The following is a 57,671-nucleotide window of genomic DNA, read 5'->3' on the forward strand; positions in this document are numbered from 1 at the left end:
GACGCCCTGTCAGAGGAGGTCCTCTCCGCGTTCATCGACGAGCAGCGCGAGGACCACCAGATCGAGCAGTGAGCGGCAAGTTCGTGCAACCCGAGGGCCGTGCGCGCCACGGCGGGCTAGCGTCGGGGCATGTCTGAAGCCTCGATCGCCGTCGATCTGCCCGCCTCCGTGACGCTCGCCGGGGGCGAGGGCGGCCTGCCCCTGCTCCGGGTGGACACCCCCGTGGCCACCGGTGAGGTCTACCTCCACGGCGCGCACGTCTCCGCCTGGACCCCGGCCGGGCACGACCCGGTCATCTGGATGTCCCGGGCGAGCATGTTCGCCCCCGGCCAGCCCATCCGCGGCGGTGTGCCGATCTGCTTCCCCTGGTTCGGTGGCGGCCGCGAGCCCGGGATGGCCCCGGCGCACGGCTTCGCCCGGCTCGCCGACTGGACCCTGGTGGGCGCCGAGGAGGTCGACGGCGTCGTCACCCTCGCGCTGCGGCTGACCGACGCCGACGTCGCGGGGCTGCCCGGGGTGCAGGCCTGGCCCCACGCGTTCGAGGCCACCTGCACCGTCACGTTCGGGCCCGAGCTCGGCCTCGAGCTCAGCGTGCGCAACACCGGCGCGGAGGAGTGCTCCTTCGAGGAGGCGCTGCACACCTACCTGCACGTCAGGGACGTCACCGCGGTCACCGTGGAGGGGCTCGACGGCGCCCGGTACCTGGACAAGGCGCCCGGGGCCGGCACCGACCTCGTCGCGCAGTCCGGCCCCGTCACCTTCAGCGGGGAGACCGACCGCGTGTACCGCTCGACAGGCACGGCGACCGTCGTCGAGCCCGGCGTGCGCACCATCACCGTCGCCAAGGAGGGTTCGGCGAACACCGTCGTCTGGAACCCCTGGACGGCCAAGGCGGTGGCGATGCCGGACTACGACGACGCGGAGTGGCCCACCATGGTCTGCGTCGAGACCGCGAACGCCCTCGACGACGCCGTGTCCCTCGTTCCCGGCGAGAGCCACACGATGCGGGCGCGCATCTCGGCCGCCATCCAGGCGTAGCCCGACCGCAGCACGCCCGACCAGGGAGCCCGGCGGCGACCGGCTGCGGGGCTCCTGCGCGCCGCCCGGCCCGGCGGGCTGCCCGCCCGAGCACGACGAGGCAAGCACGCCCAAGACACGACGGACTCATTTACTTGAGTAGTTCCAGATTGGGTGACAGGATACGGACCATGACCACGGCCTATCCGGAGATGCTGCGCAAGGCAAACCTGCGCGTGACGGCGCCCCGGGTCGCCGTGCTGGCCGAGGTCGACGCGCGCCCCCACGCCGACGCCGAGACCATCCGCGCCGCGGTGCACGAGCGGCTGGGGTCGGTGTCCACGCAGGCCGTCTACGACGTCCTGCATGCCCTCACCGAGGCGGAGATCCTCCGGAGGATCGAGCCCGAGGGGTCGCCGGGCCGCTATGAGCTGCGCCGGGGCGACAACCATCACCACCTCGTCTGCCGCGCGTGCGGCCGCGTCGAGGACGTCGCCTGCGCCACCGGTGCGGCGCCGTGCCTGCACGCGAGCGAGGACCACGGCTTCGTCATCGACAGCGCCGAGGTCATCTACTGGGGCACCTGTCCCTCCTGCCTGTCCGAGTCCGAACCCACGAAGGAGAACGCATGACCGAGACCAACGGGGCGCTGCCCACCGGGAACCGGGGCACCGGGTCCACCACCGACTTCGGCGCGCCGGCCGTGTCCGACCGCAACTCGCTGAGCGTGGGCTCCAACGGCCCGCTGCTGCTCCACGACGTCCGCCTCGTCGAGACCCTCGCGCACTTCAACCGCGAGCGCGTGCCGGAGCGCAACCCGCACGCCAAGGGCGCCGGCGCCTTCGGCGTGTTCGAGACCACCGAGGACGTCTCGCGCTACACCAAGGCCGCCCTGTTCCAGAAGGGCGCCAAGACGGACATGCTCGCCCGGTTCTCCACCGTCGCCGGCGAGCAGGGCTCGCCCGACACGTGGCGGGACGTGCGCGGCTTCTCGCTGAAGTTCTACACGACCGAGGGCAACTACGACCTCGTCGGCAACAACACGCCCGTGTTCTTCGTGCGCGACCCCATGAAGTTCCCGCACTTCATCCGCTCGCAGAAGCGCCGCGGCGGCAACGGCCTGCGCGACAACAACATGCAGTGGGACTTCTGGACCCACAACCCCGAGTCGGCCCACCAGGTCACCTACCTCATGGGCGACCGCGGCCTGCCCAAGACGTGGCGGCACATGAACGGCTACGGCTCGCACACCTACATGTGGGTCAACGCCGCAGGCGAGAAGTTCTGGGTGAAGTACCACTTCCACACCAACCAGGGCCTGCAGAACATGAGCAACGACGAGGCGGAGCGCCTCGCCGGGGCCGACGCCGACTTCCACCGCCGTGACCTCTCGGAGGCCATCGACCGCGGCGAGTTCCCGAGCTGGGAGATGTCGGTCCAGGTCATGCCGTACGAGGAGGCCAAGACCCACCGCGTCAACCCCTTCGACCTGACCAAGACGTGGTCCCACAAGGACTACCCGCTGATCAAGGTCGGCACCATGACGCTGAACCGGAACCCGGAGAACTTCTTCGCGGAGATCGAGCAGGCCGCGTTCGCGCCGTCCAACCTCGTCCCCGGCATCGGCGTCTCCCCGGACAAGATGCTGCTCGGCCGCGTCTTCGCCTACGCCGACGCCCAGCGCGCCCGCATCGGCACCAACTACGCTCAGCTGCCGGTCAACAAGCCGATCAACGAGGTGAACTCCTACACCTTCGACGGCAACATGACTTATCAGCACCGCGGCGACGCCCCGGTGTACGCGCCGAACTCCTACGACCGCACCTGGTCCGACGAGACCGGCCCGGTGGACGACGGCTGGGAGGCCGACGGCGAGATGGTGCGCAGCGCCTACTCGCTGCACGCCGAGGACGACGACTTCACCCAGCCGGGGATTCTCGTGCGCGAGGTGTTCGACGACGCCCAGCGTGAGCGCCTGGTCCAGACGGTCGCCGGCCACCTCGCCGGCGGCGTGAAGGAGCCGGTCCTGTCCCGCGCGTTCCAGTACTGGAAGAACGTCGATCAGAACATCGGCGAGCGGATCGAGCGGGCGTACCACGCCGCGAAGACCGACGACAGCCCCGGGGCGACCTCCGACGCCCCCGAGCGCCCCGCCGGTGAGTCGGTGCTGGCCGACGCCCGCACCCACGCCGGCTGACGACGACGGACGATGGCCCGGTGACCGCACGGTCGCCGGGCCATCGTCCTGTCCGGGCTCGGACCTGCCTGGCTTCGCGCCGGGTTGCCGGGGCCTGCTGGGCGCGTTCACGGGTCTTGGCGGCCAGGGCCGCCCGAGGTCGGCAGCCAGCACGGGCAGGTAGACGGTCGAACGCACGTTCGAACTCGCGCTAGGATCGTCGCGTGGGCGTCGAGCAGGTTCCGTTACGAGACCAGCCGGACAGCCTGGGCCCGCCGCAGTACGGCCGGCCGGTCCACCAGGCGGACGAGCCGCTGCCCGTTACCGCGTGGATCCACACCCGCTCGGGCCACCAGCGCGTGGAGGGGGTAGCCGTGGCGTGGACGGCGAAGGCGGTGCGGCTGCGGTACATGGACGACCACGGCCGCGAGGGGTACGCCTGGGTCTGGGCGAACGCCGTCACCCGTCGCTGACGGCGGGCGCAACGCGCGACGGCGGCGGCTTCCGGGGCCGGTTTCCGCCGGAAACTGGCGCCAGCACGCGGATTTCCGTGCTGACACGGCCGACAGGTTCGTTCAGGTTCCGTTCAGCCAGTCTTCTGCACAGTTGCGACGCCCGATGTACCCAACGAGAAGGAACTCCGATGCATCGCAAGCTCGTCAGCGGCGCCGCAGCCGCTGCTCTCACCCTGGCCGCGCGGCGTGGGTGCGCGGCCGCTCCGCACGGGCCACCGGGGGCGGTCGGGAGGGATCCCGGCCGCCCTCCGCCGCACCCCCGGGTCTACCTTGGGAGAGTGCGCCCGTGCGGACGGCGGGGAGGCATGGTGCGCGTCCTGGTGGTGGAAGACGAACGGCCGCTCGCGACCGCGGTACGGCGAGCGCTCGAGGCCGAGGGCTTCAGCGTCGCCGTCGCAGGTGACGGCGTCGACGGTGACTGGCGGGCCTGCGAGCAGAGCTTCGACGCCATGGTCCTGGACGTGATGCTGCCAGGCATGTCCGGCTACGACGTCTGCCGGCGGCTGAGGGAGCGGGGCGATGCCACGCCGATCCTCTTCCTCACCGCGAAGGACGGCGAGTACGACGAGGCCGACGCGCTGGACATCGGCGGGGACGACTTCATCTCCAAGCCGTTCTTGCCGGTCGCGCTCGCGGCCCGACTGCGCGCCCTGACCCGCCGGGTCACCCGGGGTGGGGAGCCGGCGATCCAGGTGGGACCGCTCCGGGTCGACGCCGGCCACCAGCGGGCCTGGCTCGATGGCGAGGAGCTCCACCTCACGGCCCGGGAGCTGGCGCTGCTGACCTACCTGGCTCACCGCGGGGAGCACGTGGTCAGCAAGGCGGAGATCCTCGAGCACGTCTGGGACCCGGCGTTCGAGGGTGACGCCAACGTCGTGGAGGTCTACGTCGGCAGGCTGCGCCGCAAGCTCGGGCCCGAGGTCGACATCCTGACGGTCCGGGGCGTCGGCTACCGGCTGAGCGGGCGAGCGAGATGAGGCCGGCGCGGCTCGGCATCCGCGCCCGCACCACGCTCACGGCGACGATGGTGGTCGCGGTGATCCTGGTGCTCGCGGGGACGGCGCTCACCTTCCTGCTCCGTGGTGAGCTGAGGGCCGGGTGTGGACGCCTCAGCCCGGGAACGGGCCGAGCACGTGGCCTCTCTGCTCGACACGGAGGCGCTGAGGACCGTCGTCGAGGCCGAGCACGACTCGAGGAGCCTCGTGCAGGTGCTCGACAGCACCGGCCGGGTCGTCGTGGCGAGCGGCAGCATCTGGGGCGAACCGGCCGTTGCCGAGCCGACGCCGGAGGCGCGCCTGACGACCCGGACCGACCTTCCGGTGGACGAGGGGCAGGCCTACCGCGTCCTTGTCCAGCCGGTGGAGGACCCGGCCGGGGCGGTGGTCGTCGCGCTCTCCCTCGCCCCCGTGGACCGTGTCGTGGCAGACACGGCCCGGCTGGTGCTCGCCATCTTCCCCGGGGTGCTGGCCCTCACCGTGCTCGTCTGCTGGGCCAGCGTCGGGCGGGCGCTCGCGCCGGTGGAGCGGATCCGGCGCAAGGCGGCGACCATCGGCGCCGGTGACCTCTCCCAGCGGGTGCCGCTCCCGCGCGCGCACGACGAGCTGCGCCGGCTCGCCGAGACCATGAACTCGATGCTGAGCCGCATCCAGGACGCCCACGAGCGGCAGCGTCACTTCGTCTCCGACGCCTCCCACGAGCTCCGGAGCCCGCTCGCCAACGAGCAGGCCATGGTCGAGGTCGCCCTCGCCCGCAAGGACCTGCGGCTCTGGCAGGAGATCGGGGCCGACCTGCAGGTCGAGCAGGCACGGATGCGCGACCTCGTCGACGACCTGCTCCTCCTGGCCCGGCTCGACGGCCACGTCCCGCTCCGTCAGCGTGAGGTGGGCCTGGACGAGGTCGTCCACGAGCACGCCAGCCGGCTTCGGCGGTGCGGGCGGTTGCGGGTCGTCGTGGCGCCGCTGCCGGCGCTGCGGGTGCATGGCGACCCGGCGCAGCTCACCAGGGTCGTCCGCAACCTGACGGACAACGCGCGGCGCCACGCCGCCACGACGGTGACCCTCGAGCTGGCTGCGGACGGCGGCCAGGCCGTGCTGCGCGTCGGCGACGACGGCGCCGGGGTTCTGGAGGACCAGCGGGAGCGCATCTTCGACAGGTTAACCCGGCTCGACGAGTCCCGGGGCCGGGACCACGGCGGCACCGGCCTGGGGCTGCCGATCAGCCGGGCCATCGCGGAGGCGCACGGCGGGTCGCTCGTGCTGGCGCCGACGGGGACCGGGGCGGGGGCGGTGTTCGAGCTGCGCCTGCCCTTGCTGCCGGAGGAGCCGCCCGGGCGCGGGCCCGACGCCGTTCCCGAGCGGCAACGACAAAGCCCCTGACCCGCGCGTCCGCTGGTCAGGGGCTGTGCCGTCGCTGTCTCGACGAGTGTCCGGAGGGGGACTTGAACCCCCACGCCCGATAAAGGGCACTAGCACCTCAAGCTAGCGCGTCTGCCTATTCCGCCACCCGGACAGGTGGTGCTGCGGCCGGTTCGCGAGGGTGTCTCTCCTCGTCCGCCCGGCTGGGCAACGCCGTAAAAGATAGCACGCGGCGGTCGCCCGGTCCGAACCCGCGGGGCCTGCCGGGGGAGTGATCCCGGACACGGCCGTCCGTAGCGTCGGGGAGCATCGGCGGCGCTGCCGCGAGGACGTATCGTCGGCGCCATGGAGCCCTTCACCCTGAGCACCCCGGACGGCACGCTGCTGCTGAGCACGCCCACCGCGGACGACGTCGACCGGATCGCGGCGATCTGCGCCGAGACCGAGGTGCAGCGGTGGACGACGGTGCCCAGCCCCTACACGCGGGCCGACGCGGAGGGGTTCGTCGGCACCTTCGTCCCGAAGGGCTGGGCCGCCGGCTCGCCCACGTGGGCGGTGCGCACGGTCACCGACGGCCGGACCACCCTGGTCGGGATGATCGGGCTCGCCGGCGTCACCGACGGCAAGGGGGAGATCGGCTACTGGATGGCCGCCGAGGCGCGGGGCCGGGGCATCATGACGCGCGCCGTCGGGCTGGTGCTGGACGCCGCGTTCGGCTCGGTCGGCCTGCACACGGTGCTGTGGCAGGCGGCCGTGGGCAACTGGCCCTCCTGGCGCGTGGCGTGGCACCACGGCTTCCGCAAGGAGGGGACCGTGCGGGCGCTCACCCACGCCCGGGGGCAGTGGTCGGACGGATGGATCGGCACCCTGCAGCGCGAGGACCCGCGCGAGCCGGTGGCGCCCTGGGACGGGCCCGGTACGGAGGCGGGCGCCGTCGCGCCGCCGTCGCCGCGTGACCCGGAAGCGCTGGTGCGCCAGTTCCACGACACCTACCGGCTGCCCGTGGTCTCCGACGCGCCGAGCGTGGACCGCGACCGCGTGCACATGCGCATGGCCCTCGTCGCGGAGGAGCTCGCCGAGCTGGTCGAGGCGGTCTACGGGGAGGCGGCCGGGGCGGAGATGTCCGCGGCGTTCACCCGGGCGGTGGCCGCGGACGACGGCACCCGGGACACCGTCGAGGCGGCCGACGCCCTCGGCGACCTGACGTACGTCATCTACGGGATGGCGCTCGAGTGCGGCATCCCGCTCGACGAGGTGCTCGGGGAGATCCAGGCCTCCAACCTCTCCAAGCTGGGGCCGGACGGGCGGCCGATCTACCGGGAGGACGGCAAGGTGCTCAAGGGCCCGGGCTTCTTCCCGCCGGACGTCGCCGGGGTGCTGGCGCGGCACGGCTATCGGCCGGGCCGCCGCTGAGGCGCCCGCAGGGGCACGGCCCTCCAGGCGCGGCCGAGGAGGTGCCGGGGGCGTGTGGGCGCGAGCGGGCACAATGAGCGCCATGCCTGCTGACCTCCCGCGCACCGCGCCGGTGTCCCTGCTCGACGCCGGCAACCCGTTCGCCGCACCGTCGGCCCTGCCGTACGAGCTGCCGGACTTCGCCGCGGTGCGGGTGGAGCACTTCCGGCCCGCCATCGCCGCCGGGATGGCGGCCCAGCGGGAGGAGTGGGAGGCGGTGGCCACGGACCCCGCCGTGCCGGACGTGGCCAACACGCTCGAGGCGATCGAGCGCTCCGGCACCCTGCTGCGCCGCGTGATGACCGTCTTCCACACCCTCGCCAGCTCCGTCGGCGGGGACGAGATCCACGCGATCGAGTCGGAGGTCGCGCCCCGCCTGGCGGCCCACGGCGACGCCTTCTGGCTCGACCGGCGCATCTACGCCCGCCTGGAGTCCCTCGCCGCCGCGGCCCCGCTGCTGGGCCTGGACCCCGAGACGCAGTGGCTGCTGGACACCTACCGCAAGAACTTCCAGCGGGCGGGCATCCGGCTCGACGACGCCCAGCAGGAACGCCTCCGGGGGCTGAACCGGCGGATCGTCTTCCTGCAGACCGAGTTCTCCCAGCGCGTGGTCAAGGGTCTGGAGGCCGGCGCCGTCCGCGTGACCGACCCCGCGGAGCTGGCGGGGCTGGACGAGGGCACGGTCGCGGCCCTGGCCCGCAACGCGGCCGACAGGGCCGGGTCGACGCTGTCCATGCCGGGCGGCGGCCACCTGGTGACACTCATGCTGCCCACCCAGCAGCCCCTGCTGGCGCGGGCCGCGGACCGCGGCCTGAGGGCACGGCTGCTGGCCGCGTCGGTCAGCCGCGGCACCGGTGTGCACCCGGACCCCGACACCCGTGCCACGCTGCTCGAGCTGGCCCGGCTGCGCGCCGAGCGGGCCGGGCTCCTCGGCTACGACCACCACGCCGCCTACGTGGTCGAGGACGGCACCGCGGCCACCACCGAGGCGGTCAACGAGATGCTGGCCCGCCTCGCCGGCCCGGCGGCGCGCAACGCCACCCGCGAGGCCGCCGAGCTGCAGGAGGTGCTCGATGCCGACCCCGCCGTGGCCGACGGGACGCGCCTGGCGGCGTCCGACTGGGCCTACTACGCGGAGCGGCTGCGCAGGGAGCGCTTCGCCGTCGACGACGACGTCCTGCGCCCCTACCTCGAGCTCGGCACCGTGCTCGAGGAGGGCGTGTTCTTCGCCGCGAACCGGCTCTACGGCATCACGTTCCACGAGCTGCCCCTCGCCGGGTACGCCGACGGCGTGCGCGTGTGGGAGGTCAGGGAGGGGGACGGCGCCGGGCTGGGCGTGTTCGTCGGCGACTACTACGCGCGCGCCGGCAAGCGCGGCGGGGCGTGGATGCACACGCTCGTCGACCAGTCGCACCTGCTCGGGCAGCGGCCCGTCGTCGTCAACAACCTCAACATCACCCCGCCACCGGCCGGCCAGCCGACCCTCCTGACCTGGGACGAGGTGCGCACGTGCTTCCACGAGTTCGGCCACGCCCTGCACGCCTTCTTCTCCGACGTGCGCTACCCCTCGCTCTCCGGCACGTCCGTCCCGCGCGACTTCGTCGAGTACCCCTCCCAGGTCAACGAGATGTGGATGGCCAACCCGGCCGTCGTGGCACGGTTCGCCCGGCACCACGTCACCGGCGAGCCGCTGCCCCCGGAGCTGCTCGAGAAGGTCCTCTCCGTGGGCGCCTACGGGCAGGGCTTCGCGACGACGGAGTACCTCGGCGCCGCGCTGCTCGACCAGGCGTGGCACCAGGTCACCTCCGCGCAGGTGCCGACCGACGTCGCGGACGTGGCCGCCTTCGAGGCCGAGGCGCTGGAGCGTGCGGGGGTCGCCCTGGAGCTCGTGCCGCCGCGCTACCGCTCGACGTACTTCAACCACACCTTCGGCGGCGGCTACGACGCGGGCTACTACGCCTACATCTGGTCCGAGGTGCTCGACGCCGACACCGTGGAGTGGTTCAAGGAGCAGGCGCGGGACGGCGACGGCGGCCTCAACCGCGTCGCCGGCCAGCGCTTCCGCGAGGCGCTGCTCTCCCGGGGCTACTCGCAGGACCCCCTGGAGTCCTTCCGCGACCTGCGCGGGCGCGACGCGCACCTCGACCCGCTGCTGGTGCGGCGCGGCCTCACGGACTGACGACGGCGGCCCGCCCAGAGCGGGCACCGGCGAGCGCCGCCGTCCTCAGGCGGCGTGCGCCGCTCCACCAGCTCGGCGCCCCCGGCACCCTCGCGTGCCGAAGTTGCGCCCGGAGCGTGCCGACCCGCGTCATCGGCGTCACCAGTCTGCGAGCCGACGAGCTCGGCAACCGCGTGCTCCCGGGAATGGGCGTCCTGCTCGCCGTCCTCGTCTTCGCCGGCGGCCTGGTGTGCACGCCGAGGCGAGCGGATACGACTTCCCGGCCGCCGACGTCGCGGCGTTCCGGGACGTCATCGGCCCGCGCCTGGCGCGGGCGGGCTGAGCCGGTACCAGGTTTCCGGGCCAGCCGGCATCAGGCCTCGATGAGCGCGAGCGTCGCCCCGGCGTCCACGCGGTCCCCGGCCGCGACCCGGGGTTCCAGGACGCCGTCGCGGTGCGCGACCACCTTCGTCTCCGTCTTCATCGCCTCCAGGAGGACGACCGCGCTGCCCTGCGCCACCCGCGACCCCGGCTCCGCCAGCCACCTGATGACCGTGCCGCCCATCGGCGCGGTCACCGCCGCGCCGTCCTCCTCGGCGCCGGGAGCCCCGCGGTCGCCGCCGCCCGCGCCGGCCGGACCGGCGGCGAGACCGGCGAGCAGGTCGGCCGGGAGGCCGAGCACCACCCGGCGGCCGTCGACGTCGACGACCACCCGCCGGCGCTCGGGGGCGGCCGTGCCCTGCGCGAAGTCCGGGTCGGCCTCGACGCGGGCGGCGAACTCGCTCTCGATCCACGTCGTGTACACCCCGAGCCGGTCGGGCCCCGCGAAGTCCGGGTCGGCCAGCACCGCCCGGTGGAAGGGCAGGACCGTCGCCACGCCGCCGACCTCCATCTCCGCCGCCGCCCGGCGTGCCCGGCGCAGCGCCTGCTGCCGGTCGGCGCCGTGCACGATCACCTTGGCGAGGAGGGAGTCGAAGTCGCCGGAGACCACCGACCCGGCGCGCACGCCCGTGTCGACCCTGACGCCCGGCCCGCTGGGCGCCGCGAAGGTGGTGATCGTCCCGGTGGAGGGCAGGAAGCCCCGGCCGACGTCCTCGGCGTTGATCCGCAGCTCGATCGCGTGGCCGACCGGCGCGGGATCACCTCGCAGCGGGAGCCGCTCGCCGTCGGCGACGGCGAGCTGGGCCTGCACGAGGTCCACCCCGCTGGTGACCTCGGTGACCGGGTGCTCCACCTGCAGGCGGGTGTTGACCTCCAGGAAGGACAGCGACCCGTCCTGGCCCAGCAGGAACTCCACCGTGCCGGCGCCGACGTACCCGGCCTCGGCGCAGATCGCCCGGGCGCTCTCGTGGACCCGGCGGCGCTGGTCCTCGGTGAGGAAAGGCGCCGGCGCCTCCTCGACGAGCTTCTGGTGGCGCCGCTGCAGCGAGCAGTCCCGGGTGCCGACGACGACGACGTCGCCGTGGGCGTCGGCCAGCACCTGGGCCTCGACGTGGCGGGGCCGGTCCAGGAACCGCTCGACGTAGCACTCGTCCCGCCCGAACGCGGCGAGGGACTCCCGCTGCGCCGAGGCGAAGGCGTCCCCGACGTCGTCGAGGTGGCGCACCACGCGCAGCCCCCGGCCCCCGCCGCCGAAGGCGGCCTTGATGGCCACCGGCACCCCGTGCTCACGCGCGAACGCCCGGGCCGCCGCGGCGTCCGGCACCGGCCCGTCGCTGCCCGCGACGAGCGGGGCGCCGACCCGGCGGGCGATCTCGCGGGCCTCCACCTTGTCCCCGAGCACCCGGATGGTGCGCGGCGGCGGGCCGATCCAGCTCAGCCCGGCGGTGAGCACGGCCTCGGCGAACGCGGCGTTCTCGGCGAGGAACCCGTAGCCGGGGTGCACGGCGTCCGCGCCGCTGCGCCGGGCGACGTCCAGGAGCTTGCCGACGTCGAGGTAGGTCTGGGCGGCGGAGGAGCCCGGGAGGTTGTACGCCTCGTCGGCGAGCAGCACGTGCAGCGCCCCGGCGTCGGGGTCGGCGTACACCGCGACCGAGGTCAGCCCGGCGTCGGCGCAGGCGTGGACGACGCGGACGGCGATCTCGCCGCGGTTGGCGATGAGGACCTTGCGCACGGTGGGCTCCTAGGCTCGGGCGAACCGGAGGGCGTCCCCGGGCCGCACCTGGGCCAGCCGGTCCAGGTCGGCGTGGCGGACGACGGCGATGACGGGGTACCCGCCGGAGGTGGGGTGGTCCGCGAGGAGCACCACGGGGAGCCCGGACGCCGGCACCTGGACGGCCCCGGCGACGGTGCCCTCGCTCGGCAGCTCCTGGGTGCGCGCCCGCGACAGCGGCTCGCCGTCGAGGCGCAGCCCCACCCGGTTCGACCGGTCGGTGACGGTCCACGCGGCGGCGTACAGCCGCGCGACCGCGTCGGGCGTGAACCAGTCCTCGCGCGGGCCGGGCACCACGGCGAGGGTCACCGGCCCGTCCGGCCAGTCCCGCGCCGGGTCGGGGCCGGCGACGACGGCGCCGGGGCGCGGGGGGAGCACCGGCACGCCGGCCCCCGCCTCCAGGAGCGCCGGGCCGATGCCCGACATCGTGTCCGTGGACCGGCTGCCCAGCACGACGGCGGCGTCGAGGCCGCCGCGGACGGCGACGTACGAGCGCAGGCCCGCGGCCGGCGGACCGAGGCTCAGCGTGTGGGAGTCGCGCAGCGCGAACGGCGCGTCGGTGCGCGGGCGGAGCACCACGGCGCCGTCCGGCGCGGTGACGGTCAGCGGCGCCGGCGCGCCGGTGACGGCGAGCACCTGGTCGCCGCGGGCGGTCAGGCGCAGGCCGCCCATGACGGTCTCCACCACGGCCGCGCCGCGGTCGTTGCCGACCAGCCGGTTCGCCCGCACCGCGGCGCCGCGGTCGAGGGCCCCGGACGGGCAGACGCCCAGGTCCAGGTAGCCCGGGCGGCCCAGGTCCTCGACGACGCTCTGCAGCCCGGGCTCCGCGACGACGAGGGCGCCACCCGGCGGCTCGGCACCCGGCGCGTCGGCGACGTCGCGGGGTGCGGTCGCCGGGGCGCTCGGGATGGCCGCGACGTCGTCGGCGGTGCTGGTGCTCGCGACGATCTCCCGGACGGCGCGGTACCGGACGCGGTTGCCCGGCCGCACCAGGGCCGGCTCCGGCCGGTCGAGGTCCCACATCCGGGCGCCGGTGCGCCCTATGAGCTGCCAGCCGCCGGGGGAGTCGCGCGGGTAGACGGCGGAGAAGTGCCCGGCGAGCGCCACGGAGCCGGCCGGCACCGAGGTGCGCGGCGCGGCGCGCCGGGGCACGTCGAGCGCGTGGTTCTCGCCGACCAGGTACGCGAACCCCGGGGCGAAGCCGCCGAAGGCCGCGGTCCAGGTCTGCCCGGTGTGCGCGGCCACCACGCCCTCGACGCTCAGGCCGGTCAGGTCGGCCACCTCGGCGAGGTCGGCGCCGTCGTACACCGTGTCGATCGTGACGAGGCGGTCGTCCTTGGCCGCGCCACCGCGGGCAGGCAGCACGGCGAGCTCGGCGGCGAGGCGCTCCACGTCGGCCGGGTCGCCGGCCAGCACGAGCACCGTCTCGGCCGCGGCGAGGACGTCGAGCTGACCCTCCAGCGGGTCGGCCACGAGGGTGTCGTGGAGGTCGATGACCTCCTGCAGGCTGCCGCAGCCGACCAGCACGGCTCGGTCCCCGACCGCGCGGACCTCACGCACCGGCACCCAGGAAGCTCGTCACGTTCACCCCCGCATCCTCCAGCGCCTCGCGCACCGCGGTGGCGATGGCGACGGCGCCGGGGGTGTCGCCGTGCACGCAGATGCTCTCGGCGTCCACGGCGATCGTCTGGCCGTCGATGGTCTCCACCGTCGAGTCCGTGGCCATCCGGACCACCCGGGCCGCCACGGCGTCCGGGTCCTCGATGACCGACCCCTCGAGGCGGCGGGAGACCAGGGAGCCGTCCGCGTTGTAGGCGCGGTCCGCGAAGGCCTCGACGACGGGGCGGAGCCCGGCCTCCCGCGCCTCCCGCTGGATCACGCTGTTCGGCAGCACCAGGATCGGGAGCGAGTCGTCCAGGGTCCGGATGGCCTCGACGACGGCCCGGGCCTGCTCCCGGTGGTGCGCGATGGTGTTGTACAGGGCGCCGTGCGGCTTGACGTAGCGCACCGTGGTCCCCGCCGCGGCGGCCATCGCCTGCAACGCCCCGATCTGGTAGAGCACGTCGTTGGTGAGCTCGGCGGGGGAGACGTCCATGAACCGGCGGCCGAAGCCGGCGAGGTCGCGGTAGGCGACGTGGGCGCCCACGGTCACCCCCTCGCGCGCCGCGGCCTCGCACGTGGCTCGCGCGGTCACCGGGTCGCCGGCGTGGAACCCGCAGGCCACGTTGGCGCTCGAGACGACCCGCATGATGGCCACGTCGTCCCCCATCGTCCACGAGCCGAAGGACTCACCGACGTCGCTGTTGAGGTCCATGGCCCGATTGTTCCCCCCTCCCGTGGCGGTCGTCACCCCGGCGCCTGGGTAGCCTGCTCCCCATGACCGCCCAGCCCCGCCCGGCACCGGCGACGGTCCGGCCCGAGGACGAGGTGGTGGGGATCTGCCGGGACCTCATCCGCATCGACACGTCCAACTTCGGCGATGACTCAGGGCCGGGGGAGCGCGCCGCCGCCGAGCTGGTCATGGGCCTGCTCACGGAGGTCGGCTGGGAGCCGGAGCTCGTCGAGCCCCGCCCGGGCCGCTCCAGCGTGCTGCTGCGCATCCCGGGCACCGACCCCACCCGGGGCGCCCTCGTGCTGCACGGCCACACCGACGTCGTGCCCGCCGAGGCCGCCGACTGGTCGGTCGGCCCCTTCGCCGGCGAGGTGCGGGGCGGCATGCTGTGGGGCCGCGGCGCGGTGGACATGAAGGACATGGACGCGATGATCCTGGCCCTCGTGCGGGACATGGGCCGCACCGGCTGGCGCCCGCCGCGCGACGTCGTCGTCGCGCTCATGGCGGACGAGGAGGCCGGCGGCAAGCTCGGCGCCCACTGGCTGGTCGAGCACCGGCCGGACGTCTTCGCCGGCGCCACCGAGGCGGTCAGCGAGGTGGGCGGGTACTCCGTGGAGGTCGACGGGCGCCGGGTCTACCTGCTCCAGACCGCCGAGAAGGGCCTGGCGTGGCTGCGCCTGCTCGCCGAGGGCACCGCCGGGCACGGCTCGCAGGTCAACGAGGACAACGCGGTCACCCGGCTGGCGGGCGCCGTGCACCGCATCGGCGAGCACGCCTGGCCCACCCACCTGACCGGCACCGTGCGCCGGCTCCTGACCGGGGTGGCGGAGCTGACCGGCACCACCTTCGACCCGGGGGACCCCGAGGGCGTCGCCCGCCTCGTCGACGCGCTGGGCCCGACGAAGAAGTTCGTCGGCGCGACCCTGCGCACGGGCGCGAACCCGACCCAGCTGCGGGCGGGGTACAAGGCCAACGTCATCCCGGGCGGGGCCAGCGCCGCCGTCGACGTGCGGCCCATCCCGGGCGACGAGGAGGAGGTCTACGCGACCATCGAGCGTCTGGCGGGGCCGGGCGTGGAGATCGAGGCGATCCACCAGGACTTCGGGTTCGAGGTGCCGTTCGAGGGCGGCCTGGTCGACGCGATGGTCGCCGCCATCGACCGGGAGGACCCGGGGGCCGTCGTCCTGCCGTACATGCTCTCGGCGGGGACGGACAACAAGGCGCTGCGGCGCCTGGGCATCACCGGCTACGGCTTCGCCCCGCTGCGGCTGCCGGCGGACCTGGACTTCGCGGGGATGTTCCACGGCGTCGACGAGCGCGTGCCCACCGACGGCCTGCGCTTCGGCACACGGGTGCTCGAGCACCTGCTGCGCACCTGCTGACGGCGCGCGCGGACGTCCGTCGGCGTGCTCAGAAGAGTGTGCTGGGCACCTTCATGGCCTTGCGGCGCAGCCACACCTTCCGGGTGCCGCCGACGTAGATGCGGGTCCTGGCCAGCTCCCACCGGCCGTACTCGGCCTCGTCGGTCAGCAGGCGGCGCACGTCGCCGCCGCTGACGGTCCTCGGCAGCGTGACGGTCCGGTACTCGTAGTAGGTCGCACCGCCGTCACGCTGGGACGCGTAACGCTGGTTCATCCTCGGCATCCCCACATGCTCCCTCCCCCTCGCCGTCGACGGAAATCCTGGGGCGTCAGCCCAGGTCAGCATGGGCTGTGCCGTACCTGCCGTGGCGCTAGGCTCGGCCCATGGCTAACGACCCCCGTGCTGCTCTCGACCGACTCATCGCCGCGTTCGAGGCACACTACGACGCCGTGGCGGCGGCGCAGGACAGCGACGCACCAGCAGTCGTGGCAGCCGCGAACACCCTCATGGACGCCTTCGACACCTACGACGACGCCCTGTTCACCGGCTTCGGGGTCGACACGCCCTTCGACATCTACTCCGACGAGGACGAGGACGACGAGGAGGACTTCGAGGACGACGAGGACCTCGAGGACGACCTCGACGAGGAGCTCGACGACGAGGAGCGGTGACCACCCGCTCCCCGGCGGCCCGCGGGCCGCCGGGGAGCGTTCTGCTCAGAACCTCTCGGGGTAGCCCAGGTCGATGCCGGTGACCTCGTCCAGCACCGACCGGATCGGCTGCGGCAGCTCCAGGTCGGTGGCCGCCAGCACGCCGCGCAGCTGCCCGGCGGTGCGGGCGCCGGCGATCGCGGCGGACACGCCCGGGGCGTCGCGCACCCAGGCCAGCGCCACCTCCAGCGCGCCGCGGCCCAGGCCGGCCGCCGCGGTGGTCACCGCCTCGACCACGCCGTGCGCGCGGTCGTTGAGGTAGGGCTCCACGAAGCCGCGCAGGTGGGGCGACGCCGCCCGCGAGCTCGCCGGCACCGTGCTGCGGTACTTGCCGGTCAGCACGCCCCGGCCCAGCGGGGACCACGCCAGCACGCCGGCGCCGAGCGCCCGCGCGGCCGGCACCACCTCCCGCTCCACCCCCCGCTGGAGGAGGGAGTACTCCACCTCCACGGCGGCCAGGCCGGGGCCGGCCGACCCCCACGCCCCGCCGGGCGCGAGGAGCGTGGCCGCCCGCGCCGTCGTCCACGCGGGGAAGTTGGACAGGCCGACGTAGCGGGTGCGGCCGGAGCGCACCGCGTGCTCGAGCGCGCCGAGGGTCTCCTCGAGCGGCGTGGCGGGGTCCGGGGACTGCACCAGCCACAGGTCCAGGTGGTCGGTGCCCAGGCGGGCCAGCGAGGCGTCGAGGGTGTCCAGCAGGGAGCCGCGGGAGGCGTCCACCACCCCGCCGCCGTCGGCGGTGCGGCGGGTGCGCACCCCGGCCTTGGAGACCAGGACGAGGTCCTCGCGGTCCACCTCGCTGGCCAGCAGCGCGCCGATGACCCGCTCCGCCTCGCCGTCGCCGTAGGAGGCGGCCGTGTCCACGAGGTTCCCGCCGGCGTCGAGGAAGACCTCGAGCTGCTCGGACGCCTCGTGCTCGTCGGTGTCCCGGCCCCACGTCATGGTGCCCAGCCCGACGCTGGAGACCGTGAGACCCGTCCGACCGACCCTGCGCTGCTGCATAGCCCCACGGTAGTGGCCGAAACGGCGGCGGGCCGTGCGCGTGGGCTTCGCCACGCGTGCTCCGTCGCGGGCGCCGCGCCCGGCCCCGCCGTGGGGCCCTGACGTAGGGTGACCCACCGTGACGTGGCTGGAAGCAGTGATCCTCGGGCTCGTGCAGGGCCTGACCGAGTTCCTCCCCATCTCGTCGAGCGCCCACCTGCGCATCGTCGGTGACCTGATGGGGTCCGACCCGGGCGCGGCCTTCACCGCGATCACCCAGATCGGCACCGAGACGGCGGTGGTCCTGTACTTCCGCAAGGACATCGGCCGGATCATCAAGGCGTGGATCGGGGCGCTGCCGGTCGGCCCGTGGAAGAACACGGTGCCGCGCACCGACCCCGACGCCCGCATGGGCTGGTACGTCATCGTGGGGTCCGTCCCGATCGTCGTGCTCGGCCTGCTGCTCGAGGACGCGATCGACGACGTCTTCCGCAACCTGTACCTGACCGCGCTCACTCTCGCCCTGTTCGCGCTCATCCTGTGGTTCGCGGACGCCACCTCGCGGCGCACCAAGATGCTCGAGCACATGACCTGGCGCGACGGCATCCTCTTCGGGCTCGCGCAGGCGATGGCGCTGATCCCGGGCGTGTCCCGCTCGGGCGGCACCATCACCGCCGGGCTTCTCATGGGCTACACCCGTGAGGCCGCCGCCCGGTACTCCTTCCTGCTCGCCATCCCCGCGGTGATGGGGTCCGGCTTCTACAAGCTCTTCACCGACGGGCTCGACGGCGGCGTCGACCCGGGCCCGACGCTCGTCGCGACCGTCGTCGCGTTCGTCGTCGGCTACGCGGTCATCATCTGGTTCCTCAAGCTCGTATCCACGCGCAGCTACCTGCCGTTCGTCATCTACCGGCTGCTCCTCGCGGTGGTCGTGGTGGTCCTGCTCGGCGCCGGCGTCCTCCAGGCGATGCCCGAGGTCACCGTCAGCACGATCGGCTGAGCCGCGGCGCCCGGCGTCCCGGCCGGGCGGGTCGTTCCGCTCCCCGGCCCCCGGCGGAGGAGGGGCGACGCCGCAGGTTAAGGTCACCTTCGTGCATGCCTGGACCGCCCCCGACCTTCCCGACCTGCCCGACGGCGGTGCCCTGGTGCACCTGCGCGACACGACGGCCGGCGCGCTCGCACCGACCCGCCCGGCCGGCGAGCCGGCCACCCTGTACGTCTGCGGGATCACGCCCTACGACGCCACGCACCTCGGCCACGCCAACACCTACGTGGCGTTCGACCTCCTGGTGCGGGCGTGGCGCGACGCCGGCCGCGACGTGCGGTACGTGCAGAACGTCACGGACGTCGACGACCCGCTGCTGGAGCGGGCGGCGGAGACCGGTGAGGACTGGCGCCGCCTCGCGGAGAGCCAGACCGAGCTGTTCCGCTCCGACATGACGGCGCTGCGCGTCCTCCCGCCCGACCACTACGTCGGCGCGGTCGAGGCGATCCCGCTGGTGGTCGAGGCCGTGGAGCGCATGCTGGCCGAGGGCCAGGCCTACCGGGTGCCCCTGCCGGAGGGCGCCGGCGGCGACGACCCCGGGCTCGGGGACGTCTACGCGGACGTGACGGCCGACCAGCTCTTCGGCACCGGTGCGCACCTTGAGCCGGCGCGCATGCTCGAGGTCTTCGCGGAGAACGGCGGCGACCCTGACCGGGCCGGCAAGCGGCACGCGCTGGACCCGCTGCTGTGGCGCCGCACCCGCGAGGGCGAGCCGGACTGGGACGGCGGGTCGCTGGGCCGCGGCCGGCCCGGCTGGCACATCGAGTGCGCCTGCATCGCGCACCGGCACCTGGGCCCGCTGGTGGAGGTGCAGGGCGGTGGCCGGGACCTGGTGTTCCCGCACCACGAGATGAGCGAGTCGCACCTGCGGGCGATCACCGGGCAGCCCGCCCCGGTGCTGCTGCACGCCCACGGCGGGATGGTCGCCTACCGCGGCGAGAAGATGAGCAAGTCCCTCGGCAACCTCGTGCTCGTCTCCGAGCTCGTGGCCGGCGGCGCCGACCCCATGGCCGTGCGGCTGGTGCTGCTCTCGCACCACTACCGCGACGACTGGGAGTACACCGACTCCGACCTGGTGGCCGCCGGCGAGCGGCTCGGCCGGTGGCGCGCCGCCATGTCCGCCTCGGCCGGCCCGGACGCCTCCCGGCTGCTCGCCGCGGTGCGCGCGGCGCTGGCCGACGACCTCGACGCCCCGGCGGCGCTGGGCGCGGTGGACGCCTGGGTCGACGTCGCGCTGGCCGGCGGCGACGGCGTCGACGGCGCACCGGACCTGGCGCGCCGCACCGTCGACGCGCTCCTCGGCGTCGCCGTCTAGGCAGCGGGCCGGCGGCCGGCCCGGGGCCCCGGGGCCGCCCGCCGGCCTGGGCCCCCGGCCGGCCGCCGCGGCTCAGATGCCGGAGGGCCCGGGCGGGCCGCCCTTGTCGCCCTTGTCCCCGCGCAGGTCGCGGCGGCGCAGGTAGCGCTCGAACTCCCGCGCGATCGCCTCGCCGCTCGCCTCGGGGAGCTCGGCCGTGTCCTTGGCCTCCTCGAGCTGCTGGATGTACTCCGCGACGTCGGGGTCCTGGCCGGCGAGCTCGTCCACCCCGGCCTGCCAGGCGCGCGCGTCGTCGGGCAGGTCGCCGACCGGCAGCGGCTCGCCCACGAGCTCCTCCAGGCGCAGCAGCAGGGCCAGCGTGGCCTTGGGGGAGGGCGGCTGGGCCACGTAGTGGGGCACCGCCGCCCACACGCTCAGCGTGTGCAGCCGCCGCTCGGACGCGGTGTGGACCAGCACCCCGACGATGCCGGAGGGGCCCTCGTAGTCCGACCCCTCCACGCCGAGCAGCGCCTGGACCTGCGGGTCGTTGGAGGTGGTCTGCACCGGGATGGGCCGCGAGTGCGGGACGTCCGCCAGCAGCGCGCCGATGCCCACCACGGTCCCGACGCCGAGGCCCTCGGCGACGTCGAGGATCTCGTCGCAGTAGTCGCGCCACCGGAAGGACGGCTCGACGCCCTGGACCAGCACGAGGGTGCGCCCGGAGATGGGCGTGCGGGTGACCGAGATCGTGGTGGACGGCCACGTCAGGGTGCGCCGGCCGTCCTCGTCCACCCCCACGTGCGGCCGGTTGACCTGGAAGTCGTGGTAGTCCTGCGGGTCGAGCTCGTGGACGACCTCGGCGTCCCAGGCCTCGGCGATGAGGTCCAGCGCCTGGGTCGCGGCCCCGCCGGCGTCGTTCCAGCCCTCGAAGGCCGCCAGGAGCAGCGCGGGAGGCACGTCCTCGTCGGGCGTCGTGGCCCCGGGGGCGGCCTCGGCCGCGGGGGGCGGCTCGTGGCGCGGCGCCCGGGGGTCGGCGTCGGAACTCGTCATGTGCCCACCCTAGGCGCGCCCGCCCGCCCGGTCGCACCCGGCGGGTAAGGTCGGCGGGTGAGCACGCCCGACCTTCCCGCCGCGGTCCTGTGGGACATGGACGGCACCCTGGTGGACACCGAGCCCTACTGGATGGCCGCGGAGGCGGCGCTGGTGGCCCGCCACGGCGGCACCTGGACGCACGAGCAGGCCCTGCAGCTGGTCGGCAGCGACCTGCGCGCCGCCGCGCGGACGATCCGCGAGCAGACCGGCATCCCCGGCACGGACGACGACATCGTCGCGGCGCTCCTCGAGCGCGTGGTGGCGAGCGTCGCCGAGCAGGGCGCACCCTGGCGTCCCGGCGCGCTGGCGCTCCTGGCCGGCCTGCGCGAGGCCGGCGTGCCGTGCGCGCTCGTGACGATGTCCTACACCGTGCTCGCCGAGGCGATCGTGGCCGCGGCCCCCGCGGGCACCTTCGCGACCGTGGTCACCGGGGACCAGGTCGCCCGCGGCAAGCCCCACCCCGAGGCCTACCTGACCGCCGCCGCGCGTCTGGGCGTGGACGTGACACGCTGCGTGGCCGTCGAGGACTCGCCGACCGGCGTCGCGTCCGCGCTGGCGGCCGGGGCACGGACCGTCGCCGTCCCGCTCATGCTGCCCATCGGGCCCGCCGACGGGCTGAGCCGCCTGCGCAGCCTCGAGGGCGTCGTCCTCGACCTGCTCGCCCGCGTCGCCGGCGGCGAGGTGGTGGACGAGCTGACCGCCGTCGCGGCCCGCTGACCCGTCAGCGCGCCGCCTGCGCCGTGAGCAGGTGATCGATGCCGTCCTCCGGCGCGGTCGGCGGGCGTCCCCCGAACGCGGGGCAGTGGGCCTGGAAGCTGCACCAGTCGCACAGCCGGGACGTCCTGGGCGCGAAGTCGCCGGAGCGGGCCGTGGCGGCGATCGTCCGCCACAGCTCGTCCAGCTCGCGCTCGAGCTGGACCAGCTCGGCCTCCTCGGGGTCGTGGGCCAGCGTGCGGCCGTCCCCGAGATAGACGAGCTGCAGCCGGGCCGGCACGGTGCCGTGCAGCCGCCAGAGCACGAGCCCGTAGAAGCGCATCTGGAAGAGCGCCTCGTCCGCGAAGCGCGGCCGCGGCGAACGTCCCGTCTTGTAGTCCACCACCCGCACCGCGCCGTTGGGCGCGACGTCGAGCCGGTCGACGAACCCGCGCAGCAGGACGCCGGAGCTCAGCTCGGTCTCCACGAGCAGCTCACGCCGGGCGGGCTCCAGGCGCGTGGGGTTCTCCATGCGGAAGTACTGGGTGAGCAGGCTGCGGGCCTGGGCGAGCCAGGCGCCGAGGTCCTCAGGCCCGGTGAACATCGACAGCACCTCGGGCCGCCGCTCCTGGAGCTCGGCCCACTGCGGGTCCAGCAGCCGCTGCGCGGCGTCCTCGGTCCGCTGCGCGGCGGGCAGGTCGAACAGGTGCTCCAGGACGGCGTGCACCAGGGTCCCCTTGACGGCCGCGACCGACGGCGGCTCGGGGAGCCGGTCCACGGTGCGGAACCGGAACAGCAGCGGGCACTGCTTGAAGTCCTTCGCGCGGGACGGCGACAGGGCCGCCCGGCGCCGCGCGGCGCCGGTCTCCTCGGGGCTCGCCGCGCTGCCGGGCGTGGGTGCGGCGGCGACGTCCGCCTCGGGCGTTGCGGTGGCCGGGCCCCCGAGGGGCGCCGCGGCGCCCAGGGCCTCGAGCTCGGGGGAGGCGACGATCTGCTGCATGGCGCCACGCTAACCGCCGGCGCCGACATCCCCGCGGACCGCTGTGGGTGAGGCGCGGGACCGGCGGCCCCCACCGGCCGGGCGGGCGCCGCCGCAACCGGCGACCTGGCGCCGCCCCCGGCGGGGGAGACCTCCCCCGTAGGCTGAGGACGTGAGCCGCCCCACCCCCGACCAGGCGCGCGCCCCCCGTGTGGGCTCGCGCACCACGACCGGCTGGGTGATCGGGAGGGTCGGCGGGACCCCGGTGGTGCTGGCGCCGTCCTGGTTGCTGATCGCGGCGGTGCTGATGCTGATCTACTTCCCGACGGTGCGCGCGTGGGTCCCCCGCGCGCCCACCGGCACGGTCGTGCTCACCACGGTGGCGTTCGTCGTCATGCTGTTCGTCTCCGTCCTGGTGCACGAGTTCGCCCACGGGCTGACGGCCCGCCGGTTCGGGGTGCACCCGCGCGAGTACGTCGCCACCTTCTGGGGCGGGCACACCTCCTTCACGCAGGAGCTGCCCACCGCCGGCGCCTCCGCCGTCGTCTCCGCGGCCGGGCCGGCGGCCAACGCGGCCCTGGCGGGGCTGGCCTGGCTGGCCACCTCGCTGCTCGAGCTGGACATCACCGCCTGGCTCGTCCTGGCGGGGGCGGTGTTCTCCAACCTGCTGGTCGCGGGCTTCAACCTGCTGCCCGGCCTGCCGCTCGACGGCGGGCGGGTGCTCGAGGCGCTGGTGTGGGCGGTCACCGGGGACCGCGCGCGCGGCACGGTCGTCGCGGCCTGGGGCGGGCGGGTGGTCGTGGTGGCCGTCGCGGCGTGGTTCCTGCTCGAGCCCCTGACCCGGGGCAGCAGGCCTTCCGTCACCACGCTGCTGTGGGTCGCCGTCCTGGGCTCCTTCGTGTGGTCCGGCGCGGGCCGGTCGCTCGAGGCGGCTGCGCTCCAGCGCTCCGCCCGGGACCTGGACCTGCGGGCGCTCGCGGCGCCCGCGGTGACGCTGCCCGCCGCCGCGCCCCTCGCGGAGGCGGACGGCGCGATCGCCGGCGGCGCCGCCGTCGTTCTGCAGCAGGACGGGCTCCCGGTGGGGCTCGTGGACCCGGCGGCGGCCGCGCGGGTGCCGTGGAAGCAGCGTCCCGTGACCCCGCTGCACGCGGTCGCCCGCGCCCTGAGGCCCGAGCAGGTCGTCTCCCAGCTGGCGGGTCCGGAGGCGCTGGACGCCGTCGCGCGGGCCCAGCGGCACGGCCCGGCGGTGGTGCTCACGGCCGCCGGCGTCGTCGTCGGCGTCGCCGAGGTCGCCCGGGTGGCCGCCTACCTCAGGACGCGCGGCTAGCGTCCGCGCGGCCAGGCCGGTGCAACGCGCGGTGCCGGCGTGCCGGTCGCGGACCGTAGACTCGCCCGTCGTGACCAGCGAACACTCCGACGACGCCCCGCTCGGCCCCGCCCGCCGGCGCGGCCTTCTGCGCGCGGGGGAGCGGGTGCAGCTCACCGACTCCAAGGGACGGCTGCACACGATCCTGCTGACCCACGACGGGTACTTCCAGAGCCAGCGCGGCTCCTTCCGGCACTCCGAGCTCATCGGCCGGCCCGAGGGCACCGTGCTCACCACCGCCACCGGCCACCAGCTGCTGGCGCTGCGGCCGCTGCTGAGCGACTACGTGCTGTCCATGCCGCGCGGCGCCGCCGTCGTCTACCCCAAGGACGCCGGCCAGATCGTCCAGATGGGCGACATCTTCCCCGGCGCCCGGGTGGTCGAGGCCGGCGTCGGCTCCGGCGGGCTGAGCATGAGCCTGCTCTCCGCGGTCGGCGAGCGCGGCCACCTGCTGTCGGTGGAGCGCCGGGAGGACTTCGCCGACATCGCCCGCGGCAACGTCGAGTCCTGGTTCGGCGGCCCGCACCCGGCCTGGGACGTGCGCGTCGGCGACCTCGCCGAGGTGCTGCCCGCCGCCGTCGACCCGGGCAGCGTCGACCGGGTGGTGCTCGACATGCTGGCCCCCTGGGAGAACCTCGAGGTCGTCGCCGACGCCCTCGCGCCCGGCGGCGTCCTCGTCGCCTACGTCGCCACCACCACCCAGCTGAGCCGGTTCGCCGAGGACGCGCGCGCCACCGAGCGCTTCACCGAGCCGCAGGCGTGGGAGTCCATGGTCCGCACCTGGCACCTGGAGGGCCTGGCCGTGCGCCCCGACCACCGGATGGTCGCGCACACCGGCTTCCTCGTCACCACGCGCCGCCTCGCGCCCGGCACCACGCCGCCGCAGCGCACCCGCCGCCCCGCCAAGGGCGCCTACCCCACGGACGGCGAGTGGTCGCCGGAGGACGTCGGGGAGCGGAGCATCTCCGACAAGAAGGTCCGCCGGGTGCGCCGGGACATCCACCGCCGCGCGGAGATCGAGGTGAGCGGGATGGCCTCCCAGCCGGGCAGCCGCCCGGCCGGCCCCGAGGCCGGCGAGGACCTGCTGAGCCACCCCGAGGAGTAGCCGCGCCCGACGGCGCCCGCCGCACCGGACTGCCGCGGCGCCCGCTCACGCCCCGCCCGGCGGGCCCGCGACCCTGAGACGCCCCGGCGCCGCCCCTGCGGCAGCGCCTAGGCTGGGACCAGACCGACGAAGGGACCGTCATGGCAGATGCGGACCGCTACGGCGAGGCTCGCGCCCGCGAGCTCGAGCAGCAGGCCGTCTCCCTGGCGAGCAAGAACGACCGGCTGGCGCAGGCGCTCGACACCGCCCGCCAGCGGCTCGTCCAGCTCCAGGACCAGCTCGACTCGATCTCCAGGCCCCCCGGCTCCTACGGCACCTTCCTCGCCGCCCACCTGGAGGAGCGCGAGGCGGACGTGTTTGTCGGCGGCCGGAAGATGCGCCTCGCGGCCTCCGCGGCCGTCCCGCTCGGCGCGCTGCGCCCGGGCCAGGAGGTCCGGCTCAACGAGCAGCTGCTCATCGTCGGCGTCGGCGCGTACGAGACCACCGGCGAGCTGGTCACCGTCAAGGAGGTCCTCGACGGCGACCGCGTCCTCGTCCTGGCCCGCTCCGACGACGAGCGCGTCATGCGCCTCGCCGGGCCGCTGCTCACCACCAGCCTGCGGGTGGGCGACGCGCTCACCGCGGACGTGCGCACCGGCTTCGTCACGGAGCGCGTCGTGCGCTCGGAGGTCGAGGAGCTCCTCCTCGAGGAGGTCCCGGACACCGACTACTCCGACATCGGGGGCCTGGGCCCGCAGATCGAGCAGATCCGCGACACCGTCGAGCTGCCGTTCCTCCACCCCGAGCTCTACCGCGAGCACGGCCTGAAGCCGCCCAAGGGCGTGCTGCTCTACGGCCCGCCCGGGTGCGGCAAGACGCTCATCGCCAAGGCCGTCGCCACCTCGCTCGCCACCACCGCCACCCAGCGCCGCGCCGAGCGCGGCGACGAGGCAGTCACGGGCTCCCCGCGCAGCTACTTCCTCAACGTCAAGGGTCCGGAGCTGCTCAACAAGTACGTCGGGGAGACCGAGCGGCAGATCCGCGTCATCTTCGCCCGGGCGCGGGAGAAGGCCGCGAAGGGCATCCCCGTGGTCATCTTCTTCGACGAGATGGAGTCGCTCTTCCGCACCCGCGGCACCGGGGTGTCCTCCGACGTCGAGACGACGATCGTGCCCCAGCTGCTCAGCGAGATCGACGGCGTGGAGAAGCTGGAGAACGTCATCGTCATCGGCGCGTCCAACCGCGAGGACATGATCGACCCCGCGATCCTGCGGCCCGGCCGGCTGGACGTGAAGATCAAGGTCGAGCGCCCCGACGCCGACGGCGCCCGCGAGATCTTCGGCAAGTACCTCACCACGGACCTGCCCCTGCACGCGGCGGAGCTCGCCGCCCACGACGGCGACCCCACCGCCACGGTGGCCGGCATGATCGACGCCGTCGTCGACGCCCTGTACGCGACCGGCCCGGAGAACGAGTTCCTCGAGGTCACCTACGTCAGCGGGGACCGCGAGGTGCTGTACTTCAAGGACTTCGCCTCCGGCGCCATGATCGCCAACATCGTCGACCGGGCCAAGAAGCGCGCCATCAAGGAGCTCCTGGCCACCGGCGAGCGCGGCCTGCGCACCCGGCACCTCCTCGCGGCGCTGGCCGCGGAGATGCGCGAGAACGAGGACCTGCCCAACACCACCAACCCCGACGACTGGGCACGGGTCAGCGGCAAGAAGGGCGAGCGGATCACCTACATCCGCACCCTCGCCGGCCGCGTGGGCGCCGACGAGGCCGGCGTCGCCGTGCCCGTCACCGGCCCCGGCGGCGACGGGCACGTGCCCGCCACGACGGTGCCCGGCGCGCACGGCACCGACGGCGTGGACGGGCGCGACGTCGACACCGTCACCCCCGCCGGCGGCTACCTGTGAGGCGGGCGGGATGAGCGTGCACCGCCCGATGGGCATCGAGACCGAGTACGGCCTGGTCGAGCCGGGCAATCCCGGCGCCAACCCGATGGTGCTCTCCGCGCACGTCGTCGCCGCCTACGCGGGCCGGCCCGGCGGCGCCGGCGCCGGCGGCCACGTGCGCTGGGACTACGCCGGCGAGGACCCCCTCGCCGACGCCCGCGGCTTCCGCCTCGACCGCGCCAGCGCGCGGCCGTCCCAGCTCACCGACGACCCCGAGCACCCCGCCCCGCCGGAGGAGGGCGCCGGCGCCGACCCGCGCGAGCTGCGGACCGACGGCGCGGTGCGTGCCACCACCCTGCGCCGCCCGACGCCGGCCGAGCTGGCCCTGCCCACGGCCACCAACGCGGTGCTCACCAACGGGGCGCGGCTGTACGTCGACCACGCCCACCCGGAGTACTCCAGCCCGGAGGTCACCAACCCCCTGGACGCGGTGCGCTGGGACCGGGCCGGCGAGCTGGTGATGCGCGGGGCGATGGACACGCTGCGCGGCACGAGCGCCCTGCCCGACGTCGTGCTGTACAAGAACAACGTCGACGGCAAGGGCGCCGCGTACGGCACCCACGAGAACTACCTGGTGCGCCGCGAGGTCAACTTCGGGGACATCATCAGGTACCTCACGCCCTTCTTCGTCACCCGCCCCATCTTCTGCGGGGCGGGCCGGGTGGGCATCGGCCAGCGCAGCGAGCGGCCCGGCTTCCAGATCTCCCAGCGCGCCGACTACGTGGAGAACGACGTCGGCCTGGAGACCACCTTCAACCGCCCCATCATCAACACCCGCGACGAGCCGCACGCCGACGCCGAGCGGTTCCGCCGGCTGCACGTCATCGGCGGGGACGCCAACCTCATGGACGTCTCCACGTACCTCAAGACGGGCACCACCTCGCTCCTGCTCTGGCTCCTGGAGTCCGACGCCGTCCCGCTGGAGCTGGACAGCCTCATGCTCGCCAACCCGGTCGGGGAGACCTGGGACGTCAGCCACGACCCCACCCTCACCCACCGGCTGACGCTGGCCGACGGGCGCGAGCTGACCGCGCTGGAGATCCAGCGGACCTACCTCGAGGTGGTCGCCGACGCGCTCACCCAGGCCGGCGGCACGGACCCGGCCACCCGGGACGTGCTCGAGCGCTGGGCCGGGGTGCTGGACCGGCTCGCCACCGACCCGGCGAGCGCGGCCACCGAGGTGGAGTGGGTCGCCAAGCTGCAGCTGCTCGAGCGCATGCGCGAGCGGGAGCGGCTGCCGTGGGACCACCCCCGGCTCGCCGCCCTGGACCTGCAGTGGTCGGACCTGCGCCCGGAGCGGTCGGTCTTCGCCCGGCTCGTCGCGGCCGGGCGCGTGGAGCGCCTGGTGAGCGACGCGGACGTCGCGGCCGCCGAGCACACCCCGCCCGCCGACACCCGCGCGTGGTTCCGCGGGCAGGTCGTCGCCCGCTACCCGGGCCAGGTCGCCGGCGCCAGCTGGGAGTCGGTCGTGCTGGACATCCCCGGGCACGAGCACCTGGTGCGCGTGCCCATGACCGACCCGCTGCGCGGCACCCGCGAGCACGTCGGCCCCCTGCTGGAGGGGGCCGGGACGGCCGCCGAGCTGCTCGCGGCGCTGACCGCCGGATCGGCGGACCGCGCCGACGCCGCCGCCCGGCGGCCATAGGATCACCCCATCGAGGAGGGAGCCCGAGATGGCACAGCAGGAGCAGCGCCGGACCACGCGCCGCGACGAGCCGGGCATCGACCCGGAGCCGCCCGTCGCCGTCGCCGCGCAGGCCCGCACCCAGCAGGTGGACGACCTGCTCGACGAGATCGACTCCGTCCTGGAGGCCAACGCCGAGTCCTTCGTCCAGGGCTTCGTGCAGAAGGGCGGGCAGTGACCGCCCGGCGCATCTTCGGCGTCGAGACGGAGTACGGCATCACCTGCGCCCCCGCGCCCGGCGCGGCGGCGACCCCGCCGCTGACGGCCGACGACGCCGCGCGGTACCTGTTCCGCAAGGTGGTGCAGTGGGGGCGCTCGTCCAACGTGTTCCTGCGCAACGGCGCCCGGCTGTACCTGGACGTCGGCTCGCACCCCGAGTACGCCACGGCCGAGTGCGACGACGTCCACCAGCTCGTGGTGAACGACCGCGCCGGCGAGGTGATCCTGAACAGGATGAGCGAGGACGCCAACGCGGTCCTCGCGCAGGAGGGGGTGCCCGGCACCGTCCACCTGTTCAAGAACAACGTGGACTCGGCGGGCAACTCCTTCGGCTGCCACGAGAACTACCTGGTGCGCCGCCGGCGGGACTTCCAGGCCATGGGCGAGGCGCTGGTGCCGTTCTTCATCACCCGGCAGATCCTCACCGGCGCCGGGCACATCCGTCCCCGGGCGGGCGGCGGGGCGTCGTACGCCTTCTCCCAGCGGGCCGACCAGATGTGGGACGCCATGAGCTCGGCGACCACCCGGTCCCGCCCCATCATCAACACCCGCGACGAGCCGCACGGCGACGCGGACCTGTACCGGCGCATGCACGTCATCGTCGGGGACTCCTCCGTGGCGGAGACCACCACCATGCTCAAGGTCGGCATGACCGACCTGCTCCTGGCCATGCTCGAGGACGGCGTGAAGGTGCGCGACCTGGCCCTCGCCGAGCCCATGCGGGCCATCCGGGAGATCTCCCACGACACGACCGCCACGGTCCCGGTCGAGCTGGCCAGCGGCCGGCGGATGAGCGCGCTGGACATCCAGGAGGACTTCCTCGCCCGGGTGACCGGCTACCTCGACGCCGAGGGCCTGACCGAGACCCTCACCGGCGTCCAGCGCCGGGTGCTGGAGCTGTGGGAGCGCGGCCTGCGGGCGCTGCGCGCGGGGGACCCGTCCCTCGTGGACACCGAGCTCGACTGGGCGATCAAGGGCAGGCTGCTGGAGCGCTACCGCGCCCGGCACACCCTCGCCCTCGACGACCCCCGGGTGGCCCGGCTCAGCCTGGCCTACCACGACATCTCGCCGGCGCACGGCCTGGCCGCGTCCCTGACGGCGCGGGGCCTGATGGCCCGGATCACCACCGACGAGGAGGTGGCGGCCGCCGTCGACCGCCCGCCGGCAACGACCCGGGCATGGCTGCGCGGCAACTTCGTGGCCTCCGCGCAGGAGCGCCGGCGCGACGTGACGGTGGACTGGGTCCACCTGAAGATCAACGACGCCGCCCAGCGCACCGTGGTGCTCAAGGACCCGTTCTCGCCGGTGGACGAGCGGGTGGACACCCTCATGGCGGCGCTGCGGGCCTGACCTGTGGGCCCCGCCACGGCGGGCGCCCGGCGACGGGACGTAGGCTGCCCCTCGTGCAGCGTCTCTCCATCCCCTCCCGCGCCCGTCGGGTGCTGACCGCCTGGGTCGGCGCCCTGCTCGCGCTCGTCCTCCTCACCTCCTGCACGGACCGCGAGCCCGCCCCCGAGGAGACCCTGGGTGTCGAGGTCAGCGGCGCGTTCGGCTCCCTGCCGGTCGTGACGTTCGACCCGCCCCTGCCGCTGGAGGAGTCCAGCGTCGAAACCCTCATCGAGGGCGACGGGCGCGAGCTCGTCCCCGGCGAGCCCGTGGTGATGACGCTGACCGCCTACGACGGCGAGGACGGCGAGCTCGTCGAGGAGCGCGGCGTCGGCGACGCGCGCACCCTGCTGCTCACCCCCGAGGACGTCGGGGAGGACCTGTACCCGGTGCTGGTGGGCACGAAGGAGGGCAGCCGGCTGCTGGTGCGCCAGCCCGTCGAGGAGGAGGGCGTCGAGCGCATGCTCGTCCTCGTCATCGACGTGCGGTACAGCCGGGCGCGCGGCGAGCCGGTCCAGCCCCCGGAGGGCCTGCCCACCGTGCAGGTCGCCGAGGACGGCACGCCGACGATCACGCTGCCGGAGGGCGACCCGCCCGCCGAGCTCGTCGTCCAGCCGCTGGTGCGCGGCGACGGCGCGCAGGTGCGGCCGGGGCAGGACGTCACCCTGCAGTACACGGGCATCACGTGGGAGTCCGGGCAGCCGTACGACTCCACCTGGGACCAGGGCAAGGTGCCCCGCACCGTGGTGCTCGGGGAGACGATCCCCGGCCTGCGCGACGGGCTCGTCGACCAGACCGTCGGCTCCCAGGTGCTCCTCGTGATCCCGCCCGCGCAGGCACGCGGCACGGACACCCTGGTGCTGGTCGTGGACATCCTGGCCACCTCCGGCGGCGACGAGGGCTCCGTCGTCCAGGGCGGCTGACCTCAGGCGGTGCGCAGCACCAGGTCGGCGACCCCGGGCGCGTCCCGGCCGTCCAGCAGCGCCTGCTCCTGCGCCGCCCACGCGTCCCACAGGTGGGCCCAGCTCCCGCCGTCGCGGGCCATCGCGCGGCGCCGCCGCTCCGGCTCCGGAGCCTCGAGCCAGACCAGCACGTCGACGAACGGCGCGCACGCCCGCGAGCCCGCGCCGCACCCCTCGACCACCAGCACCCGGGGGAGCGGCAGGTCCGGCGGCGGCACGTGCATGACCCCGTCGACGGCGCCCGCCGCCCAGTCGTACCGGCGCACCGCGCCGCGCAGCCCGCGCGAGAGCGGCTCGAGCACCTGCGCGGCGACCACGCCCACGCCCACGCCGAGCCCGTACCACCCGCGGTAGGCGTCCTCGAGGGCGAGCAGGCCCACCGCGCCCGGCCCCTCGAGCCCGGGCCGCTCGCGCAGCGCCGCGACCACCGACGCCGCCAGCCCGGACTTGCCCGAGCCGGACCGGCCGTCGATGCCCACCACCACCGGGCCCGGGCCGCCGTGGCCGGCGAGGGCCGCCGTCGCCAGCTCCAGCACGGCGTCCACGGGGCCGGGTGAGTGGTCGGTCATAACCGGAGACGCTACCGGGCGGCTACCCTCGATCCCGGTCGCCGGCTCGGGGGCCGGGAAGGAGCAGCAGATGAGTGTGGCGGTCCGGGTGATCCCGTGCCTCGACGTCGCCGACGGGCGCGTGGTCAAGGGAGTGAACTTCCAGGGCCTGCGTGACGCGGGCGACCCGGTCGAGCTCGCCCGCCGGTACGACGCCGAGGGCGCGGACGAGCTCACCTTCCTGGACGTCTCGGCCTCCGCCGAGGCCCGCGAGACGACGATGGAGGTCGTCTCCCGCACCGCCGAGCAGGTCTTCGTGCCCCTCACCGTCGGCGGCGGGGTCAGGTCGGTCGCCGACGTGAACCGCCTGCTCAAGGCCGGCGCGGACAAGGTCGGCATCAACACCGCCGCGATCGCCCGGCCCGAGCTCATCAGCGAGGTCGCGGAGCGCTTCGGCAACCAGGTCGTCGTGCTCTCGGTGGACGCCCGGCGCGTGACCGGCGAGACCCGCACGCCGTCGGGCTACGAGGTCACCACGCACGGCGGGCGGCGCGGCACCGGCATCGACGCCGTGGAGTGGGCGGTGCGCGGCGCCCGGCTCGGCGCGGGAGAGATCCTGCTCAACTCCATGGACGCCGACGGCACCAAGGACGGCTACGACCTCGAAATGCTCGAGGACGTCCGCCGCGAGGTGCACGTGCCCCTCATCGCGTCGGGCGGGGCCGGCAAGGTGGCGGACTTCACCGCCGCCGCCCGGTCGGGCGCCGACGCCGTGCTCGCCGCCTCCGTGTTCCACTTCGGCACGCTCACCGTCGGCGAGGTCAAGGCCGACATGCGCGCCGCGGGGCTGCCCGTGCGCTGAGCCCGCCGGGTCCTGCCGTCCGCCGGGCCTCTCCGGCCGGCCGGCGCCCTACCGCGCCGGTGAGCGCTGCCGGCCGAGGAACCGGTCCACGGTGTCGCGGCGGCCGTGGACCTCGACGTCGGCCGCGGCCCGCCGGCCCGAGGCGTGCAGCGCCAGCTCGACCGGGTCCCCGACGACGACGACCGCCTCCCGGCCCCTCCGCACCACCTTGCGCGGGCCGCCGGGGACGGCGAGCACGACGCCCACCGGGCTGCGCCGGTAGCCCAGGCGGGCGAAGCCGGGGAGCAGCGCCCAGACGGCGCGGACCTGGTCGGGGTCCAGCACGCGCGGGGGCACGGGCCGCGGCCCGCCGCGGCGGACGTCCTCGTGGTGGATGACGTACTCGAGGTGGTGGGCCAGGTCCCCGGGCCACCCCACCGGGTTCCACCGCGACACCCCGGCGGCGAACCGGTCCACCAGCCCCGCGTACCCCTGCGGCGTGCGCGCGGCCGCGACCAGCGGGCCGAGGAACCGCTCGTGGCCCGGCTCCCGCCGCGCCAGCGCGTCCAGGGCGGCGCGGACCGGCTGGTGCTCGCGCTCGACGAGGTGCGCCACCAGGTGCCGCACGTCCCAGCCGGCGCAGAGCGTGGGCGCGTCGGGGTCGGCGGCGCCCAGCGTCGCAACCAGCGCCGCGCGCTCGGTCTCCATCCACGCCACGGGGCGTCCTCCCTCCTCCGGTGCCGCCATCGTGGCAGCCCGCCCGGTCCCGCGCGCGACGGGTGCGGCGCCGGCAGGCGGGACCGGCGGCGTGCCGCGAGCGGTGGGTGTGCGAGGATGCGGCGCAGGTCCGGGGCCGCGGCCGCCCCGGGAAAGGAACGCCGTGCCCCAGCGTGACCCGCTGCCCTACGCGCTGCCCGGCGGCACCTCCCGCCGCAGCGCCGCGCTGGTGTGGCGCGGGCTCCGCGACGCCCCGCGCACCTCGGCCGTCGCCATCCTCGCCTCCGCGGTCTACGGCGTGGGCACCGTGGCCTCCGGCTGGCTGCTGGGCCGGGTGACCGACACCGTCATCGCCCCCGCGATCGCCGACGGCGCCGCGCCCGCCCGGCTCTGGCAGGCCGGCCTCGCGCTCCTGGCCGTCGGGCTGATCACCGCCCTGGGGGTGGCGCTGCGCCGGGTCTACGGCGGGTGGGCCACGTACGAGGTGCAGGCGGCGCACCGGCTGCGCGTGACGCGGCAGTACCTGCGCCTGCCGGTGAGCTGGCACCGCCGCCACCCCACCGGGCAGCTGCTCTCCAACGCCAGCGCCGACGCCGAGGCCGCGGCCGGCGTCTTCATGGTGCTGCCCTGGGCGCTGGGCGTGGCGGTGATGCTGGCCGTGGCCGCCGCGGCCATGTTCGTGGTGGACCCGGTGCTCGGTGCGGTCGGCGTGTCCGTGCTGCCCCTGGTCGTCCTCGCCAACGCCGTCTTCCGCCGGCGGATGGCTCCCGCGGTCACCCGCTCGCAGCGGCTGCGCGCGGAGGTCGCCGACATCGCCCACGAGAGCTTCGAGGCGGCCCTGCTGGTGAAGTCCCTCGGCACCGAGGACGTCGAGGAGGCCCGGTTCGCGGCGCGGACCGAGCAGCTGCGGGCCGCGAACGTGGCGATGGGCCGCATCCGGTCCGTGTTCGACCCGGTCATCGAGATGCTCCCCTCCGCGGCGACCCTGGCCGTCATCGCCCTCGGCGCCCAGCGGGTGAGCGCGGGGACCGCGGCCACCGGCGACGTCGTGACGATCGCCTACCTCCTCACCGTGATGACGATGCCGACCCGGGCCATCGGGTTCTTCCTCGGGGAGCTGCCCCGCTCGCTCGTGGGGTACGACCGGATCGCCCGCGTGGTGGACGCGACCGGCGCGCCGGCCGACGGCGACGCCGCCCTGCCCGGCACCGCGGGCCTGGACGTGCGGCTGGAGGACGTCACCCTCACCGTCCCCGCGCGCCTGGCGACCCCGCCGGGGGACGCGGCCGCGACGGGCGGCGCCGGGGCCGCGTCGGCGGACGCGGCCGCCGCGCCGGGCGCCTCCACGGCGCCGGACCGGGCCGCCGCCGTGGACCTGCTCCGCGGCGTGAGCCTGCACCTGCCGGCCGGCGCCGCCGTGGCGCTCGTGGGGCCCACCGGCGCCGGCAAGTCCACCCTCGCGGCCGTGGCGGCGCGGCTGCTCGACCCGGCCGCCGGACGGGTGCTGCTCGACGGCGTCGACGCCCGCGCGCTCAGCGCCGCGGCACGCACCGGGGCGGTGGCCCTGGTGAGCCAGTCGACGTTCGTCTTCGACGACACCGTGCGCGGCAACGTCACGCTCGGCGACGCCGCCCTCACCGACGAGGAGGTGTGGGCGGCCCTGCGCACGGCGCGCGCCGACGGCTTCGTCCGCGCGCTGCCGGCGGGCCTGGACACGGTGGTGGGGGAGCGCGGCGCGACGCTCTCCGGCGGGCAGCGCCAGCGCCTGGCCATCGCCCGGGCCCTGGTCCGCCGCCCCAGGTTCCTGGTGCTCGACGACGCGACCTCGGCCGTGGACCCGGTGGTGGAGCGGGAGATCCTCGCCGGGCTCTCCGCCGCCTCCTCGGGCGTCACTGTGCTGCTGGTCGCCTACCGCACCGCCTCCATCGCGCTCGCCGACCGCGTCGTCCACCTCGACGCCGGCCGGGTCGTCGACGCCGGCACGCACGCGGAGCTGCTGGCCCGCGACCCCGGCTACGCCGAGCTGGTGACGGCGTACGCCCGCCGCGCCGCCGAGCATGCCGGGCGCGCCGACGAGGGTGCCGCCGAGGGCCCGGCCCCGCGCGACGGCGCGGCCGCGCGGTACGCCCCGGCCGCGCGCCGGGGGGAGGCGGGATGAGCGCGCAAATCTCCTCGGCGAGCGAGCTGGGCGTGGTGGCCACGGTCCGCCGCGGGCTCCAGCTCTCCCCGGCCATGGCCGAGGGCATCGGCGTCACGCTGGCCCTGGCGGTGCTCGCCACGGCCGGTCGCGTCGTCGTGCCCGTGACGATCCAGCAGGCCACCGACAGCGGGCTGCTCGCCCCGGACGGCCCGGACGTCGCGCAGGTGCTCCGGGTGTGCCTCGCCGGGCTGGCCGTGCTGGCCGTGACCGGGTGGCTGAGCGCGCGGGTGAACGTGCGCCTGTACCGCAGCAGCGAGGAGGGGCTGGCGCAGCTGCGGGTGCGCACCTTCCGTCACGTGCACGACCTGTCCGCGCTCACCCAGTCCGCCGAGCGACGCGGCTCGCTGGTCTCGCGGGTGACCTCCGACGTCGACACGATCTCGATGTTCGTCCAGCGCGGCGGGCTGATGCTGATCCTCAACGCCGGCCAGCTCCTGCTCGCCACGGTCGCCATGCTCGTCTACTCCTGGCGGCTCGCCGTCGTGGTGTGGCTCTGCTTCCTGCCGATGGTCGTGCTCGCCCCGCGCGCGCAGCGGGCGATCTCCGCGGCGTACGCCGGCGTGCGGCTGAAGATGGCCGCCATGCTCGCGGCGATCTCGGAGTCCGTCGTGGGTGCCGAGACCATCCGCGCCTTCGGCGCCGAGCGGCGCACCCAGCGGCGCATCGACGCGGCGGTCCGCGACCACCGCCGGGCCGCCGTGCGGGCGCAGACGCTGGTCTCCCTCGCTTTCTCCTCCGGCGTGGTGCTCTCCGGCGTCGCGCTGGCGGCGGTGGTGGTGGCCGGGACGGTGCTGGCCGCCCGGGGCGAGCTGAGCATCGGCGCGCTGCTGGCGTTCCTGTTCCTCGTGCAGATGTTCACCGGTCCCGTGCAGAACGCCACCGAGATGCTCAACGAGCTGCAGAACGCCGTCGCTGGGTGGCGACGGGTCATCGCGGTGCTCCAGACCCCCGCCGACGTGACCGACCCGCGCCCGTCCGAGACGACGGGCGCGGGCCGGTCGGACGCCCCCGGCCCGGCGGAGGCCACGGCGGACCGCGCCCGCGCCGGGCGCCCCCGCGCGGACCGCGCCCGCGCCGGGCGCCCCCGCGCGGACCGGGCCGCGGGCGTGGAGGTCCGCGGCGTCCGGTTCGCCTACCCCGGCGGCCCGGAGGTGCTCCACGGCATCGACCTGACGATCCCGCCCGGCACCCGGGTGGCCCTGGTGGGCGAGACCGGCTCGGGCAAGACGACGCTGGCCAAGCTCCTGGCCCGGCTCATGGACCCCACCGCCGGCGCGGTGCTGCTCGACGGCGACGACCTGCGGCGGCTGCGCCTGCGCGAGCTGCGCTCCCGGGTGGTGCTCGTGCCCCAGGAGGGCTTCCTCCTCGCCGGCTCCCTGGCGGACAACATCGCCTACGGGCCCCGGCCGCGCACGCGCGAGGAGGTGCGCGCCGCCGTCGCCGCGCTCGGGCTCGACGCATGGACCAGCGCGCTGCCCGACGGGCTGGACACCCCGGTCGGCCAGCGCGGGGACGCCCTGTCCGCGGGGGAGCGCCAGCTGGTGGCCCTGGCCCGGGCCTGGCTGGCGGACGCCGACCTGCTCATCCTGGACGAGGCCACCTCCGCCGTGGACCCGGCGACCGAGACGCGCACCGCCCGCGCCCTGGAGCGGCTCATGGCCGGGCGCACCACCGTCACGGTCGCCCACCGGCTGTCCACCGCGCAGGCCGCGGACGTCGTGGCCGTCATGCACGACGGCCGGCTGGTGGAGGTCGGCACGCACGCCCAGCTGCTCGCCGCCGGCGGGCGCTACGCCCGCATGTACGGCTCCTGGGTGAGGCAGACCCGGTGACCGGCGGCCCGGGACGCCCCGGCACCGCGCGGGCGCGGCGTGGCAAGATCGTCGGGTGCCCGACACCACCTCCCTCGACCCCAGCATCGCCGCCCGCCTCAAGCGGGACGAGCACGGCCTCGTCTGCGCCGTCGTCCAGCAGCACGACACCGGCGAGGTGCTCATGGTCGGCTGGATGGACGACGAGGCCCTGGGCCGCACGCTCACCGAGGGCCGGGTGACCTTCTGGTCGCGCTCGCGGCGGGAGTACTGGCGCAAGGGGGACACCTCCGGCCACACCCAGCACGTCAAGAGCGTGGCCCTGGACTGCGACGGCGACGCCGTCCTGGTCCGGGTCGACCAGGTCGGCGCCGCCTGCCACACCGGCACCCGCACCTGCTTCGACGCCGGCGGGGACCTGGGCGCCGTCGTCGGGCAGGCCCCGGGGACGCGGGCATGAGCACCGAGACCACCTACCTCGCCTCCGCCCGCGTGGAGTGGGGCGAGACCTGGCCCGCGCTGCCCGAGTTCCGGCGGATGGCCGCCGAGCGCCGCGTGATCCCGGTGGTGCGGCGGCTGCTCGCCGACGACGTCACCCCCGTGGGGCTGTACCGCCAGCTCGCCGGCGGCCGGCCGGGCACCTTCGTCCTGGAGTCCGCCGAGCACGACGGCGCCTGGTCGCGCTGGTCCTTCGTCGGCGCCGCCTCGCGGGCCACCCTCACGAGCCGGGACGGCCACGCCCGGTGGACCGGCGACGTGCCGGTCGGCATCCCGGCCTCCGGGCCGGTGCTCGAGGTGCTCCGGGCGGCCCTGGACGAGCTGCGCAGCCCCGCCATCCCGGGCCTGCCGCCGCTGACCGGCGGGCTGGTCGGCGCCCTGGGGTGGGAGATCCTGCGGCAGTGGGAGCCGACCCTGCGCGCCGTCGCGCCGGTCGAGCACGACACCCCCGAGGTGGCGCTGTGCCTGGCCACGGACATGGCCGCGGTGGACCACCACGACGGGTCGGTGTGGCTGATCGCCAACGCGGTCAACTTCGACAACACCGACGCACGGGTGGACCTGGCCCACGCCGACGCCGTCGCCCGCCTGGACGCCATGCAGGCGGCCATGACCCGGCCCACCACGACGCACGCCGCGGTCCGCGTGCCCGGCCCCGAGCCCGAGCTGCGCTTCCGCACCCCCCGGGAGGACTTCGAGAACGCCGTCGTCGCCGCCAAGCAGGCCATCTACGACGGCGAGGTCTTCCAGGTGGTGCTCTCGCAGCGGCTGGACATCGACTGCGCCGCGGACCCGCTGGACGTCTACCGGGTGCTGCGGACCATCAACCCGTCCCCGTACATGTACTACCTCCAGCTCGCGGACCCCGACGGCCCGCCGGCGGACGGCCGGCCCGGCACCTTCGCCGTCGTCGGGTCCAGCCCCGAGACGCTGGTCCACGTCCAGGACGGCACCGTGACCACGTTCCCCATCGCCGGCTCCCGCCCCCGCGGCGCCGGCCCCACGGAGGACCGCGCCCTGGCCGAGGAGCTGCTCGCCGACCCCAAGGAGATCTCCGAGCACGTCATGCTCGTGGACCTCGCCCGCAACGACCTCACGAAGGTGTGCCGCCCGGAGACCGTGGAGGTGGTCGAGCTGATGGAGATCAAGCGGTTCAGCCACATCATGCACATCTCCTCGACGGTGGCCGGGCGCCAGCGCGACGGCGTCAGCGCGCTGGACTGCCTGACCGCGACCTTCCCGGCCGGGACGCTCTCCGGCGCCCCCAAGCCCCGGGCGATCGAGCTCATCGACGCCCTGGAGCCCGCCCGCCGCGGGATCTACGGCGGCGTCGTCGGGTACATCGACTTCGCCGGCAACCTCGACATGGCGATCGCCATCCGCACCGCGGTGATCCGCGGCGACCAGGCCTCCGTCCAGGCCGGCGCCGGCATCGTCGCGGACTCGGTGCCCGCCACGGAGTACGAGGAGACCCGCAACAAGGCCGCCGCGGCCGTGCGCGCGATCCAGGTGGCGGCCCAGCTCCGCCCGCTCGGGGCGGCGACGGCGTGAGCCGCCTGCTGCGGCGGCGCACCGTCGTCGCCCTCGCCCTGCTCCTGGCCGTGGCGCTGCTCGGGCTGGGCGCGCTGCCCTGGGTGCGCGCGCAGGCCCCGACGGTCATCGACGTGCAGGAGGTCACGGTCGCGGGGACCGCGGCCGCCCCGGCGCTGGGCGCCGCGGCCCTGGTCGTGGCGGCGGCGGCGCTCGCCGTCGGCATCGGCCAGCGGGCCGCGACGGTGGTCGGCGGCGTGGCGCTGCTGGGGGCGGCGGCCCTCGTCGTGGCCACCACGGCGGACCTCCTCGGCGACCCCGCCCGCCCCGCGCTGAGCGCGGCGGCCGACCGCAGCGGGGTGCCGCAGCTCGCCGGCGAGGCGGCGGTCACCGCGTGGCCGTTTGTCACGCTCGCCGCCGCGGCGGCCGTGGCGGCGCTCGGCGTGGTCGTGCTCGTGCGGGGCGGCCGGTGGCAGGCGGCGGGGCGCCGGTTCGAGCGGCCCGCGCAGGCGCCCCGGGGCCGCTCCGCCTCCACCGACGCGACCGACGCCCGCAGCCGCGCCATGGACGACTGGGACGCCCTCGGCCGCGGGGAGGACCCCTCCGCCCCGGACGCCGACGGCGCGCCGGGGCCGGCGGACCGCTGACCCGGCGCGGCGCGGCGGGGGCTTGCTGGGGCGGCGGCTCGGCGGCGGGCCCGGCCGTGCCGGGTGCCGATAGGCTGACGGCATACAGACCGCCTGAGCCCGCCGAAGGGACACGAAGATGCCTCAGCTTCCTGAGCAGCAGACCTACACGCTGCCGCCCGCCGCTCCGCACACCAACCACGGGCGCACGCCCGCGGCCTGGCTGCTCATGCTCGGGGTGTGCCTCGGGTTCGCCGTCACCGGCATCGGCCTGATCCTGTCCTACGACTGGCTCGCCCTGACCGGCGTGGGCGTCGTCGTGCTGGCCGTGGTCGTGAGCCTCGTCCTGCGCGGCATGGGGCTGGGCCAGCCGGCGCCCACGCCGGTCCAGCGCGAGGAGAAGGACTGGTACAGCGCCTGACGGCCCGGGCCCGGCCACCCGCCGGGACCCCTCCGGCCCGGCTCGAGCGGCGTCGCCGCCGGCCGGGCCGCGCCGTTCGGCGGACCGGGCCGGTGTCCCTCACGTGGACACCGGCCCGGGCTGTCGGTGGCCCGGCCTACGATGGGCGCGTCGTCGATGAGGGGAGACAGCGCCGTGACCGTGCTGGAAGAGATCGTCGCCGGGGTCCGCGAGGACCTCGCCGAGCGGGAGGCGCAGCGACCGCTGGACGTCCTCAAGGAGATGGCGCAGCGCCGGCCGAGCGCCAAGGACGCCGAGGCCGCGCTGCGGGGCGAGCACGAGGCCGTCACGATCATCTCCGAGGTGAAGCGCTCCAGCCCGTCCAAGGGCGCCCTGGCCGACGTGGCCGACCCCGCCGGCCTGGCGGCGGAGTACGAGGCGGGCGGCGCCAGCGTCATCTCCGTGCTCACCGAGCGGCGCCGCTTCGGCGGCTCCCTGGAGGACCTCACCGCCGTGCGTGCCGCGGTCGACGTCCCGGTGCTGCGCAAGGACTTCGTCGTCACGCCCTACCAGGTGTGGGAGGCGCGCGCGTTCGGCGCGGACATGGTGCTGCTGATCGTCGCCGCCCTGGAGCAGGAGGTCCTGACCTCCCTCGTCGAGCGGGTGCACTCGCTCGGCATGACCGCCCTCGTGGAGGCGCACGACCGCGAGGAGGCGCGCCGCGCCGTCGACGCCGGCGCCCGCGTGGTGGGCATCAACGCCCGCAACCTCCACACGCTGCAGGTGGACCGCGCGGTGTTCGGCCAGGTCGTCGACGTGGTGCCGGACCGGCTGGTCCGCGTCGCCGAGTCCGGCGTGCGCGGCCCGCACGACGTGCTCGACTACGCCCGGGCGGGCGCGGACGCCGTGCTGGTGGGGGAGGCCCTGGTCACCCAGGGCAACCCGCGCCAGGCCGTCGCCGACATGGTCGCCGCCGGGTCCCACCCCTCGCTGCGGGCGGTGCGCCGGTGAGCGCGCAGGACACCGCGGGCCACGCGCCGGCCGGAGGCGCGGAGCGCGGGCACCTGTCCGAGGCCCCGGGCCCCTACTTCGGGGGCTTCGGCGGCAGGTTCGTCGCGGAGGCGCTCGTCGCCGCCCTGGACGAGCTCGCCCAGGCCTGGGACGAGCTCAAGGTCGACCCGGCGTTCCTGGCCGAGATGGACCACCTGAACCGCACCTACACGGGGCGGCCCAGCATCATCACGGAGGTGCCGCGCTTCGCGGAGCACGCCGGCGGCGCGCGCATCATCCTCAAGCGCGAGGACCTCAACCACACCGGCTCGCACAAGATCAACAACGTCCTCGGCCAGGCGCTGCTGACCCGCAAGGTCGGCAAGAAGCGGGTCATCGCCGAGACGGGCGCCGGCCAGCACGGCGTGGCGACCGCCACCGCGGCGGCTCTGCTCGGGCTGGAGTGCACCGTGTACATGGGCGAGGAGGACATGCGCCGCCAGGCGCTGAACGTCGCCCGCATGCGCCTGCTCGGCGCCGAGGTCGTGGGCGTCTCCACCGGCTCGCGCACCCTCAAGGACGCCATCAACGAGGCGTTCCGCGACTGGGTGACCAACGTGGAGACCACCAACTACCTCTTCGGCACGGCCGCCGGCCCCCACCCGTTCCCGGCGATGGTCCGGGACCTGCAGAAGGTCATCGGCGAGGAGGCCCGCCAGCAGGTCCTCGACCTCACCGGCAGCCTCCCCGACGTCGTGTGCGCCTGCGTGGGCGGCGGCTCCAACGCCATCGGGATCTTCAACGCCTTCCTCGACGACGCCGGCGTGCGCCTGGTGGGCCTCGAGGCGGCCGGCGACGGGGTCGAGACCGGCCGGCACGCGTCGTCCATCACCGGCGGCTCGCCCGGCGTCCTGCACGGGGCCCGCACCTTCCTGCTGCAGGACGAGGACGGCCAGACGGTGGAGTCCCACTCCATCTCGGCCGGCCTGGACTACCCCGGCGTGGGGCCCGAGCACTCCTGGCTCGCCAGCATCCACCGGGCGGAGTACCAGCCGGTCACGGACGCCGCGGCGATGGAGGCGTTCCGGCTGCTGTGCCGCACGGAGGGCATCATCCCGGCCATCGAGAGCGCGCACGCCCTCGCCGGCGCCATCCGCATCGGGCTGGGGGAGCGGGCCGCCGGGCGCCCCGCCCCTACGATCCTGGTCAACCTCTCCGGCCGCGGGGACAAGGACGTCGAGACCGCCGCCGCCTGGTTCCGGCTCCTGGACGCGGACGAGCACGACGTCCCCGTCCCGGAGAGCGCCCCCGGGCCCCAGGACGACGCGAAGACCGGCTCGGTGGACCGGGCCGGCTACGAGGCCACCGGCAGCGTGGAGAAGTGAGCACCGTGACGACCAGCACCACCACCCCCACCGCGGCGACGTCCAAGAGCGCCGCGGCCATCGACGCCGCCAGGAGCCGCGGCGGCGCCGCGCTCGTGGGCTACCTGCCGGTCGGGTTCCCGGACGTCGACACCTCGGTGCGGGCCGCCCGCGAGCTGGTGGCCGCCGGCGTCGACGTCGTCGAGCTGGGCCTGCCCTACTCCGACCCCGGCATGGACGGGGAGACCATCCAGCGCGCCACCCAGGCGTCGCTCGACGGCGGCACCCGCACCGCCGACGTGCTGCGGGCCGTCGAGCAGGTGGCCGAGACCGGCGCGGCCGTGCTGGTGATGACCTACTACAACCCGGTCTACCGGTACGGCGTGGACCGCTTCGCGCGGGACCTCGCCGCGGCCGGCGGCGCCGGGCTGATCACGCCCGACCTCATCCCCGACGAGGCGGGGGAGTGGGTCGCCGCCGCCGACGCCCACGGCCTCGACCGGGTGTTCCTGGTCGCGCCCAGCTCGACCGACGCGCGGCTGCGCATGACCGCCGAGGCGTGCCGCGGCTTCGTCTATGCCGCGTCCACCATGGGCGTCACCGGCGCCCGCGCCGCCGTGGACACGCACGCCCGCGAGCTCGTCGAAAGGACCCGCGCCGCCGGTGCGCAGCGGGTGTGTGTGGGCCTGGGCGTCTCCAGCCGCGCGCAGGCCGCCGAGATCGCCCGGTATGCCGACGGTGTCATCGTCGGCTCGGCACTCGTCCGCACGCTCATGCGCGGCGACGGCGACACCACCGCCGCGCTCCGGGACCTCACCGCGCTGACGGAGGAGCTGGCCGCCGGCGCCCACGGGGCCTGACCGTCGAGCCGGGGTGCCGCCGAACCGGGCGCGCCCGGACGGCCGAGGCGGCGGGGCGGGTGGCGCCTGCCTCCTGCCGCCCCGCCGCGTGAGCGTCAGGCGAGCTCGGGCTTCCCGAAGAGTTCCGCGTACCCGCTCTGGAGCTGGCTCAGCAGCTGGTTGAGCTGGCCGCCGCTGATGGCCTCGGCCACGGTGGTCAGCACGGCGCTGGCATCCCACAGCGCCGTCTCCCGCGTCGCGTCGACGGCGGATGCCAGGCGGGCGACGAAGTCGTCCGGTCCGAACGTCCCACCCTCCTGCGGCGCGGTGCGCAGGGCGTCTCCGAGGTCTCCGGGCAGCTGGGCCGCCAGATCGTCGGCCTCGGCGCCGGTCAGCCGTTCGCCGAGCATGCCGAGCACCGCGCGCGTCACGCGCTCGGCCTCGGCGTTGTCGGCGTACTCGCCGCGCTCACGTACCTTCGCGAGGAACTCGTCCTGCCTCATCGTCACTCTCCCTCCATGCGTCTGGCGTCAGGTGGGATGTGTCGCTGCCGTCCGTCGGGGCGGACCGCCAGGACCCTTCCTGGCTACCACGGAGCGGGGACCGAGGCAACGCGTGGCGCACCGGACGGCCCGCACGAAAGCGGGGCCGTGGCGGCGGTGGCGGCCGGAGGAGAGGGACCGGCCAGGCCGGAATGCTGGGCGCCGTCCGAGGGGTCCGCCCGTACGAGTGCATTTCGGCGTCCGGACGGATGGAGGTCGAGATGGACATGACGCGGTTGTACGAGCTGGAGCAGCGGTTCGCGGCGCTGGAGCCGCAGCTGGAGAACTCCCCGGTCGAGGAGTCGCTCTCGGTGATGCACGCCATCACGGGAGAGATCCTGAGCCTGGCCGCGGTCGGGGACGACGCGCCCCCGCGGCCTGACGTCGCCGAGCTGTTCTACGTGGACGGCGAGTGGCTCATGGCGCCGAGCGTGGGCCGGCTCCGGGCGGCGCTGGTCCGGCACGGCGCGTGGTGAGCCATGGCGAAGGGGGAGTGATGATGGCCCGGGTGATGGTGTGCCCTTCCCGCGGCCGCAAGAACCGTGTCCCCGTCACGGCGGCGGGGCGCCCGCGCTGCCCGTGCCATGGCGAGCTGCCGTGGGTCGTCGACGTCGCCTCAGAGCGGTTCGCCGAGGCGGTCGAGCGGGCTGAGGGGCCGTGCTGGTGGACGTGTGGGCGCCGTGGTAGCGGGCCGTGCCGGCAGGTCTCGCCCGTGCTGGACCAGCTGGTCCGGGAACGCGCCGGGCGGCTGAAGCTGGCGAAGGTCAACGCCGACCTGGAGCCCGACGTCGTGACGCGCCACCAGATCCGCGGCATCCCGACCCTGCTGCTGTACCGGGGCGGGCGCGAGGTCTCCCGCGTCGTCGGCGCGCAGCCGGCGAGCGCGCTGCGGCGCTGGCTCGACGAGCAGCCGGCCGAGCCTGCCGGCCCCGGCCGGGACGCCGCACGGTGAGGCCGGCGGGCGCCGCCGCCCGCCGCGTGGCGGCCCGGCCACGCCGCCCGCCGCGTGGCGGCCCGGCCACGCCGCCCGCCGCGTGGCGGCCCGGCCTCCGGGCGGTGACGCGTCCCGTCCCGGCGGGCGGCACGGCTACCCTTCAGGGGTGCTGAACGCCGCCGTCCTCGCCTCGATCCCCAGCCCCCCGGAGGGCGTCTGGTACATCGGGCCGGTCCCCGTCCGCGCGTACGCGATCGCCATCCTGATCGGTGGTGCGCTTGCCTGGTGGATCCTCGACCGTCGCTACACCGCCAAGGGTGGCCCCAAGGACACGGCGATCGACGTCGTGTTCTGGATGGTGCCGTTCGGGATCGTCGGGGCGCGGCTCTACCACGTGATCTCGACGCCGGACCCGTACTTCGGCCCGGACGGCAACCCCTGGGACGCCTTCAAGATCTGGACGGGCGGGTTGGGCATCTGGGGCGCGGTGGCGCTCGGCGCCCTCGGTGCGTGGATCGGGCTGCGGCGCCGCGGGCTGCGGCTCGCGCCCTTCGCCGACGCCCTCGCCCCGGGCCTCCTCGTGGCGCAGGCGGTCGGGCGGCTGGGCAACTACTTCAACCAGGAGCTGTACGGGCGCCCCACCACCGCGCCCTGGGGCCTCGAGATCGACGACGCCCACGCTCCCGGCTACCCGTCCGACACCCTGTTCCACCCCACGTTCCTGTACGAGATGCTCTGGAACCTGGCCATGGTGGGCGTGCTGCTGTGGGCGGAGCGGCGATTCCGGCTCCGGCACGGCCGGGTCTTCTGGCTCTACGTCATGCTCTATACCCTCGGCCGGGTGTGGATCGAGGCGCTGCGCATCGACACGGCGGAGACGGTCCTGGGCCTGCGGCTCAACGTGTGGACCTCGATCGCCGTCTTCCTCCTCGCGCTCGTCCTGTTCGTCGTCATCGGGCGGCGCACCCGCGGCCAGGAGGAGACCCTGTGGCTGCCCGGGCGCCAGCCCGCAGCGGCCGGCGGCGCCGGCACGGCGAGCGGCGGGGACGCCGCCGCTGATGAGGGCGCCGCCCGTGGCAAGAACGTTGCCCGTGGCGATGACGCTGCCGGCGGAGAGGACGCCGCCCGTGGCAAGAACGTTGCCCGTGGCGATAACGCTGCCCGCGGCGAGGACGCCGCCGGCCCCGGCGCGGCCCTCGCCGGTGGGGGCGCGGAGGACCGTCCCGACGCCGGCGCCCGGCAGACCTGACGCCGGACCCGTGTACGGGCGGGCAGCACGGTCGCCGCTCGCGAACGCCGGGCGCGGCTGCAGCGTGCTCGGCAGCGGCAGCGGCAGCGACACGCCGAACTCCGAACGCCCGCAAACGTTCGCCCGGCCCTCGGCAGCGGCCCTGCGTGCCCGGGCGGCTGGGGCCCACGCCCGCGCCGCACACGCCGGCGCACCCGCGCCCGCCGAGGTAGACCACGCGTGCCGAGGTAGACCACGCGCGCCGAGGTAGAACGCGCGCGCCGAGGTAGAACGCGCGCGCCGAGGTAGAACGCGCGCGCCGAGGTAGAACGCGCGCGCCGAGGTAGAACCTCGCAGACGGTCGCAGGGCTCTACCTCGAGCCGATCGTTCTACCTCGCGGCGCGTAGGAAGCGCTACCGGCCGGCCGCCCGCCAACAGCGGCCAGATCGGGTGGACCACGCTTCCGAGCCGAGCCGAGCCGGGCCGCGCGGAGCGGAGCGGAGCCGCGCGGAGCGGAGCGGAGCCGAGCGGAGCGGAGCGGAGTCGAGCGGAGTCGAGCGGAGCCGGGCCGAGCCGAAGCCTGCGCGGATGCGGGTCCGCCTGCCGGCGTCCTACTTGACAGCGGCACCGGCCAGCCTTTCCCTGGGAGCGGAGGGTTTCCGCCCGCCAGGCGCAAGTGTCAAGAATGTGGACACGTCGCGTTACCTGCCAGTCATCTGCGAGTAACATCTCGCCCCCAGGGACGACGACGACCCACCTGCATCACACTCTCGACGATGCGGGGAGTCCGTCAGGGCCTCCCGCGGTGAGGACGACACGCGGATGGAACCAGCTCAGGGTTCGCCGAGCCCGTTTTCCGCCCAGCCACGCCTGGGCCTGTACGACCCGGCCAACGAGCACGACGCCTGCGGCGTCGCCTTCGTGGCCACCCTGCGCGGCACCGCCGGGCGCGACATCGTCGACGCGGGCCTGACCGCGCTGCTCAACCTCGACCACCGCGGCGCGGTGGGCGCCGAGGAGGACACCGGCGACGGTGCCGGCATCCTCACTCAGGTTCCCGACGCGTTCCTGCGCGGCGTCGTCGACTTCGAGCTCCCGGCCGCCGGGTCGTACGCCGCCGGGCTGACCTTCCTGCCCGGCGCCTCCGAGCCGGACGAGGCCCGCGCGGAGGCCGTGGCGGGCATCGAGAGGATCGCCGCGGAGGAGGGCCTGCAGGTCCTGGGCTGGCGCGACGTGCCCGTGGACGCCTCCATGATCGGCCCGAGCGCCCTGGCCGCCATGCCGTCCTTCCGGCAGCTGTTCGTGGCCGACGGCGGCTCCGCCGGCCTGGCGCTGGACCGCCGCGCCTTCCGGGTGCGCAAGCGCGCCGAGCGGGAGCTGGGCCTGTACCTCGCCTCGCTGTCCGCGCGGACGATGGTCTACAAGGGCATGCTCACGACCGGCCAGCTGCGCCCGTTCTTCCCCGACCTCTCCGACGAGCGCTTCGCCAGCGAGATCGCCCTGGTGCACTCGCGCTTCTCCACCAACACGTTCCCGTCCTGGCCGCTGGCCCAGCCGTTCCGCCTCGTCGCCCACAACGGCGAGATCAACACCGTGCGCGGCAACCGCAACTGGATGGGCGCCCGCGAGGGCACGCTCGCCTCCGACGTGCTCGGCGACCTCGAGCCGCTGCTGCCCGTGTGCACCCCGGGCGCCTCCGACTCCGCCACCTTCGACGAGGTCCTCGAGCTGCTCCACCTCGGCGGGCGGTCGCTGCCGCACGCGGTGCTGATGATGATCCCCGAGGCGTGGCAGAACCACGACTCCATGGACCCCGACGTGCGCGCGTTCTACGAGTACAGCTCCGCCCTCATGGAGCCCTGGGACGGCCCGGCGGCCATGACGTTCACCGACGGCACGCTCATCGGCGCGGTCATGGACCGCAACGGGCTGCGCCCCGGCCGCTACTGGGTGACGGACGACGGCCTGGTGGTCATGGCGTCGGAGTCCGGCGTGCTCGACCTCGACCCCGCCAAGGTGGTCCGCAAGGGCCGGCTGGAGCCCGGCCGGATGTTCCTCGTGGACACCGGCTCCGGCCGCATCGTCGAGGACGAGGAGATCAAGCGGTCGCTCGCGGACCAGCACCCCTACCGCCGGTGGCTGGACGAGAACCTGCTGTTCTTCGACGACCTGCCCGACCGCGACCACGTGGACCACTCGCGGCTGTCGGTGGTCCGCCGCCAGCAGACCTTCGGCTACACCGAGGAGGAGCTGCGGCTCATCCTCGCCCCCATGGCCGCCACCGGTGCCGAGGCGATCGGCTCGATGGGCACCGACACCCCCGTGGCCGTCCTGTCCGCGCGCCCCCGGCTGCTCTTCGACTACTTCTCCCAGCTCTTCGCGCAGGTGACGAACCCGCCGCTGGACGCGATCCGGGAGGAGCTGGTCACCGCGCTGGGCGGCGCCATCGGTCCCGAGCCCAACCTGCTCGAGGACAGCCCCGAGCACGCCCGCAAGCTGGTCGTGCCCTTCCCGACGATGGACAACGACGAGCTCGCGAAGGTCAAGCACGTCGCCCGGACGCCGCGCAAGGGCCACAACTTCTCGGCCGTGGCCATCTCCGGCCTGTACCGGGTCTCCGGCGGCGGCGCGGCGCTGAAGGAGCGGCTGGACGAAATCTTCGCGGAGGTCGACGCCGCGATCGACCGGGGCGTCAGCTTCATCGTCCTGTCCGACCGCGACTCCACCGCCGAGCTGGCGCCCATCCCGTCGCTCCTGCTGACCTCGGCGGTGCACCACCACACCCTGCGCCGCCGCACGCGCACCAAGATCTCCCTGCTGGTCGAGGCCGGCGACGTGCGGGAGGTGCACCACGTCGCGCTGCTCATCGGCTACGGCGCGGCCGCGGTGAACCCCTACCTGGCCATGGAGAGCGTCGAGCACCTGGTGCGCTCGGGCATCGTCACGGGCGTGAGCCCGGAGGGCGCCGTCAAGAACGTCATCAAGGCCCTCGGCAAGGGCGTGCTGAAGGTGATGTCCAAGATGGGCATCTCCACCGTCGCCTCCTACCGCGGCGCGCAGGTCTTCGAGGCCATCGGCCTGTCCGAGGACCTGGTCGAGGAGTACTTCACCGGCACCCCCAGCCCGCTGGGAGGCGTCGGCCTGGACGTCATCGCCGCCGAGGTCGCCGCCCGGCACGCCACCGCCTACCCCCGCTCGGGCATCTCACCGGCCCACCGCACGCTGCGCATGGGCGGGGAGTACCAGTGGCGCCGCGAGGGTGAGCCGCACCTCTTCGACCCCGAGACGATCTTCCGGCTGCAGCACTCCACACGCACGCGCCGGATGGACATCTTCCGCAAGTACACCGAGGGCGTGAACAACCAGTCCCAGCGGCTGATGACGCTGCGCGGCCTGCTGCGGCTCAAGGAGGCGCCCACCCCGGTCCCGCTCGACGAGGTCGAGCCGGTCAGCGAGATCGTCAAGCGGTTCTCCACCGGCGCGATGAGCTACGGCTCCATCTCCGCCGAGGCGCACGAGACCCTCGCGATCGCCATGAACATCCTGGGCGGGAAGTCCAACACCGGCGAGGGCGGGGAGGACGCCGACCGCCTGCACGACCCGCGGCGCCGCTCGGCGATCAAGCAGGTCGCCTCCGGCCGGTTCGGCGTGACGGCCGACTACCTGACCAACGCCGACGACATCCAGATCAAGATCGCCCAGGGCGCCAAGCCCGGCGAGGGCGGCCAGCTGCCCGCCCACAAGGTCTACCCGTGGGTCGCCTCCACCCGGCACTCCACCCCCGGCGTGGGGCTGATCTCCCCGCCGCCGCACCACGACATCTACTCGATCGAGGACCTGGCGCAGCTGATCCACGACCTGAAGAACGCCAATCCCTCGGCGCGGATCCACACCAAGCTCGTCAGCGAGATCGGCGTGGGCACCGTGGCGGCCGGCGTGGCCAAGGCCCACTCCGACGTCGTGCTCATCTCCGGGCACGACGGCGGCACGGGCGCGGCCCCGCTGACCTCCCTGAAGCACGCCGGGGCGCCGTGGGAGATCGGGCTCGCGGAGACCCAGCAGACCCTGGTGCTCAACGACCTGCGCGACCGGATCGTCGTCCAGGCCGACGGGCAGATGAAGACCGGCCGCGACGTCATCGTGGCCGCGCTGCTGGGCGCCGAGGAGTTCGGCTTCTCCACCGCCCCGCTGGTGGTCGAGGGCTGCATCATGATGCGCGTGTGCCACCTGGACACCTGCCCGGTGGGCGTGGCGACGCAGAACCCCGAGCTGCGGGCCCGCTTCACCGGCAAGGCCGAGCACGTGGTGGCGTTCTTCGAGTTCATCGCCCAGGAGGTGCGCGAGCTGCTCGCCGCCCTGGGGCTGCGCTCGATCGACGAGGCCGTGGGCCGCGTGGACCTGCTCGACGCCGCGGAGGCGGTGGAGCACTGGAAGGCCTCCGGGCTGGACCTCACGCCGCTGCTCACCCCGGTGGAGCCCAAGGAGGGCTCCGCCCTGCGGCACGTGCGCGGCCAGGACCACGGGCTCGACAAGGCGCTCGACAACAGGCTCATCGAGCTGGCCCGGCCCGCGCTGGACCGCGGGGAGCGGGTCACCATCGACCTGCCGGTGCGCAACGTCAACCGCACCGTCGGGACCATGCTCGGCCACGAGGTCACCAAGCGGCACGGCGCCGAGGGCCTGCCGGACGGCACGATCGACGTCACCCTCCGCGGCTCGGCGGGCCAGTCCTTCGGCGCGGTGCTGCCGCGCGGGGTGACCCTCCGCCTGGTCGGCGACGCCAACGACTACGTGGGCAAGTCCCTCTCCGGCGGCCGGATCGTGGTGCGCCCGGACGAGCGGTCGCTGTTCCCGGCGGAGGACAACGTCATCGCCGGCAACGTCATCGCCTACGGTGCCACCTCGGGCGAGCTCTACCTGCGCGGCCGCGCGGGGGAGCGCTTCGCGGTGCGCAACTCCGGCGCGACGGCGGTGGTCGAGGGCGTGGGCGACCACGCCGCCGAGTACATGACCGGCGGCACGCTCCTCGTCCTCGGCCCCACCGGCCGCAACCTGGGCGCGGGCATGTCCGGCGGCACCGCCTACGTGCTCGACCTGGACACCGCGCAGGTCAACGCCCCGGCACTGGCCGGCGGCGACCTGATCCTGGGGCCGCCCGACCCCGAGGACCACGCGATCGTCGTCGACCTGCTGCGCCGGCACGCCGAGCTCACCGACTCCCCGGTGGCCGCGGCCCTGCTGGCCGACCTGGACACCCTCGACGCGCGCATCACCAAGGTGCTGCCGCGTCAGTACGCCGCCGTCTCCGCCACGCTCGTCAAGGCGGCGGAGGACGGCCTGGACCCGAGCTCGCCGGACGTGTGGGCGAACATCATGGAGGCAAGCCGTGGCTGACCCGCAGGGCTTTCTGAGGTATCGCGAGCGGGAGCTCCCGCGCCGCCGGCCCGTGCCGGTGCGGATCATGGACTTCCGCGAGGTGTACGAGCGCCGCGCGGAGGACGCCCCGGCGCTGGTGCGCCAGGCCACCCGGTGCATGGACTGCGGCGTGCCGTTCTGCCACAACGGCTGCCCGCTGGGCAACCTCATCCCGGAGTGGAACGACCTGACCCGCCAGGAGGACTGGGCTGGCGCCATCGAGCGGCTGCACGCCACGAACAATTTCCCGGAGTGGACCGGCCGGCTGTGCCCGGCCCCCTGCGAGACGGCGTGCGTGCTGGGCATCAACCAGCCGGCGGTGACGATCAAGAACATCGAGCAGTCCATCATCGACAACGCGTTCGACCGCGACCTGGTGGGCCCGCAGGTGCCCGAGCGGCTCACCGGCTTCACCGTCGCCGTGATCGGCTCCGGCCCCGCCGGGCTGGCCGCCGCCCAGCAGCTCACCCGCGCCGGGCACACCGTCGCGGTGTACGAGCGGGACGACAAGATCGGCGGCCTGCTCACCTACGGCATCCCCGACTTCAAGATGGAGAAGGAGCAGGTCACGCGCCGCCTCGCGCAGATGGAGGCCGAGGGCACCCGCTTCCGGCCCGGCGTGGACGTCGGCGGCACCGGCGAGGGCTCCCTCTCCGGCACCGACCTGCTCGAGCGCTACGACGCCGTGATCCTCGCGATGGGCTCGACCCTCCCGCGCGAGCTGGACGTGCCCGGCCGGGACCTCGGCGGCATCCACTACGCGATGGACTACCTGGTGCAGGCCAACCGGGTCGTCGACGGCCAGGAGGTACCCGGCCAGATCCTCGCCACCGGCAAGGACGTCGTCATCATCGGCGGCGGGGACACCGGCTCGGACTGCCTGGGCACCGCGACCCGCCAGGGGGCCCGCTCCGTCGTCCAGATCGACATCAACCCGGTGCCGGGGGAGGAGCGGCCGGAGAACCAGCCGTGGCCCACCTACCCCAAGGTGTTCCGCACCTCCACCTCGCACGAGGAGAACGGTGAGCGGGTCTACGCCAGCTCCACGGTCGAGCTGCTCTCCGACGGCTCCGCCGGCGAGGGGCAGGTCACCCACCTGCGGCTCGTGGACGTCGACCGCACCTCCGGCCGGACGGTCCCGATCGAGGGCACCGAGCGGATCATCCCGGCGCAGCTCGTGCTGCTGGCCCTCGGGTTCACCGGGGTGCCGGCGGGCGGGCTGGTCGAGCAGCTCGGGCTCGAGCTGGACGCGCGCGGGCGCATCGTGCGCGATGAGAGTTTCGCCACGTCGACCCCCGGGGTGTACGTCGCCGGGGACGCCGGCCGCGGCCAGTCGCTCATCGTCTGGGCCATCGCCGAGGGGCGCTCCGCGGCCTCCGCGGTGGACGCCTATCTGCGAGGCGAGACCGAGCTTCCCGCACCGATCCTGCCCTCCACGGTGTCCGTCTCCGCGTAGCCGGAGGCGCCCGCGACGACGGCCCGGCGGTCCCCTGCGGGGGGACCCGCCGGGCCGTCGTGCAACGGGTGGCACGGGGACCTTGGCCAAGGCAGCACCGGACGGTCAGGCCCTAGGCTGGGGCCCATGCGTAGAGCGAAGATCGTGTGCACCCTCGGCCCCGCCACAGAGTCCCCCGAGCGAGTCCAGGAGCTGGTCGACGCCGGCATGGACGTCGCCCGGATCAACCGTTCCCACGGCGCGGTCGAGGAGCACGAGGCGGTGTACCGGAACGTGCGCGCCGCCGCGCAGGCCTCCGGCCGCGCCGTCGCCGTCCTGGTGGACCTGCAGGGCCCGAAGATCCGCCTCGGCAACTTCGCCAACGGCAAGGAGCAGCTCAAGGAGGGCGACACCTTCACCATCACGACGGAGGACGTCGCCGGGACCAGGGAGCTCGCCTCCACCACCTACAAGGGGCTGACCGGCGACTGCCAGCCCGGTGACCGCATCCTCATCGACGACGGCAAGGTCGCCGTGCGCGTCCTGGAGGTCGACGGCCCGCGTGTCATCACCCGGGTCGAGGTGCCTGGCCCGGTGTCGAACCACAAGGGCCTGAACCTGCCCGGCGTCGCCGTCTCCGTGCCCGCCCTGTCCGAGAAGGACAAGGAGGACCTGCGCTGGGCCCTCAACGTCGGCGCCGACGTCATCGCCCTGTCCTTCGTGCGCTCGGCGTCCGACATCGAGGACGTCCACGCGATCATGGACGAGGTCGGCCGCCGCGTGCCGGTCATCGCCAAGGTCGAGAAGCCCCAGGCCGTGGAGAACCTCGTCGAGATCGTCGACGCCTTCGACGGCATCATGGTCGCCCGCGGCGACCTGGGGGTGGAGCTGCCGCTGGAGCAGGTCCCGCTGGTCCAGAAGCGCGCCATCGAGCTCGCCCGCCGCAACGCCAAGCCGGTCATCGTGGCCACGCAGATGCTCGAGTCCATGATCAGCAACCCCCGTCCGACCCGCGCCGAGGCCTCCGACGTCGCCAACGCCATCCTCGACGGCGCCGACGCGGTCATGCTCTCCGGCGAGACCTCCGTGGGTGACTTCCCGATCGAGACGGTGCGGACGATGGCCCGCATCGTGGAGAACACCGAGGAGAACGGCGGCGAGCGCATCGCCCCGCTCGGCTCCAGCCCGCACACCCGCGGCGGCGTGATCACCAAGGCGGCCTCCGAGATCGGCGAGATGCTCGAGGTCAAGTACCTCGTGACGTTCACCCAGTCCGGCGACTCGGCCCGCCGCATGTCCCGCCTGCGCTCGGCGATCCCGCTGCTCGCCTTCACGCCGGACACCAACGTGCGCAACCGCCTTGCGCTGAGCTGGGGCGTGCAGACCTACACGGTGCCCGAGGTGAGCCACACGGACGACATGGTCAACCAGGTGGACCAGATCCTGCAGACCACCGGTCTGGCGGACGAGGGCGACCGGGTGGTCATCGTCGCCGGCATGCCCCCGGGCAAGGTCGGCTCCACCAACTCCATCCGCGTGCACAAGATCGGCGAGACCTACACCAGGGCCTGATCCGCCACGCGCACGAGACGGCCGGCCCCGGAAGGGGGCCGGCCGTCGCCGTCCCCGCGGCGCACCGGACGGCGGGGCCCGTTCCGGACGCGCCGCGCGGCGAGGGCGGACGGTGGTCGGCGACCATCGCCGGCCGCGATAGCCTGATCCCCGCCCCAGAGCTCCTGTGGTGGAACTGGCAGACACACCGCACTCAAAATGCGGCGCCGAGAGGCGTGCGGGTTCGAGTCCCGCCGGGAGCACCATGCCGGTCCGGGCGGCCCGCCGGGCGGGCGGCCCGCCGCGCCGGGCGTGTCCGCCCCCGCCCCCCGCCCCCGGGGCGGCGGCCCGAGGTGCCCGGCGGCTCCGGCCGCGGCCGCGGGCCCCGTGTTGCGCTGATCACCCATGCCGCAGGCTGCTCGTGCCCTGGGCGCGCTATAGGCTTGCCGCCGTGACGACGAAGAAGCAGAACGATGCCGCGACCACCGACGCGACCGCGGAGGCCATCGAACTGCCCGGACCCGAGGCCGGCGTCTCCGAGGAGCCCACGGCCCGGCGCCGCATCGTGGTCGCCGAGGACGAGACGCTCATCCGTCTCGACATCGTCGAGAGCCTGACCGAGGCCGGGTTCGAGGTCGTCGGGGAGGCGGCGGACGGCGAGCAGGCCGTGCGCCTGGCCACCGAGCTCGAGCCGGACGTCGTCGTGATGGACGTGAAGATGCCGGTCATGGACGGCATCACGGCCGCCGAGCGCATCATCGGCAACCGCACCTGCGCCGTCGTCATGCTCACGGCCTTCTCCCAGAAGGAGCTCGTGGAGCGCGCGCGCGACGCCGGGGCGATGGCGTACGTCGTCAAGCCGTTCACCCCGGCCGACCTGCTGCCGGCGGTCGAGATCGCCATCTCCCGCCACCAGGAGATCACCTCCCTCGAGGCCGAGGTCGCGTCCCTGGCCGAGCAGTTCGAGACCCGCAAGCGGGTGGACCGGGCCAAGGGCCTGCTCATGACGAAGATGGGGCTGACCGAGCCGGAGGCGTTCCGGTGGATCCAGAAGACGTCCATGGACCGCCGGCTGACCATGCGCGAGGTCGCGGACGCCGTCATCGAGCAGGTCGGCTCGAAGTAGCGGGAGCTGGTCTCGGCGTCGCTCGGCGGGGCTGGGCTGGCGAGCGCGCCGGACGCGGGTCCGGCGCCGCCGCAGCCATGGCGGCACCCGAGAATCGCTGCCGGCGCGGGCCAGCGGTGACTTCTGACCGTCGTCCGCGCGAGCACCGCCTCGTCGGTTGATCCACGGCGGGCGCTGGCCATGTGTTGCCAGGCCGCCTGCTCCTTCCGGCTGCGGCAGGCGGTCTGACCTCGTCCCAAGGCCCCGCTACGGACTCGAACCAGCCGAACGTGACTCACGTCACAATCGTGACCTTTTTGTTACGCGCTGGGCGCGTAATCGCCGGGACATGGACACGTGTAGCCAATACGTTGGCGCGCAGGGACGGCGCACCCGGCCGATGATCCGGCGTGCCGCCGACCCGACCGGACGAAGGAGAAGGCATGATTCGCAGGAAGACAGCGCTCAGGCCGCTGGCTCTCGCCGCCGCGGCGGCCCTGATCCTTGGCGCGTGCGGGGCGGCGGAGGACGGCGGCGAGGGAGGCGGCGCGGCGGGTGCCGGCCAGGCGGGTGGCGAGGGGTTGCTGCTGGGCACCCTGCTGCCGCAGACCGGTTCGCTGTCCCAGCTCGGCCCGCCGGAGATCGCCGGCGTCGATCTGGCCGTGCAGGAGATCAACGAGGCCGGCGGCGTCCTCGGCTCGGACGTGAGGGTCTCGCACAAGGACTCCTCGGACGCGGACAACGCCCAGGTCGCCACCCAGTCCGTCACGGAGCTGCTCAGCGAGGGCGTGTCGGCCATCATCGGCGCGGCCTCGTCGCAGGTGACGCTGAACGTCATCGATGACGTGGTGGGGTCGGAGACCCTCATGGTCTCTCCCGCCAACACCTCGGCCACCCTGTCCGGCTACAGCCCCTTCTTCTTCCGCACCGCGCCGCCGGACACGGTCCAGGGCGACGTGCTGGGCAACCTGATCGTCAGTGACGGCAACGCGAACCTCGGCATCCTCGTGTTCAACGAGGACTACGGCACGGGCCTGCGGGACGTGGTCAAGAGCACGGTCGAGGAGGCCGGCGGCACGGTCACCTACGGCAACCCCGGCCAGGAGTTCGACCCCACCGAGCAGAACTTCTCCACCATCGTGGGCAACGCGCTCGCGACCCAGCCCGACGCGATCGCGATCATCGCCTTCACGACGCAGACGCCGCTGATCATCCAGGAGCTCGTCAACCAGGGCTTCGACATGTCGAAGGCATACTTCGTCGACGGCAACCTGCAGAACTTCGGCGATGACTTCGACCCCGGGACCCTCGAGGGCGCGCAGGGCACCCAGCCCGGTGTGTTCCCGAGCGAGGAGTTCCGCAACCGCCTCCGGGAGATCGATCCGGACCTGAAGGACTTCAACTACGCGGCGGAGTCCTACGACGCGACGATGCTCGTCGCGCTGGCTGCCGTCCGTGGCGGCGGCGTGGACGGGCCGACCATCCAGGAGAACCTGGCCGCGGTCTCCGGCGCCGAGGGCGGCACGAAGTGCACCGGGCTCGAGGAGTGCGCCCAGCTGCTGGGGGACGGCGAGCAGATCGACTACGAGGCGGTCTCCGGGATCGGACCGTTCAACGAGGACAACGACCCGTCGGCGGCCAACATCGGCATCTACCGCTTCGACGGCGAGAACAACAACTCGTTCCAGCGGGTCGAGTACGGCGAGGTCAAGTAGCGACCCACTCCGATGCCGTGACGCCGGACGGCCCGGCGGCTGTGAGCCCGCCGGGCCGCCCGCGACGGCGGTGCGGAGGCCTCCACCGGCCGTCGCGGTTGGTGGACGGCGCGGCGGTCCCGCCCGCGCGCGCCGCGTCAGGCCGGCGACGCCGGCGCGGAGCCGGCGCGGTCGGCGTCGGCCTTCTCGACGTCGGCCGCGAGCGTGCCGAGATAGAGCTGGACGACCTTGGGGTCGTCCATCAGGTCGCGGCCGCGCCCGGAGTACGCGTTGGCGCCCTGGTCCAGCACGTAGGCGCGGTGGCAGATCTGCAGGCAGCGGCGGGCGTTCTGCTCCACGATGACGATGGACACTCCGGACCTGTTGATCTTGCGGGTGCGGATGAACGTCTCGTCCTGCCGCACGGGGGACAGGCC

Annotated in this window: 50 protein-coding genes and 2 tRNA genes (2 of these 52 only partly in view); 40 read left to right on the forward strand and 12 right to left on the reverse strand. The window is 74.7% G+C overall.

What is annotated here, in order from left to right:
• The 7 genes from ACF0H8_RS09065 to ACF0H8_RS09095 form a co-directional block, all read left to right on the forward strand.
• Positions 1–72, forward strand: partial view of a hypothetical protein gene (locus tag ACF0H8_RS09065; protein WP_395288618.1) — the 3' end only. It extends 378 nt beyond the left edge of the window; 72 of the gene's 450 nt are visible here — the last part of the coding sequence; its start codon lies off the left edge, out of view; it ends in the stop codon at positions 70–72.
• Positions 73–129: 57 nt separating this feature from the next.
• Positions 130–1,038, forward strand: a complete 909-nt coding sequence (locus tag ACF0H8_RS09070) for a D-hexose-6-phosphate mutarotase (protein ID WP_395288619.1) — start codon at positions 130–132, stop codon at positions 1,036–1,038.
• A gap of 170 nt (positions 1,039–1,208) precedes the next feature.
• Positions 1,209–1,649, forward strand: a complete 441-nt coding sequence (locus tag ACF0H8_RS09075; protein WP_395288620.1) for a Fur family transcriptional regulator — start codon at positions 1,209–1,211, stop codon at positions 1,647–1,649.
• A complete protein-coding gene (locus ACF0H8_RS09080) occupies positions 1,646–3,214 on the forward strand; it encodes a catalase (protein ID WP_395288621.1) in 1,569 nt (522 codons plus the stop codon). The genes ACF0H8_RS09075 and ACF0H8_RS09080 overlap by 4 nt, the downstream gene beginning before the upstream one ends.
• Before the next feature lie 203 nt (positions 3,215–3,417).
• Entirely contained in the window at positions 3,418–3,666 is a 249-nt protein-coding gene (locus ACF0H8_RS09085; protein WP_395288622.1) for a hypothetical protein, read from the forward strand.
• Between the two features lie 350 nt (positions 3,667–4,016).
• A complete protein-coding gene (locus ACF0H8_RS09090; RefSeq protein ID WP_395290847.1) occupies positions 4,017–4,685 on the forward strand; it encodes a response regulator transcription factor in 669 nt (222 codons plus the stop codon).
• 123 nt (positions 4,686–4,808) lie between these two features.
• Positions 4,809–6,083: an ATP-binding protein gene (locus ACF0H8_RS09095; protein ID WP_395288623.1), complete on the forward strand. Its 1,275-nt coding sequence runs from the start codon at positions 4,809–4,811 to the stop codon at positions 6,081–6,083.
• 47 nt (positions 6,084–6,130) lie between these two features.
• On the opposite strand, the gene ACF0H8_RS09100 is transcribed toward ACF0H8_RS09095, so the two are convergent.
• A tRNA-Leu gene (locus ACF0H8_RS09100) sits at positions 6,131–6,216 on the reverse strand.
• Between the two features lie 191 nt (positions 6,217–6,407).
• Here ACF0H8_RS09100 and ACF0H8_RS09105 point away from each other — a divergent pair.
• Positions 6,408–7,475, forward strand: a complete 1,068-nt coding sequence (locus ACF0H8_RS09105) for a GNAT family N-acetyltransferase (RefSeq protein ID WP_395288624.1) — start codon at positions 6,408–6,410, stop codon at positions 7,473–7,475.
• 82 nt (positions 7,476–7,557) lie between these two features.
• Complete coding sequence (locus ACF0H8_RS09110; RefSeq protein ID WP_395288625.1) at positions 7,558–9,693, forward strand: M3 family metallopeptidase; 2,136 nt, start codon at positions 7,558–7,560, stop codon at positions 9,691–9,693.
• Between the two features lie 352 nt (positions 9,694–10,045).
• On the opposite strand, the gene ACF0H8_RS09115 is transcribed toward ACF0H8_RS09110, so the two are convergent.
• Genes ACF0H8_RS09115 through ACF0H8_RS09125 form a run of 3 tightly spaced genes read right to left on the reverse strand, consistent with a single transcriptional unit; the run spans position 10,046 to position 14,138 of the window.
• Entirely contained in the window at positions 10,046–11,785 is a 1,740-nt protein-coding gene (locus ACF0H8_RS09115; RefSeq protein ID WP_395288626.1) for an acetyl/propionyl/methylcrotonyl-CoA carboxylase subunit alpha, read from the reverse strand.
• 9 nt (positions 11,786–11,794) lie between these two features.
• Entirely contained in the window at positions 11,795–13,390 is a 1,596-nt protein-coding gene (locus ACF0H8_RS09120; protein ID WP_395288627.1) for a 5-oxoprolinase/urea amidolyase family protein, read from the reverse strand.
• On the reverse strand, positions 13,377–14,138 hold the full coding sequence (locus tag ACF0H8_RS09125; protein WP_395288628.1) for a LamB/YcsF family protein: 762 nt from the start codon (positions 14,136–14,138) through the stop codon (positions 13,377–13,379). The genes ACF0H8_RS09120 and ACF0H8_RS09125 overlap by 14 nt, the downstream gene beginning before the upstream one ends.
• A 62-nt stretch (positions 14,139–14,200) precedes the next feature.
• On the opposite strand from ACF0H8_RS09125, the gene ACF0H8_RS09130 reads away from it, so the two are divergent.
• Entirely contained in the window at positions 14,201–15,538 is a 1,338-nt protein-coding gene (locus tag ACF0H8_RS09130) for a M20/M25/M40 family metallo-hydrolase (protein ID WP_395288629.1), read from the forward strand.
• A 28-nt stretch (positions 15,539–15,566) separates the two neighbouring features.
• Here the strand turns inward: ACF0H8_RS09130 and ACF0H8_RS09135 are convergent, their stop codons facing one another.
• Positions 15,567–15,791, reverse strand: coding sequence for a DUF5703 family protein (locus tag ACF0H8_RS09135; RefSeq protein WP_395288630.1), 225 nt, complete (start codon positions 15,789–15,791; stop codon positions 15,567–15,569).
• A 110-nt stretch (positions 15,792–15,901) separates the two neighbouring features.
• Here ACF0H8_RS09135 and ACF0H8_RS09140 point away from each other — a divergent pair, with 110 nt between their 5' ends.
• A complete protein-coding gene (locus ACF0H8_RS09140) occupies positions 15,902–16,189 on the forward strand; it encodes a DNA primase (RefSeq protein WP_395288631.1) in 288 nt (95 codons plus the stop codon).
• 45 nt (positions 16,190–16,234) lie between these two features.
• Here ACF0H8_RS09140 and ACF0H8_RS09145 read toward each other — a convergent pair whose 3' ends face one another.
• Positions 16,235–17,227, reverse strand: coding sequence for an aldo/keto reductase (locus tag ACF0H8_RS09145; RefSeq protein ID WP_395288632.1), 993 nt, complete (start codon positions 17,225–17,227; stop codon positions 16,235–16,237).
• A gap of 118 nt (positions 17,228–17,345) precedes the next feature.
• Between ACF0H8_RS09145 and ACF0H8_RS09150 the strand changes: the two genes are divergently transcribed.
• On the forward strand, positions 17,346–18,206 hold the full coding sequence (locus ACF0H8_RS09150; RefSeq protein WP_395288633.1) for an undecaprenyl-diphosphate phosphatase: 861 nt from the start codon (positions 17,346–17,348) through the stop codon (positions 18,204–18,206).
• A 91-nt stretch (positions 18,207–18,297) separates the two neighbouring features.
• Positions 18,298–19,566, forward strand: coding sequence for a cysteine--1-D-myo-inosityl 2-amino-2-deoxy-alpha-D-glucopyranoside ligase (gene mshC / locus ACF0H8_RS09155; protein WP_395288634.1), 1,269 nt, complete (start codon positions 18,298–18,300; stop codon positions 19,564–19,566).
• A 72-nt stretch (positions 19,567–19,638) separates the two neighbouring features.
• Here the strand turns inward: mshC and ACF0H8_RS09160 are convergent, their stop codons facing one another.
• Positions 19,639–20,595, reverse strand: coding sequence for a PAC2 family protein (locus ACF0H8_RS09160; RefSeq protein WP_395288635.1), 957 nt, complete (start codon positions 20,593–20,595; stop codon positions 19,639–19,641).
• 57 nt (positions 20,596–20,652) lie between these two features.
• Between ACF0H8_RS09160 and ACF0H8_RS09165 the strand changes: the two genes are divergently transcribed.
• On the forward strand, positions 20,653–21,354 hold the full coding sequence (locus ACF0H8_RS09165) for an HAD family hydrolase (protein WP_395288636.1): 702 nt from the start codon (positions 20,653–20,655) through the stop codon (positions 21,352–21,354).
• 4 nt (positions 21,355–21,358) lie between these two features.
• Here the strand turns inward: ACF0H8_RS09165 and ACF0H8_RS09170 are convergent, their stop codons facing one another.
• Positions 21,359–22,330, reverse strand: coding sequence for a PD-(D/E)XK nuclease family protein (locus ACF0H8_RS09170; protein ID WP_395288637.1), 972 nt, complete (start codon positions 22,328–22,330; stop codon positions 21,359–21,361).
• Between the two features lie 151 nt (positions 22,331–22,481).
• Between ACF0H8_RS09170 and ACF0H8_RS09175 the strand changes: the two genes are divergently transcribed.
• The 7 genes from ACF0H8_RS09175 (at position 22,482) to ACF0H8_RS09205 (ending at position 30,926) form a co-directional block, all read left to right on the forward strand.
• Positions 22,482–23,636, forward strand: coding sequence for a site-2 protease family protein (locus ACF0H8_RS09175; protein WP_395288638.1), 1,155 nt, complete (start codon positions 22,482–22,484; stop codon positions 23,634–23,636).
• A 70-nt stretch (positions 23,637–23,706) separates the two neighbouring features.
• Entirely contained in the window at positions 23,707–24,780 is a 1,074-nt protein-coding gene (locus ACF0H8_RS09180) for a tRNA (adenine-N1)-methyltransferase (RefSeq protein ID WP_395288639.1), read from the forward strand.
• Positions 24,781–24,920: 140 nt separating this feature from the next.
• Positions 24,921–26,675, forward strand: coding sequence for a proteasome ATPase (gene arc, locus ACF0H8_RS09185; RefSeq protein WP_395288640.1), 1,755 nt, complete (start codon positions 24,921–24,923; stop codon positions 26,673–26,675).
• A 10-nt stretch (positions 26,676–26,685) separates the two neighbouring features.
• Positions 26,686–28,359, forward strand: a complete 1,674-nt coding sequence (gene dop, locus ACF0H8_RS09190) for a depupylase/deamidase Dop (protein ID WP_395288641.1) — start codon at positions 26,686–26,688, stop codon at positions 28,357–28,359.
• Between the two features lie 28 nt (positions 28,360–28,387).
• Positions 28,388–28,576, forward strand: a complete 189-nt coding sequence (locus ACF0H8_RS09195; protein WP_395288642.1) for a ubiquitin-like protein Pup — start codon at positions 28,388–28,390, stop codon at positions 28,574–28,576.
• Positions 28,573–29,967 (forward strand): Pup--protein ligase, encoded by a 1,395-nt coding sequence (gene pafA, locus ACF0H8_RS09200; protein WP_395288643.1) that lies wholly within the window; start codon positions 28,573–28,575, stop codon positions 29,965–29,967. Before ACF0H8_RS09195 ends, pafA begins: the two co-directional genes overlap by 4 nt.
• Positions 29,968–30,020: 53 nt before the next feature.
• Positions 30,021–30,926 carry an FKBP-type peptidyl-prolyl cis-trans isomerase gene (locus tag ACF0H8_RS09205; RefSeq protein ID WP_395288644.1) on the forward strand — a complete coding sequence of 302 codons (906 nt, stop codon included), beginning with the start codon at positions 30,021–30,023 and terminating at the stop codon, positions 30,924–30,926.
• A gap of 2 nt (positions 30,927–30,928) precedes the next feature.
• On the opposite strand, the gene ACF0H8_RS09210 is transcribed toward ACF0H8_RS09205, so the two are convergent.
• Complete coding sequence (locus tag ACF0H8_RS09210; RefSeq protein ID WP_395288645.1) at positions 30,929–31,534, reverse strand: hypothetical protein; 606 nt, start codon at positions 31,532–31,534, stop codon at positions 30,929–30,931.
• Between the two features lie 70 nt (positions 31,535–31,604).
• Here ACF0H8_RS09210 and hisF point away from each other — a divergent pair, with 70 nt between their 5' ends.
• Complete coding sequence (gene hisF / locus ACF0H8_RS09215) at positions 31,605–32,375, forward strand: imidazole glycerol phosphate synthase subunit HisF (RefSeq protein ID WP_395288646.1); 771 nt, start codon at positions 31,605–31,607, stop codon at positions 32,373–32,375.
• 48 nt (positions 32,376–32,423) lie between these two features.
• Here hisF and ACF0H8_RS09220 read toward each other — a convergent pair whose 3' ends face one another.
• The gene (locus ACF0H8_RS09220) at positions 32,424–33,062 is read right to left on the reverse strand and encodes a TIGR03085 family metal-binding protein (RefSeq protein ID WP_395290848.1); all 639 of its coding nucleotides are present in this window, start codon (positions 33,060–33,062) and stop codon (positions 32,424–32,426) included.
• 172 nt (positions 33,063–33,234) lie between these two features.
• On the opposite strand from ACF0H8_RS09220, the gene ACF0H8_RS09225 reads away from it, so the two are divergent.
• The 9 genes from ACF0H8_RS09225 to trpA all read left to right on the forward strand — a co-directional run bounded on the left by ACF0H8_RS09225 (position 33,235) and on the right by trpA (position 43,350).
• Positions 33,235–35,229 carry an ABC transporter ATP-binding protein gene (locus ACF0H8_RS09225; protein ID WP_395288647.1) on the forward strand — a complete coding sequence of 665 codons (1,995 nt, stop codon included), beginning with the start codon at positions 33,235–33,237 and terminating at the stop codon, positions 35,227–35,229.
• Positions 35,226–37,103: an ABC transporter ATP-binding protein gene (locus ACF0H8_RS09230; protein ID WP_395288648.1), complete on the forward strand. Its 1,878-nt coding sequence runs from the start codon at positions 35,226–35,228 to the stop codon at positions 37,101–37,103. Before ACF0H8_RS09225 ends, ACF0H8_RS09230 begins: the two co-directional genes overlap by 4 nt.
• Positions 37,104–37,158: 55 nt before the next feature.
• The gene (gene hisI / locus ACF0H8_RS09235) at positions 37,159–37,542 is read left to right on the forward strand and encodes a phosphoribosyl-AMP cyclohydrolase (RefSeq protein WP_395288649.1); all 384 of its coding nucleotides are present in this window, start codon (positions 37,159–37,161) and stop codon (positions 37,540–37,542) included.
• Entirely contained in the window at positions 37,539–39,131 is a 1,593-nt protein-coding gene (locus ACF0H8_RS09240; protein WP_395288650.1) for an anthranilate synthase component I, read from the forward strand. The genes hisI and ACF0H8_RS09240 overlap by 4 nt, the downstream gene beginning before the upstream one ends.
• On the forward strand, positions 39,128–39,757 hold the full coding sequence (locus tag ACF0H8_RS09245; protein WP_395288651.1) for a Trp biosynthesis-associated membrane protein: 630 nt from the start codon (positions 39,128–39,130) through the stop codon (positions 39,755–39,757). Before ACF0H8_RS09240 ends, ACF0H8_RS09245 begins: the two co-directional genes overlap by 4 nt.
• A gap of 118 nt (positions 39,758–39,875) precedes the next feature.
• Entirely contained in the window at positions 39,876–40,157 is a 282-nt protein-coding gene (locus ACF0H8_RS09250) for an HGxxPAAW family protein (RefSeq protein ID WP_395288652.1), read from the forward strand.
• A gap of 174 nt (positions 40,158–40,331) precedes the next feature.
• Positions 40,332–41,147 carry an indole-3-glycerol phosphate synthase TrpC gene (gene trpC / locus ACF0H8_RS09255; protein ID WP_395290849.1) on the forward strand — a complete coding sequence of 272 codons (816 nt, stop codon included), beginning with the start codon at positions 40,332–40,334 and terminating at the stop codon, positions 41,145–41,147.
• 53 nt (positions 41,148–41,200) lie between these two features.
• Complete coding sequence (gene trpB, locus ACF0H8_RS09260) at positions 41,201–42,511, forward strand: tryptophan synthase subunit beta (RefSeq protein ID WP_395290850.1); 1,311 nt, start codon at positions 41,201–41,203, stop codon at positions 42,509–42,511.
• A 5-nt stretch (positions 42,512–42,516) separates the two neighbouring features.
• Positions 42,517–43,350 (forward strand): tryptophan synthase subunit alpha, encoded by an 834-nt coding sequence (gene trpA / locus ACF0H8_RS09265; protein WP_395290851.1) that lies wholly within the window; start codon positions 42,517–42,519, stop codon positions 43,348–43,350.
• A 95-nt stretch (positions 43,351–43,445) separates the two neighbouring features.
• Here the strand turns inward: trpA and ACF0H8_RS09270 are convergent, their stop codons facing one another.
• Positions 43,446–43,832, reverse strand: a complete 387-nt coding sequence (locus ACF0H8_RS09270; protein ID WP_395288653.1) for a DUF2267 domain-containing protein — start codon at positions 43,830–43,832, stop codon at positions 43,446–43,448.
• A gap of 260 nt (positions 43,833–44,092) precedes the next feature.
• Between ACF0H8_RS09270 and ACF0H8_RS09275 the strand changes: the two genes are divergently transcribed.
• From ACF0H8_RS09275 to ACF0H8_RS09315, 9 genes are all read left to right on the forward strand, one after another.
• The gene (locus tag ACF0H8_RS09275; RefSeq protein ID WP_395288654.1) at positions 44,093–44,347 is read left to right on the forward strand and encodes a hypothetical protein; all 255 of its coding nucleotides are present in this window, start codon (positions 44,093–44,095) and stop codon (positions 44,345–44,347) included.
• A 35-nt stretch (positions 44,348–44,382) separates the two neighbouring features.
• Positions 44,383–44,823 carry a thioredoxin family protein gene (locus ACF0H8_RS09280; RefSeq protein WP_395288655.1) on the forward strand — a complete coding sequence of 147 codons (441 nt, stop codon included), beginning with the start codon at positions 44,383–44,385 and terminating at the stop codon, positions 44,821–44,823.
• A gap of 148 nt (positions 44,824–44,971) precedes the next feature.
• The gene (lgt, locus tag ACF0H8_RS09285) at positions 44,972–46,054 is read left to right on the forward strand and encodes a prolipoprotein diacylglyceryl transferase (RefSeq protein ID WP_395288656.1); all 1,083 of its coding nucleotides are present in this window, start codon (positions 44,972–44,974) and stop codon (positions 46,052–46,054) included.
• Between the two features lie 802 nt (positions 46,055–46,856).
• Positions 46,857–51,428, forward strand: coding sequence for a glutamate synthase large subunit (gene gltB / locus ACF0H8_RS09290; protein ID WP_395288657.1), 4,572 nt, complete (start codon positions 46,857–46,859; stop codon positions 51,426–51,428).
• On the forward strand, positions 51,421–52,905 hold the full coding sequence (locus ACF0H8_RS09295) for a glutamate synthase subunit beta (RefSeq protein WP_395288658.1): 1,485 nt from the start codon (positions 51,421–51,423) through the stop codon (positions 52,903–52,905). The genes gltB and ACF0H8_RS09295 overlap by 8 nt, the downstream gene beginning before the upstream one ends.
• A 126-nt stretch (positions 52,906–53,031) precedes the next feature.
• Positions 53,032–54,456, forward strand: coding sequence for a pyruvate kinase (pyk, locus tag ACF0H8_RS09300; protein WP_395288659.1), 1,425 nt, complete (start codon positions 53,032–53,034; stop codon positions 54,454–54,456).
• Between the two features lie 160 nt (positions 54,457–54,616).
• Positions 54,617–54,701, forward strand: a tRNA-Leu gene (locus tag ACF0H8_RS09305).
• Between the two features lie 239 nt (positions 54,702–54,940).
• Positions 54,941–55,561, forward strand: a complete 621-nt coding sequence (locus tag ACF0H8_RS09310; RefSeq protein WP_395290852.1) for an ANTAR domain-containing response regulator — start codon at positions 54,941–54,943, stop codon at positions 55,559–55,561.
• A 422-nt stretch (positions 55,562–55,983) separates the two neighbouring features.
• Positions 55,984–57,255: an ABC transporter substrate-binding protein gene (locus ACF0H8_RS09315; RefSeq protein ID WP_395288660.1), complete on the forward strand. Its 1,272-nt coding sequence runs from the start codon at positions 55,984–55,986 to the stop codon at positions 57,253–57,255.
• A 137-nt stretch (positions 57,256–57,392) separates the two neighbouring features.
• On the opposite strand, the gene ACF0H8_RS09320 is transcribed toward ACF0H8_RS09315, so the two are convergent.
• Positions 57,393–57,671, reverse strand: partial view of an ABC transporter ATP-binding protein gene (locus ACF0H8_RS09320; protein WP_395288661.1) — the end only. 543 nt of this gene lie beyond the right edge of the window; only the last 279 of its 822 coding nucleotides appear in the window; its start codon lies beyond the right edge, outside the window; it ends in the stop codon at positions 57,393–57,395.

Source organism: Georgenia sp. AZ-5 (genome assembly GCF_043952095.1).
GTDB lineage: Bacteria > Actinomycetota > Actinomycetes > Actinomycetales > Actinomycetaceae > Georgenia.

Coding starts and splice junctions, on each gene's coding strand:
- ACF0H8_RS09230 (WP_395288648.1), top strand. CDS start 35,226: ATGAGCGCGCAAATCTCCTCGGCGAGCGAGCTGGGCGTGGTGGCCACG.
- ACF0H8_RS09130 (WP_395288629.1), top strand. CDS start 14,201: ATGACCGCCCAGCCCCGCCCGGCACCGGCGACGGTCCGGCCCGAGGAC.
- ACF0H8_RS09210 (WP_395288645.1), bottom strand. CDS start 31,534: ATGACCGACCACTCACCCGGCCCCGTGGACGCCGTGCTGGAGCTGGCG.
- ACF0H8_RS09315 (WP_395288660.1), top strand. CDS start 55,984: ATGATTCGCAGGAAGACAGCGCTCAGGCCGCTGGCTCTCGCCGCCGCG.
- ACF0H8_RS09270 (WP_395288653.1), bottom strand. CDS start 43,832: ATGAGGCAGGACGAGTTCCTCGCGAAGGTACGTGAGCGCGGCGAGTAC.
- ACF0H8_RS09110 (WP_395288625.1), top strand. CDS start 7,558: ATGCCTGCTGACCTCCCGCGCACCGCGCCGGTGTCCCTGCTCGACGCC.
- ACF0H8_RS09080 (WP_395288621.1), top strand. CDS start 1,646: ATGACCGAGACCAACGGGGCGCTGCCCACCGGGAACCGGGGCACCGGG.
- ACF0H8_RS09280 (WP_395288655.1), top strand. CDS start 44,383: ATGGTGTGCCCTTCCCGCGGCCGCAAGAACCGTGTCCCCGTCACGGCG.
- pyk (WP_395288659.1), top strand. CDS start 53,032: ATGCGTAGAGCGAAGATCGTGTGCACCCTCGGCCCCGCCACAGAGTCC.
- ACF0H8_RS09125 (WP_395288628.1), bottom strand. CDS start 14,138: ATGGACCTCAACAGCGACGTCGGTGAGTCCTTCGGCTCGTGGACGATG.
- ACF0H8_RS09135 (WP_395288630.1), bottom strand. CDS start 15,791: ATGAACCAGCGTTACGCGTCCCAGCGTGACGGCGGTGCGACCTACTAC.
- ACF0H8_RS09220 (WP_395290848.1), bottom strand. CDS start 33,062: ATGGAGACCGAGCGCGCGGCGCTGGTTGCGACGCTGGGCGCCGCCGAC.
- ACF0H8_RS09070 (WP_395288619.1), top strand. CDS start 130: ATGTCTGAAGCCTCGATCGCCGTCGATCTGCCCGCCTCCGTGACGCTC.
- dop (WP_395288641.1), top strand. CDS start 26,686: ATGAGCGTGCACCGCCCGATGGGCATCGAGACCGAGTACGGCCTGGTC.
- ACF0H8_RS09240 (WP_395288650.1), top strand. CDS start 37,539: ATGAGCACCGAGACCACCTACCTCGCCTCCGCCCGCGTGGAGTGGGGC.
- arc (WP_395288640.1), top strand. CDS start 24,921: ATGGCAGATGCGGACCGCTACGGCGAGGCTCGCGCCCGCGAGCTCGAG.
- ACF0H8_RS09160 (WP_395288635.1), bottom strand. CDS start 20,595: ATGACGAGTTCCGACGCCGACCCCCGGGCGCCGCGCCACGAGCCGCCC.
- ACF0H8_RS09275 (WP_395288654.1), top strand. CDS start 44,093: ATGGACATGACGCGGTTGTACGAGCTGGAGCAGCGGTTCGCGGCGCTG.
- gltB (WP_395288657.1), top strand. CDS start 46,857: ATGGAACCAGCTCAGGGTTCGCCGAGCCCGTTTTCCGCCCAGCCACGC.
- ACF0H8_RS09170 (WP_395288637.1), bottom strand. CDS start 22,330: ATGCAGCAGATCGTCGCCTCCCCCGAGCTCGAGGCCCTGGGCGCCGCG.
- ACF0H8_RS09250 (WP_395288652.1), top strand. CDS start 39,876: ATGCCTCAGCTTCCTGAGCAGCAGACCTACACGCTGCCGCCCGCCGCT.
- hisF (WP_395288646.1), top strand. CDS start 31,605: ATGAGTGTGGCGGTCCGGGTGATCCCGTGCCTCGACGTCGCCGACGGG.
- ACF0H8_RS09140 (WP_395288631.1), top strand. CDS start 15,902: ATGGCTAACGACCCCCGTGCTGCTCTCGACCGACTCATCGCCGCGTTC.
- ACF0H8_RS09105 (WP_395288624.1), top strand. CDS start 6,408: ATGGAGCCCTTCACCCTGAGCACCCCGGACGGCACGCTGCTGCTGAGC.
- ACF0H8_RS09145 (WP_395288632.1), bottom strand. CDS start 17,227: ATGCAGCAGCGCAGGGTCGGTCGGACGGGTCTCACGGTCTCCAGCGTC.
- ACF0H8_RS09195 (WP_395288642.1), top strand. CDS start 28,388: ATGGCACAGCAGGAGCAGCGCCGGACCACGCGCCGCGACGAGCCGGGC.
- ACF0H8_RS09075 (WP_395288620.1), top strand. CDS start 1,209: ATGACCACGGCCTATCCGGAGATGCTGCGCAAGGCAAACCTGCGCGTG.